50 protein-coding genes, 1 tRNA gene and 3 pseudogenes (1 of these 54 running past the window's edge) are annotated in these 57671 nt (G+C 43.8%); 24 read left to right on the top strand and 30 right to left on the bottom strand.

The features are described 5' to 3' along the window. From K0H63_RS03140 to K0H63_RS03095, 10 genes and pseudogenes are all read right to left on the bottom strand, one after another. Positions 1 to 189, bottom strand: partial view of a hypothetical protein gene (locus K0H63_RS03140; RefSeq protein ID WP_220066682.1) — the beginning only. Its footprint begins 711 nt before the window's first position; the window shows 189 of its 900 coding nt (coding positions 1–189); it begins with the start codon at positions 187 to 189; the stop codon falls past the left edge of the window. A gap of 385 nt (positions 190 to 574) precedes the next feature. Beyond that, positions 575 to 2002 carry an amidohydrolase family protein gene (locus K0H63_RS03135; RefSeq protein WP_220066681.1) on the bottom strand — a complete coding sequence of 476 codons (1428 nt, stop codon included), beginning with the start codon at positions 2000 to 2002 and terminating at the stop codon, positions 575 to 577. 4 nt (positions 2003 to 2006) lie between these two features. Beyond that, the gene (locus tag K0H63_RS03130) at positions 2007 to 2435 is read right to left on the bottom strand and encodes an MAPEG family protein (RefSeq protein ID WP_220066680.1); all 429 of its coding nucleotides are present in this window, start codon (positions 2433 to 2435) and stop codon (positions 2007 to 2009) included. 220 nt (positions 2436 to 2655) lie between these two features. Then, the gene (locus K0H63_RS03125) at positions 2656 to 3159 is read right to left on the bottom strand and encodes a hypothetical protein (protein ID WP_220066679.1); all 504 of its coding nucleotides are present in this window, start codon (positions 3157 to 3159) and stop codon (positions 2656 to 2658) included. 16 nt (positions 3160 to 3175) lie between these two features. Further along, complete coding sequence (locus K0H63_RS03120; RefSeq protein WP_220066678.1) at positions 3176 to 3790, bottom strand: FMN-binding negative transcriptional regulator; 615 nt, start codon at positions 3788 to 3790, stop codon at positions 3176 to 3178. A gap of 59 nt (positions 3791 to 3849) precedes the next feature. Next, the gene (locus tag K0H63_RS03115) at positions 3850 to 4503 is read right to left on the bottom strand and encodes a hypothetical protein (RefSeq protein WP_220066677.1); all 654 of its coding nucleotides are present in this window, start codon (positions 4501 to 4503) and stop codon (positions 3850 to 3852) included. A 56-nt stretch (positions 4504 to 4559) separates the two neighbouring features. After that, positions 4560 to 7460 (bottom strand): DUF885 family protein, encoded by a 2901-nt coding sequence (locus K0H63_RS03110; protein WP_220066676.1) that lies wholly within the window; start codon positions 7458 to 7460, stop codon positions 4560 to 4562. 340 nt (positions 7461 to 7800) lie between these two features. Then, on the bottom strand, positions 7801 to 8649 hold the full coding sequence (locus K0H63_RS03105; RefSeq protein WP_220066675.1) for a helix-turn-helix transcriptional regulator: 849 nt from the start codon (positions 8647 to 8649) through the stop codon (positions 7801 to 7803). A 300-nt stretch (positions 8650 to 8949) separates the two neighbouring features. Beyond that, positions 8950 to 9066, bottom strand: a pseudogene (locus tag K0H63_RS03100) (integrase core domain-containing protein); the annotation flags it as partial. A 144-nt stretch (positions 9067 to 9210) separates the two neighbouring features. After that, positions 9211 to 10191: an IS5 family transposase gene (locus tag K0H63_RS03095; protein WP_220066674.1), complete on the bottom strand. Its 981-nt coding sequence runs from the start codon at positions 10189 to 10191 to the stop codon at positions 9211 to 9213. Between K0H63_RS03095 and K0H63_RS03090 the strand changes: the two genes are divergently transcribed. The 4 genes from K0H63_RS03090 to K0H63_RS20185 all read left to right on the top strand — a co-directional run bounded on the left by K0H63_RS03090 (position 10130) and on the right by K0H63_RS20185 (position 14502). Continuing rightward, positions 10130 to 11134 carry a DUF2628 domain-containing protein gene (locus tag K0H63_RS03090; RefSeq protein WP_220066673.1) on the top strand — a complete coding sequence of 335 codons (1005 nt, stop codon included), beginning with the start codon at positions 10130 to 10132 and terminating at the stop codon, positions 11132 to 11134. The genes K0H63_RS03095 and K0H63_RS03090 overlap by 62 nt on opposite strands. A gap of 337 nt (positions 11135 to 11471) precedes the next feature. Continuing rightward, complete coding sequence (locus tag K0H63_RS03085; RefSeq protein ID WP_220066672.1) at positions 11472 to 12557, top strand: hypothetical protein; 1086 nt, start codon at positions 11472 to 11474, stop codon at positions 12555 to 12557. 50 nt (positions 12558 to 12607) lie between these two features. After that, positions 12608 to 14242: a hypothetical protein gene (locus K0H63_RS03080; protein WP_220066671.1), complete on the top strand. Its 1635-nt coding sequence runs from the start codon at positions 12608 to 12610 to the stop codon at positions 14240 to 14242. Continuing rightward, positions 14215 to 14502 carry a YkgJ family cysteine cluster protein gene (locus tag K0H63_RS20185; RefSeq protein ID WP_208189903.1) on the top strand — a complete coding sequence of 96 codons (288 nt, stop codon included), beginning with the start codon at positions 14215 to 14217 and terminating at the stop codon, positions 14500 to 14502. The genes K0H63_RS03080 and K0H63_RS20185 overlap by 28 nt, the downstream gene beginning before the upstream one ends. A 162-nt stretch (positions 14503 to 14664) precedes the next feature. Here K0H63_RS20185 and K0H63_RS03070 read toward each other — a convergent pair. Next, a pseudogene (locus tag K0H63_RS03070) lies at positions 14665 to 14958 on the bottom strand (transposase); the annotation flags it as partial. 297 nt (positions 14959 to 15255) lie between these two features. On the opposite strand from K0H63_RS03070, the gene K0H63_RS03065 reads away from it, so the two are divergent. After that, complete coding sequence (locus K0H63_RS03065; protein WP_220066670.1) at positions 15256 to 15645, top strand: H-NS histone family protein; 390 nt, start codon at positions 15256 to 15258, stop codon at positions 15643 to 15645. 330 nt (positions 15646 to 15975) lie between these two features. Then, a complete protein-coding gene (locus K0H63_RS03060) occupies positions 15976 to 17052 on the top strand; it encodes a hypothetical protein (RefSeq protein ID WP_220066669.1) in 1077 nt (358 codons plus the stop codon). Positions 17053 to 17656: 604 nt separating this feature from the next. On the opposite strand, the gene K0H63_RS03055 is transcribed toward K0H63_RS03060, so the two are convergent. The 5 genes from K0H63_RS03055 to K0H63_RS03035 form a co-directional block, all read right to left on the bottom strand. Further along, positions 17657 to 18643, bottom strand: coding sequence for a coiled-coil domain-containing protein (locus tag K0H63_RS03055; RefSeq protein ID WP_220066668.1), 987 nt, complete (start codon positions 18641 to 18643; stop codon positions 17657 to 17659). Beyond that, positions 18640 to 20019, bottom strand: coding sequence for a hypothetical protein (locus K0H63_RS03050; protein WP_220066667.1), 1380 nt, complete (start codon positions 20017 to 20019; stop codon positions 18640 to 18642). The genes K0H63_RS03055 and K0H63_RS03050 overlap by 4 nt, the downstream gene beginning before the upstream one ends. Beyond that, the gene (locus tag K0H63_RS03045; protein WP_220066666.1) at positions 20019 to 20807 is read right to left on the bottom strand and encodes a hypothetical protein; all 789 of its coding nucleotides are present in this window, start codon (positions 20805 to 20807) and stop codon (positions 20019 to 20021) included. Before K0H63_RS03045 ends, K0H63_RS03050 begins: the two co-directional genes overlap by 1 nt. Beyond that, on the bottom strand, positions 20807 to 22132 hold the full coding sequence (locus K0H63_RS03040; RefSeq protein ID WP_220066665.1) for a Yip1 family protein: 1326 nt from the start codon (positions 22130 to 22132) through the stop codon (positions 20807 to 20809). Before K0H63_RS03040 ends, K0H63_RS03045 begins: the two co-directional genes overlap by 1 nt. Positions 22133 to 22437: 305 nt before the next feature. Continuing rightward, positions 22438 to 23169, bottom strand: a complete 732-nt coding sequence (locus K0H63_RS03035; protein ID WP_220066664.1) for an endonuclease — start codon at positions 23167 to 23169, stop codon at positions 22438 to 22440. Positions 23170 to 23570: 401 nt separating this feature from the next. On the opposite strand from K0H63_RS03035, the pseudogene K0H63_RS20040 reads away from it, so the two are divergent. From K0H63_RS20040 to K0H63_RS03010, 6 genes and pseudogenes are all read left to right on the top strand, one after another. Then, positions 23571 to 23693, top strand: a pseudogene (locus K0H63_RS20040) (helix-turn-helix domain-containing protein); the annotation flags it as partial. Between the two features lie 178 nt (positions 23694 to 23871). Continuing rightward, the gene (locus tag K0H63_RS20035; protein ID WP_286670261.1) at positions 23872 to 24138 is read left to right on the top strand and encodes an ATP-binding protein; all 267 of its coding nucleotides are present in this window, start codon (positions 23872 to 23874) and stop codon (positions 24136 to 24138) included. A 141-nt stretch (positions 24139 to 24279) separates the two neighbouring features. Then, a complete protein-coding gene (locus tag K0H63_RS20030; RefSeq protein WP_258405645.1) occupies positions 24280 to 24483 on the top strand; it encodes an ATP-binding protein in 204 nt (67 codons plus the stop codon). A gap of 181 nt (positions 24484 to 24664) precedes the next feature. Then, positions 24665 to 26653, top strand: coding sequence for a nuclease-related domain-containing DEAD/DEAH box helicase (locus K0H63_RS03020; RefSeq protein ID WP_220066662.1), 1989 nt, complete (start codon positions 24665 to 24667; stop codon positions 26651 to 26653). Between the two features lie 449 nt (positions 26654 to 27102). Next, on the top strand, positions 27103 to 27492 hold the full coding sequence (locus tag K0H63_RS03015; RefSeq protein ID WP_220066661.1) for an H-NS histone family protein: 390 nt from the start codon (positions 27103 to 27105) through the stop codon (positions 27490 to 27492). A 577-nt stretch (positions 27493 to 28069) separates the two neighbouring features. Next, on the top strand, positions 28070 to 29581 hold the full coding sequence (locus tag K0H63_RS03010) for an ankyrin repeat domain-containing protein (RefSeq protein WP_220066660.1): 1512 nt from the start codon (positions 28070 to 28072) through the stop codon (positions 29579 to 29581). Between the two features lie 403 nt (positions 29582 to 29984). On the opposite strand, the gene K0H63_RS03005 is transcribed toward K0H63_RS03010, so the two are convergent. From K0H63_RS03005 to K0H63_RS02980, 6 genes are all read right to left on the bottom strand, one after another. Beyond that, the gene (locus K0H63_RS03005) at positions 29985 to 31631 is read right to left on the bottom strand and encodes an SEC-C metal-binding domain-containing protein (protein ID WP_258405644.1); all 1647 of its coding nucleotides are present in this window, start codon (positions 31629 to 31631) and stop codon (positions 29985 to 29987) included. 644 nt (positions 31632 to 32275) lie between these two features. Next, positions 32276 to 34609 (bottom strand): AAA family ATPase, encoded by a 2334-nt coding sequence (locus K0H63_RS03000; protein WP_220066659.1) that lies wholly within the window; start codon positions 34607 to 34609, stop codon positions 32276 to 32278. Then, the gene (locus K0H63_RS02995; protein ID WP_220066658.1) at positions 34584 to 35249 is read right to left on the bottom strand and encodes an ABC-three component system middle component 1; all 666 of its coding nucleotides are present in this window, start codon (positions 35247 to 35249) and stop codon (positions 34584 to 34586) included. Before K0H63_RS02995 ends, K0H63_RS03000 begins: the two co-directional genes overlap by 26 nt. Then, positions 35230 to 36462, bottom strand: coding sequence for an ABC-three component system protein (locus K0H63_RS02990; RefSeq protein WP_220066657.1), 1233 nt, complete (start codon positions 36460 to 36462; stop codon positions 35230 to 35232). Before K0H63_RS02990 ends, K0H63_RS02995 begins: the two co-directional genes overlap by 20 nt. Before the next feature lie 263 nt (positions 36463 to 36725). Next, the gene (locus K0H63_RS02985; RefSeq protein WP_220066656.1) at positions 36726 to 37985 is read right to left on the bottom strand and encodes a Y-family DNA polymerase; all 1260 of its coding nucleotides are present in this window, start codon (positions 37983 to 37985) and stop codon (positions 36726 to 36728) included. A 1-nt stretch (position 37986) separates the two neighbouring features. Then, complete coding sequence (locus K0H63_RS02980) at positions 37987 to 38394, bottom strand: LexA family protein (protein ID WP_220066655.1); 408 nt, start codon at positions 38392 to 38394, stop codon at positions 37987 to 37989. Between the two features lie 242 nt (positions 38395 to 38636). Between K0H63_RS02980 and K0H63_RS02975 the strand changes: the two genes are divergently transcribed. Next, positions 38637 to 39224, top strand: a complete 588-nt coding sequence (locus tag K0H63_RS02975; RefSeq protein WP_220066654.1) for a P-loop NTPase family protein — start codon at positions 38637 to 38639, stop codon at positions 39222 to 39224. A gap of 178 nt (positions 39225 to 39402) precedes the next feature. Here the strand turns inward: K0H63_RS02975 and K0H63_RS02970 are convergent, their stop codons facing one another. Both K0H63_RS02970 and K0H63_RS02965 read right to left on the bottom strand, forming a co-directional pair. Then, positions 39403 to 40002: a hypothetical protein gene (locus K0H63_RS02970; RefSeq protein WP_220066653.1), complete on the bottom strand. Its 600-nt coding sequence runs from the start codon at positions 40000 to 40002 to the stop codon at positions 39403 to 39405. A gap of 206 nt (positions 40003 to 40208) precedes the next feature. Further along, positions 40209 to 40697, bottom strand: a complete 489-nt coding sequence (locus K0H63_RS02965; protein WP_220066652.1) for a hypothetical protein — start codon at positions 40695 to 40697, stop codon at positions 40209 to 40211. A gap of 550 nt (positions 40698 to 41247) precedes the next feature. Between K0H63_RS02965 and K0H63_RS02960 the strand changes: the two genes are divergently transcribed. The 7 genes from K0H63_RS02960 (at position 41248) to K0H63_RS02930 (ending at position 47796) form a co-directional block, all read left to right on the top strand. Continuing rightward, entirely contained in the window at positions 41248 to 42180 is a 933-nt protein-coding gene (locus K0H63_RS02960; RefSeq protein WP_220066651.1) for a hypothetical protein, read from the top strand. 1 nt (position 42181) lies between these two features. Continuing rightward, positions 42182 to 43210: a replication initiation factor domain-containing protein gene (locus tag K0H63_RS02955; RefSeq protein ID WP_220066650.1), complete on the top strand. Its 1029-nt coding sequence runs from the start codon at positions 42182 to 42184 to the stop codon at positions 43208 to 43210. A 170-nt stretch (positions 43211 to 43380) separates the two neighbouring features. After that, positions 43381 to 44310, top strand: a complete 930-nt coding sequence (locus K0H63_RS02950; RefSeq protein ID WP_220066649.1) for a tyrosine-type recombinase/integrase — start codon at positions 43381 to 43383, stop codon at positions 44308 to 44310. Next, positions 44307 to 46328 (top strand): AAA family ATPase, encoded by a 2022-nt coding sequence (locus K0H63_RS02945; RefSeq protein ID WP_220066648.1) that lies wholly within the window; start codon positions 44307 to 44309, stop codon positions 46326 to 46328. Before K0H63_RS02950 ends, K0H63_RS02945 begins: the two co-directional genes overlap by 4 nt. A 22-nt stretch (positions 46329 to 46350) precedes the next feature. Further along, positions 46351 to 46860: a DUF6641 family protein gene (locus K0H63_RS02940; RefSeq protein WP_220066647.1), complete on the top strand. Its 510-nt coding sequence runs from the start codon at positions 46351 to 46353 to the stop codon at positions 46858 to 46860. A 72-nt stretch (positions 46861 to 46932) separates the two neighbouring features. Beyond that, positions 46933 to 47379 (top strand): JAB domain-containing protein, encoded by a 447-nt coding sequence (locus K0H63_RS02935; protein ID WP_144224912.1) that lies wholly within the window; start codon positions 46933 to 46935, stop codon positions 47377 to 47379. Between the two features lie 12 nt (positions 47380 to 47391). Then, entirely contained in the window at positions 47392 to 47796 is a 405-nt protein-coding gene (locus tag K0H63_RS02930) for a DUF2787 family protein (protein ID WP_220066646.1), read from the top strand. A 196-nt stretch (positions 47797 to 47992) separates the two neighbouring features. Here the strand turns inward: K0H63_RS02930 and K0H63_RS02925 are convergent. Together K0H63_RS02925 and K0H63_RS02920 are read right to left on the bottom strand one after the other, a co-directional pair. Beyond that, positions 47993 to 48079: transfer RNA gene (locus K0H63_RS02925), tRNA-Leu, on the bottom strand. Positions 48080 to 48369: 290 nt separating this feature from the next. Beyond that, a complete protein-coding gene (locus K0H63_RS02920; protein WP_258405643.1) occupies positions 48370 to 49908 on the bottom strand; it encodes a bacteriohemerythrin in 1539 nt (512 codons plus the stop codon). A 264-nt stretch (positions 49909 to 50172) separates the two neighbouring features. Between K0H63_RS02920 and K0H63_RS02915 the strand changes: the two genes are divergently transcribed. Then, entirely contained in the window at positions 50173 to 50301 is a 129-nt protein-coding gene (locus K0H63_RS02915; protein ID WP_011758669.1) for a DUF3149 domain-containing protein, read from the top strand. Positions 50302 to 50398: 97 nt separating this feature from the next. On the opposite strand, the gene K0H63_RS02910 is transcribed toward K0H63_RS02915, so the two are convergent. After that, the gene (locus tag K0H63_RS02910; protein ID WP_220067792.1) at positions 50399 to 51019 is read right to left on the bottom strand and encodes a superinfection exclusion B family protein; all 621 of its coding nucleotides are present in this window, start codon (positions 51017 to 51019) and stop codon (positions 50399 to 50401) included. 169 nt (positions 51020 to 51188) lie between these two features. Here K0H63_RS02910 and K0H63_RS02905 point away from each other — a divergent pair, with 169 nt between their 5' ends. Then, positions 51189 to 52832, top strand: a complete 1644-nt coding sequence (locus K0H63_RS02905) for a sensor histidine kinase (protein ID WP_220066645.1) — start codon at positions 51189 to 51191, stop codon at positions 52830 to 52832. On the opposite strand, the gene tcdA is transcribed toward K0H63_RS02905, so the two are convergent. Next, entirely contained in the window at positions 52829 to 53617 is a 789-nt protein-coding gene (tcdA, locus tag K0H63_RS02900; protein ID WP_220067791.1) for a tRNA cyclic N6-threonylcarbamoyladenosine(37) synthase TcdA, read from the bottom strand. The genes K0H63_RS02905 and tcdA overlap by 4 nt on opposite strands. Before the next feature lie 349 nt (positions 53618 to 53966). Between tcdA and K0H63_RS02895 the strand changes: the two genes are divergently transcribed. Both K0H63_RS02895 and K0H63_RS02890 read left to right on the top strand, forming a co-directional pair. Next, complete coding sequence (locus K0H63_RS02895) at positions 53967 to 55034, top strand: porin (protein ID WP_220066644.1); 1068 nt, start codon at positions 53967 to 53969, stop codon at positions 55032 to 55034. Between the two features lie 384 nt (positions 55035 to 55418). After that, a complete protein-coding gene (locus K0H63_RS02890; RefSeq protein ID WP_220066643.1) occupies positions 55419 to 56450 on the top strand; it encodes a porin in 1032 nt (343 codons plus the stop codon). Positions 56451 to 56577: 127 nt separating this feature from the next. Here K0H63_RS02890 and K0H63_RS02885 read toward each other — a convergent pair whose 3' ends face one another. Together K0H63_RS02885 and K0H63_RS02880 are read right to left on the bottom strand one after the other, a co-directional pair. Then, complete coding sequence (locus tag K0H63_RS02885; RefSeq protein WP_220066642.1) at positions 56578 to 57234, bottom strand: thiopurine S-methyltransferase; 657 nt, start codon at positions 57232 to 57234, stop codon at positions 56578 to 56580. Between the two features lie 68 nt (positions 57235 to 57302). After that, complete coding sequence (locus tag K0H63_RS02880; protein ID WP_220066641.1) at positions 57303 to 57647, bottom strand: hypothetical protein; 345 nt, start codon at positions 57645 to 57647, stop codon at positions 57303 to 57305. Positions 57648 to 57671 lie beyond the last annotated feature (24 nt).

Raw genomic sequence — 57671 nt, 5'->3', positions numbered from 1 at the left:
GATATCACTACTCTTCAGTATTTCAACATCAAATCTTGGCTCGTCAAATCTTACAAGGCTAGCAACTTGTTCCCAATCTAAATCACTCCATGTAAAAAATCCTTTTAAGGACTGTATAGCCAAATAGCATTTAATTGAATGCTGCTGGTGAACTGATGCAATATTGGTTAATGCAAAATCTAATTCCACGACCCTACCCTTTTTTTCCCGCTGATAACATTAACTTGAGAATCAAATTTAGACAAAGCAAAACTAAAAAACCAACTCTTAAAAATCGTTGAATTATAGAAGCATGAGATGATTATACAATATTAATTTGAAATTGACTAAAAGAACTTAAATTATAGGCTCTGAATTAAAAAGAACCATAACGACGCATTAATTCAATAGTTATGAGCGATGAAAATAGACATTTCTCAGAATTACTAGAACTAAACACTGCAAAATAAAGATAAAATCCCCCTGATTAAAATGTAATAATGCCTGCTTTTTAAGTAAGTTAATAAGAATGGATTTTTTATAAGATCCTAAGGCTACCCGTCAAGCAACGTAGTTGCCACAATCCAATTCTAATCTAGTCAAGCGCCCGAGAACCTAAGTCTTCTAGTAATTGCCCGAAACTAAGATAAAGGTTGGCGGGTTGCTGTGCAGACTGTTTTAACATTGCAATTTCACTTTCACCTATCCATTGACCCTTTTTTATCACGGCAATTGGCATCATCAATGTTTGCATGTCTGTCAAAGGATTAGCTTTTACCACGATTAAATCTGCAACTTTTCCAGCAGTAATTGAGCCAAACTCATGTTCCACCCCCAAAGCTCTTGCAGCATTAATTGTCCCTGCCTGTAATACCTTTAAAGGCGGTACACCAGCTTTTAGCAACAAGGCTATCTCAAGATGTGTGGACTCTCCCGGAGTTAAAAATAATGTTCCAGCATCTGACCCCAGTAGAAGCTCGATACCTTGTTTATTTAACTCATTAACAATCTTGAGCAGAAACGCTTCTTCCTGTTTATTCCAATTGGCAAGCTCGGGTGACGCCTGCAACCAACGTTTAACCTCTAATTGCTGATGAAGTAAGCGGTATAATGGATTAAGAGTGTTTAGTGGAATTGTTTCAACATAATCTTGTTTTCGAATACTTAACTCGGTTAAGTGATGGAATGTTGCAAGCGTTGGTGTTATCCGCGGCTTTAGATACCTAAGCTCGCGTACCCAGCCGACCATTTTAGCCTCATCGAGTGAATAGTTAAGAGGGCCTTGAAATATGTCCTCTACATGCTCTAAAGACTGTAAGCCAGCATTACTTATAAGGTCTAAACCTAAAATGGCTTGCGGACCGTGTTTAGCAACAGGGAAATTCAACCGAAAAGCTTCATCCACAATCGCTGTGTAAATATCTGGTTCGAGATATCCATACGCTTTGATTAGATCGTAGCCCTCGCTCTTGTATTGTTTGACCAATTGTCTCGCGGCTTCAGCTGACGTAACAACTTTCTGTAATGCGTGAGCATGCAACGGGCCATCAAGGACTGGTGAGGAAGTAAAAAGATTGCTGCCCAACCACTGGCCAGCATTTAGCTCTTGCTTCCAGCGCAAATGGGCAACATTACCACGCATGTTCCTTACAGAAGTCACACCATAAGCTAGGTACATTGCCAGATATTTTCTATCATGCACGTGGACGTGCATATCAAATAATCCAGGTAGAATATAAGCGTTATTGACATCGACAATGCTTACTGAATCCGCATTCTCTGGTAGTTCACTGCCTATTGAAACAATTCGTCCATTTGAAAGGTAAATATACTGTCCAGAAACGACCACCCCAGTTTCTACATCAACAAGGTTGCCATTTTTTAAAACCATGTCAGCACCGTTATTCACAGCCAATAAGTCGTCCGGCTTGCAAATAATTGAAGCTGGAATACTGAGTAACGCCAACGCAATCAATAAAATTAGTGATATCGCGAAAAGCTTTACCAGTCGAAAAATACGCATAACGTTATATTCCAAACGCGTATATCGCTACACGAACCAACATCACTGCAAGCACCATCCAGGACATGACAAATAACACAAACCGTAGCATGACGTAATCAATGGTAGTTTGAACCCAACTGTGGGCAAACCTCAGAGCGGTATATAGCCATGCACACCAAATATGAATTTCATCTACCTGTTGCATAATTGCTAAAGCAAGACATATCACATAGAAAATTAAAGGCTGCTCAAATAAGTGATTATAATTATTTGCAATTCTTGCTACCTCACTGGGTAACATAGCATTTAATTTCTTAGCATCCTGCCCTTGCTGTGGGTGTATTTTTAACTTCCGCATAGCCGTCACTCGAGAGCACAACATGCGTAGAGCAACGAAAAGCGTGAGGATTGCCATAGCAATCACAGGTTGCAAAATAAGCACAGTGTCCATTCAAACCTCAAATAATGTTCCAAACAATTAACGATGCATGTTTCCTTTCAGCCGATGTAATGAATCTATACTTGAGAGGCAATCTAAATATCCCATCGGAAAAGATCCACAATACGGTACCCAGGTAAAAAATAACAACCAACCTTTCCGCCAAACATTTTGGGAAGCCTAAAAACGCTATCGTAAGGATAAGGTCAGCTATTGACGCATAATTTTCTGGCTACTCACACCAAACCGGTTTTATGTTTCGCGTTCGGTTTTGATTAACAGCCCCAGCTTTAAAACCACATTCGTTACTGCCACACATAAAACCGAACATGCTTGATACTTCACCAGATTCGGTAGTAACCGCTGTAGTCTTGTTATCTTTGAAATAAATTTTTATTTCGTTATGACCTGAAGGCACCAGCAACGGAACCGGCACAAGCAATATAAATGCACCTACACCACTCCAATTGTAACCATCATAATAACTGAATACAGTGCACCGTCCTTCCTGGTACTTTTCATCTGGCTGCCCCCAAAGAGTAACGACTTGCTCAGATGTGTAAGCCACAGCGTTGCCGAATGAAAATTCGTATCGCTTTTCCGATAGCGTAAAGTCCTCTGTTTTCCCTTCAAAGGTATCAAAGGAACCCACCGCCAGACCAACGCAGCCCGACAACATAAATGGCATCGTTATCGCAATCAAAAAGCGCATAAAATCACCTTGGATAAAGTACATGTGTATAGGGCTCCAGCTAGATACCGACGCCTATGCTTCGCTTTAAAATATAAGCCGCTAGTTTTTGTGAATCGGGATCGCTGGATGCGCTAAGCCCCGCGTACACTCCCGCTTGATCTTCTGGTTTACGATGCTGACCAAGCTTTTCTTTAGCATGTATGTCATCAAGCACAACTTTGAATCCTACAACACCGCTTCTGAGTCTTTCCTGATATTCATTTGGCATAATATCCATATTATTACTAAGGCCAGGTTCATACTTGTTCACAAGTTGATCCATCGCTAGTTTGTTTTCCTCATTGCTTAGCAGCTCTAAATAGCCATAGCAATGCACCGCTACGTAGTTCCATGTTGGCACTGCAGGGTTAGTTGTATACCAGTTTGGAGAGATATAAGCATGAGGCCCTTGGAAGACTATCAAAACCCTTTGGTTAATCGCAGCCTCCCAATGTGGGTTAGATTTGGCGAAGTGTCCTAAAATGGAGCCTAACTCTCCATCCCCAGCTTTATAAATCAAGGGCAAGTGAGTCGCAGTTAAATCTGAGGTTACAAGGACACCAAAACCATTCTCAGCAAGAACTTGTTTTATTACTGCACGGTCGTTAATCTCAAGGTTTTTCGGTATGTACATGGTTTTATATCTTCACTCATTGGTATGGTTATGTATTCAAACAGGTGTTGTGCAGTAAACTAGTTAAACACTCGGTTTTCTATTACAGAATGTATGCTCTTAAGCAACGTCTCAATCTCTAAAGCTAGGCTACGTAGTCTCTCTAATTTAAACTCAGGTTTTTCATGCTCGCCTTTATCACTGTCCCATGTTGCGGATATAACACACCAGCGGCGCCCGTCATTTAGCAACTGAAATGAGTTAATACCTTCAGAATACGGTGTCTTATCAAGTGCTCGGCGTGACTGATAATGACTTAACACAGTCGCCATATGGCCATACTGAAAGACTTTTTGAGCAACTTCAGTTTCATAAAAATCAACATCTTTAAAATATTGTTTGTTTAGATTAATAAATCCGTCCAGATCATAACGATTGGCAATAGCAACATCGCCCTGATGAAAAACAGGTGTAATTATGGCATCAGGTTTATGCAGCATTTTAAGAGCAGCCCAATCTCTCTCCTCACCCGCCTTGCCTGAGACTATTTGATACAAGTGAGCAACAAGTGTTGATATGTCATGGGCCGATTCCGGATCATCCGTACCGCAGAAATGTTCATCGATTGCATTGAGATGCGTTGACTCCGCATAAGCAGAACCGATAAATATTGACAGAACATAAACCAACGCTGCCACGTTCAACTTAAGATACCGCTCAATAGACAAAATCATTTACTCCAAATCTCCGACTAAACTTGACCAATTCGTTACTAACAGCGAACCAGCTTCTACACATCCTTTTCCAATACCATTTCACGTCCAAACATCCTGACCGTTACTTTTGCTTGGTTTTTTTCGGAAGGAGCAGTAAATGTGAAGACTATGTCTGCTTCGTAAATAAAAAATACCTCGGCAGATTCGGGGTAAAAATCAAAGGCTGGTTTACCAGACATTTGGACTTTTAGCTGTCCTGTCACGTCGTCTTTAAACACTTTCAGATTAAATTGTTCAGATGAGTAACTTCCTATTACACGTGCAAGCTGTTTTTCCGATAGCACCACAGGTGACTCAATCAGTTTGAGCTTTTTCTTGATTTTGCCAACCATTTCAGAATCATTTCCAGATGAAACCGCTATGGCCTTTTTATAGAATTCAGACGCCAGATCAGTACGTTGCGATTTCATGTGTGTATCAGCCAAACACTCCAAACTAGGTGCATGTTGAGATATCAGTCCTGCTAGGTGTAAAACTTCATATGGCGACAAACTACTTAATTCGGTCACCGTTCGGCCCGTTTTTTCAATTGCTTGATGTACGATAAACCTTCCTGCTCTATATCCAATATTGTGACGGCCATCCGGGTGGTTCCCCATCATCCAAACCTCATATGGCGCATTCACTGGCAGAGACAAAATCTCATTTACCCATTCAAGGACATTATCGGGATAAAACGACCACTGTTCGGTCACCCCTGATTGTTGCTCCGCAAATACTGAAGCTAATCCTTCGTTAACCGCAGCAATAGCTATGCCTGGACCAAACTTATTACCTTGCATCGTCCAGCCATGAATCACATGGTGTAATTCATGATAAAGCGTACTTCTGACCCCCTTAACAATTGCTTCATCAAACCCTTTTGAATAAGTTTCTGAAATATCTAAAGTCAACGACTGGTGAGTTTCTGCAATACCCGATACACCAGAAACAGACTCCAGATCTCGTGCAACTAGATTGACACTCAACTTAAGGTTGTCAGGGAAATTGGGTAGTTGACTTTTAACCTCTCTAACAACGTCATTAATTGTATTTATCAATAATTTCTGTTGTTGTTCACTTAATTCCAAAACCAGTTCTTCAGCCAGATAAAGATCTACACCTTTCACAACTAACTGCTTAAGAATCCACTTATTTATCTCAGACGATAAAATGTTTAGCGGAATACTACCGTGCCTTAATACTTCACGGTGAAACGCTTTAAGATCAAATGCATTACCTAACTTAGACTCAGCTCGACTTCTTAACGCACGTAACTGGATCTCTCCAACTTTGTAAGCTAATGCCTGCCCTGGATGACTAATAAATCTGAAAACTTCGGATTCTGCTTCTTGTTGAGAAATTGCAGAATTGGCCAACATAAAATCAACAGTTTTCTTGTGTGACCAGCCTTTAGCATTAATCCCCGTATCAGCGACTAACCTAATCGCCCGTTGTTGATCAGCTAGAACCCGCCCTAACAACATCATCGGCTCTTTATAAAAACCTAATTCGGCTCCAAGGCTTTCAGCATATAAACCCCAGCCTTCATCAAATGCAGAAACACTCAATGATTTACGATAATCAGACAACGCGGTGTTTTCTAGAATGGCTAAATGCTGCAAATGATGACCAGGAGAGGCCTCATGCAAAGACACTGTCTCTACACTATACCTAGGCTGCATTTTCAGATCAGAAGTATTGATATAAAGAATACCGGGTCGGCTAAAATCTGGTGCAGGTGGACGATACGTCGCTTTAGGTGCATGCTGTGCAGCGAACTCGGGAACGGGCGCTACTTGATATTGGTATGTTGGCAACACATTGAATGCTTGCTGCACTCGTTGATTGGCTTGCTCAGCAACCTGATTATATGCCGTTAACGCCTCTTGCTCAGAGTTAAAGTAAAACTTTTTGTCTGTGCGCAAAAAGTTAAAAAACTCTTCCCTTGAACCAGAGAACCCAAGGACAGATTTTAACTCGTCCAGCCGTTTTGTATTAGATTGAACAATACCCAGACCTAACTTATGTAGCTCTTCAGCTGACATTGTGGTTGTTGTGTGTTCTTTTATGTAAAAGTCATACCATAATTCGTGACCTGACAAACGGCTTAAACCAATAGCGCCATTATTCTCAGACACGATATAGTCGTTTTGTAAAAAGTCATGCAGCTTTCGGTAAGATGGAATGATAACTTGCTCAATAGCTGCGACATAATCCTTACGGAGATTCTGTTTATCGCTGTCTGATAACGCTTCTGGAATTTGCAAAAGCGGCTTATAAAAAACACTTTTAGTCACATCGTTAACTAACTGTTCTTTAAGTTGAGCAATGACAGCATCGACTATTGCTTTTGGCATCAACATATTATCTGCAGACGCAATTCTGAGTACGGCTATTTGACTATCTACCCAGTCGGCAAAGCCCTTGCTGCGTTGAACAAAGTTTCCGTAATCTTGTTCAGTATTAAATGGTTGTGCACTTTCACCAGATCCTAGCATTGCAAAATGCAAATGTGCGCCTGACACAGGGTTAAGTGACAACAAATACTCAGGATATGATAAACGCTCAAGCCCTAAATCCAGATTACGCTTGAATACATCAAATGTAATTCTGTCTTCGTCATTTAACTCACTGCGATTAATCTCCGCGAGCATTTTTTGATATCTAATTAAATACTGCTTCTTTAAAGTCTGATTATCATTTGAATAGATAGGTGTATAGCGGTTGTTGTACTCTGATAAGCCGTTAAAGGTCGCACTAATTGGATAAAAATAGTAGCCATCCAGAACAAACTGTGATGTCACAAGCTCTAGTTTACCTTTCTGCTGAAATTTTTCAGTCACAGAGTACGCGCTATCAACCGTACAGATCCAAGCCACTCCAACAAAAATAATTGAAGTAATATTTCGTCTTTTCAACATTTTCAACGACATAGACCAACACCTCTTGCCTTGAATACAACTTAAAATTTAAAACGGGCGTAGATATGCGAGTTTCACAGTGCTAACTCAAGTATTCGCAACTAGACTGTATGTTGCGGTTTCACCGATACCAACTGATATCAAAATCTTGCTACTTTATCTTTATTGATTGGAAAACCACTTCACTGACAATTCGCAGTCAAGAAAAGTTGGTGTTAAAAATATGGTCTTTTTGGCAGAATACGTTATCTGGCAGTGAGCTAAAGTACGAAATTTAAACGGCGTTTTTGACTTTTTATCTGTCACGCCTTTAAATTTTTCGGTCAATTTTTTATGTGGGTGGTTATTTTAATTATAAAAGTTTTCTATACTCTGCCGGTGTGATGTTAAATAGCTTTTTAAAATACATTGTCATATGACTTTGCGTATTAAAACCACAAGTGACGCTTATATCAGCAAGTGAGAGCGTAGTTTTTAGCATTTCTTTTACCTTGTATAGTCGCCTGCGTAAAATATACTGTGCAGGAGGGATGGAAAAAGAATGCTTAAACTCTCTAGCGAAATGAAATGGACTTAAACAAACTTCTTTAGACAGTTCGTCTATGGTTATTTTATTAGAAATATTATCATGAATGAATTCAATTATACGTATGCGTTGGTGTGGGGAGAGACCACCAATAAGCTCATTATGATTTAGGCTACAGCCTGAATAATTCATTAAAATATGATTTAGCAATAAATAGCTTAACTGCTCATATCCTACAGATGTCAAGTCCGGTTCAAGGCATTTTTTCATCAAAGTTAAAAGTGTTTCATCATTAAGGCAGTTCGAGTTTTTTAGCAGCAATCCCCTAACATCCATCCCATAGTTAATAGATGCAAACTCGGTCAAAACTTTTGACTCAATATAAAAGTGGGCAAACTTTATTTTACTATTTACATGCCAATATGTCGTCACATCTTTAGGTATAATAGAAATGCTGTTTGGATTTCTTTGATAAGGATTATTGTAACCTTGACAAGCGCTATAACTACCTTCCAATGATAAACTTAATGTATTGCAGCAATCTTTTTCAAAAAAAACATTGCCACTTTCAAAGCACCAACGAGTTAAATTCAAGCCTCTTATGAGAGGCCTTTTCTCTGCCAGACAGATGTTTTCTTTATTAAATATAACTTCTTTAAGAAATTTATTGGTCATATATAAATTACACAACTGACAATCAGATAAAAAATGGCGTAGAGCCTAGATCAACTATACCATTCGTGCTTGCCATTAAGGCTTAATCATTGCGTGCAACCCAGGATACCACAAGGGACAAATCGATTCATTTTCCTGCCTACCCCTGCATTACGCCCCAATTTCGGGTAACTATCAGCTCAGGTATGAGCTAGTACACATTAATAGCATATTTTTGTCATAGAACAAAAATACTGCGACATCGGCGAGCACTGACTTTTCCCCTAGACTAGTACCACTTCCTTGATGAGATTTTCCAGCTTATGCTGCCTGCTTGGCATACTCAACAGTTGGCATATAGTTCAGTGAACTATGTGGGCGAACATGGTTGTGGTGTTCACGCCATAGTTCGATTTCGTATCTGGCTTCGTCTAAGGAAGCTGCGATTAAGTAGTCAGCTTCTCCCTACATGACGCCCCAACTCATCGTTATCAACGTCCAGTGGCTCAATTTTCCAATTTTCAGCCAAAAATCGTCTCTTCGTTGCTGATTTTGGCCCTGTTTCAGGCCAATTTTCCCATTTTAGGTAGATCTCGCCTGTGCCCGTATCAATTGGTCCACTCGAACCAGGTTCGCCAGGGTGAATAACATCGCGAGCTGACTGTCATTTTTAGCCAGTCCCTTGTACCTGGCTTTGACGAAACCAAACTGACATTTAACTATCCGAAATGGATGTTCAACCTTGGCTCGGATACTCGCTTTCAGGTATTCGTAACGGATGGTTAGCTTGTTCTTGCGCGGGTGTTTCTTCAATGCATTCACCTTGCCGGGACGCGCGGCGATAAGCCAGTCCGCGCTGACATGGTAGTGCTCCTCGCGCTTTTCGGCACCCTGATAACCCACATCCGTAGAGATGAACTCCTCATCTCCGTGCAATAAATTTCCTGCTTGGTTGAGGTCGTGCTCGTTAGCCGCCGTGGTCACCAAGCTGTGGGTCAGGCCACTTTTGGCGTCCACCCCGATGTGTGCTTTCATGCCGAAGTACCACTGGTTACCTTTCTTGGCTTGGTGCATGTCTTCGTCGCGGCTGCTGTCTTTGTTTTTGGTGGAACTGGGGGCTTGAATTATCGTGGCATCCACCAGGGTTCTCTGGGTCATCAGAACGCCACTCTCTGCCAGCCAGTGATTAACGGTACTGAAGATTTTGCGGGCCAGTTTATGCTGCTCCAGCAAATGCCTGAAATTCATGATAGTGGTGCGGTCTGGAATGGCTTTATCCAGTGACAGGCGGGCAAATTGGCGCATGGAGGCGATTTCATAGAGCGCATCTTCCATGGCCTCATCGCTCAGGTTGTACCATTGCTGCATACAGTGAATGCGCAGCATGGTTTCCAGTGGATAGGGCCTGCGACCATTACCGGCCCTGGGATACACAGGCTCAATAGCGCCAAGTAATTTGTCCCAGGGAAGCAAGTCATCCATTCTGCCAAGGAAGACTTCTTTGCGGGTCTGGCGGCGTTTACTGGAAAACTCACTGTCGGCAAAAGTCAGCTGCTGGCTCATCCGGTTACTCATCCATGGTTCAGGTCACGACACGAAGATCTCACATCTTGGACTTATTCGCACCTTCCCTAAGAGTCAGCCTCACTTATCCCGTTCTAAGAAAGAGCAAATCAAAGGGCAGAACGTCATCAACTTCAATGTGCTGGCGTTCATTTTTGGCCCTTTCTACTACATAACAAAAGGGATGTGGAAGAAGGGTCTTTATCTGTTCCTTCTTACCCTGGGATTGAATTTGCTGTCTTTGGTGTTGGTGGGCATGTTCACAGACAGAGACATAAGCAAGGTGTTGTACATCATCAACTCCAGTATCTACGGCTTAACCGCCAATTATGACTTTTACCGATATTACAAGTTGGGTGAAACAACCTGGGACTGGATGCCAAAATGGATGGCAAGCAGTGTTGGTACCGTATCCTTGGTGGCAGCCAGTCTAATTGGAGTTGTGTTACTCGCATATTCAGAGATGGCCGCTGCCGATAATGTGTCCCTTGTTCAGGATGGTTACCTTGGGGGCTACAAACAGACGACGATTGGGAAGGCATTTGATGGTTGGCAGGCTTGTACCAAGACCTCATGGCGCGAGCAGCAAGCCAGTAACGGTGCTATCAGCGTAATCTATCAGTGCAGCATGAATGCCAATCAAGTGAAAAGCATTGGAAAACGGTCTTTAACATTTGTTACAGGTCAAATGGATGACAGCTTTCTCGTTCACATAAATGTCGCTTTACTGGCCGTGAGCTTCCAGATCAATCTTGATGACACATTCGAAATTAATGGCGCCCAATGGGCGTTCAAGTACGGTGAAGGGAAAACATATTCTCCCTTTGTGGATCCGAATTATGTACTGAAGGACATCTATGCGAACCGTCTTAAAGACTCTGTTGAAGATGCCTTTACTTTTGACAACCTGGTGATGAATCATATGCCCGCGAAAGCGAATTGACTTGCCAGTGCTTCAGATAGTCGATGAGAGCGAATGAATCTCCAAAGTAGGGCAAAGACAAGCGCCAAGTCTTCCGGTAGTTGAACACGCACAATTGGCAACAGCCAGTTGCTGGCTCATTATGTTGCTCATCCTAGGTTCAGGTCACGATACAGAGATCTCACAGTCGAAACTTACTCGTACCTTTCAGAGAAAATTAGTGGCGGTTCTTAGAAATCTTAGCTTACTATTAGTAAAATCTTAGAGGTATTAAAATTACCATTAGATATCGGAAATATAACAAGCTCATTAGAGCATTCATAACGTTCTATTTTTAACCCCAGTGAAGGAAAACTATATGCCATTACCACTTATTATAGGTGTAGCAGCACTAGGCGCTGCGGCCTTTGGAGCAAAGAAAGGGTATGACGGGTATCAGAAGCATTCTGAAGCAGATGAGATCGTTAAAAATGCTGAGCAAAAATACAATGAACACAAGGAAGTGTTTGAAACTCATGAGGCTGAGACCACCAACGCATTTACCGAATTGGGCACTCAAGAACTTGAGATAGGTAAGCAATTTAATGAGTTTCACGAATTAGCTAACGAGCTGTTGCAAAAGCTTAATAATGCCAGCGATAAACGCCTATCAGTAAATATCCCTGCACATAAACTACAAAAAATTGAAAACTATAGTTACACGGCAGTTGGAGTACTTGGTACGGCTGCCGGTGCTGGTATTGGTGGTGTAGCGGCGGGGTTTGCCGTTTATGGCGGAGTTATGACATTAGGAGCCGCATCAACAGGAACAGCTATCGCGTCGTTATCTGGAGCAGCGGCTACTAACGCGACTCTAGCCGCAATTGGAGGGGGGTCATTAGCGACTGGAGGTTTAGGTATGGCTGGCGGTACTGCCATTTTAGGTGGTGCAGTTGCAGCTCCAGTTTTAGCTATCGCCGGTTGGGCATATGATAAACACGGTGAAGAATCTCTTCTCAATGCTCGAAAGGTTAGACGTGAAGTAAACGATGCGGTAGAAAAGCTAGAAGCCCTAACTAAGCAACACGTAGAGATTCAATCTTATGTTTCAAAAATAACAAGAGCAATTGATTCTATTTATATTCAATTTGAAGAATATTTCGATTCACTTAAAGCTGTGAACAGAATGATTAAAGCGGCACAGAAGTCAGGTGAAGACATAAATGATAAACTGAATAATGAAAGCATGATTACAGATATCCAGAACGGTTACGCGCTAGCTGCAATTATTGTTGATATCATTAAAACTCCAATCTTCAAGGTTGAAAAAAACGGTGATGAGTTTGTTATTGATGAAAATGGTGCGCCTTCCCTTCAAACAGATGAAGATGGCTTCAATGTCATTAACTCAGAAGAAATAGATATTGCAATTAATAAAGCAAACTTTAACGCAGCATGTTACTAAGTTTATTAAGGAGGGAGTTCCCCTCCTTTTTGTTAAGGAAAGCGATATAAATGAAATTGGATGCTATAAATTACCCTTGGCAAAGAGAGCTAGAGAGGACTTTTGTACAGAGCCTGACCACTACGTTCGGGTTAGATTTTCTACTTTTTAAAGATAAGGTCGGTGGCGAAGTTGACACCATTCATAATGCAAGAAATGGTGTATATGCTACTGATTTCGAGCTGCATAAATACAAAAATCTAGAGGCATACAATTCAACTCCATATCACAAACATTACAACTACAAGCAAACAGGAAGCAATGATAAAGAACTACATAAACAGGGTAAACTCGATGATGGTTATAGAGACCAAGCTATGTCTCTGGATGAGCTAAAAAAGCGAGACCTCGACCATGTCATTAGCGCGAAAGAGATCCACGAAGATGCTGGGCGGATACTTGCTGGAATTGATGGTGCTGAGCTAGCAAACCAATCAATAAATTTGAAATCAACTCATCAATCAATCAATCGCTCTAAAGGCCAAACGTCTATATCAGACTACTTGGATAAGCTACCAGGTTTGATTGAAGCAAATGAGAAAAAGATTTTTGCTGATGAATCTCGTCTATCTGGCATGCCAAGAAATACGCCTGAAGAGCAACATAAAGCTCGTGAACTAGAACATAAAATCCTAAGCGCAAAGGATAAAGTAAACCAACTGAAGTCAGTTGATACTGAGAAACTTCGTAAAGCGGATCAAGAGGCTAGGGATAATTATAACCAACAAATCAATCAAACCTACTACTCCAGCAGTAAGTTTTTGGCCTCTGCAGTAAAAGCTTCTGGTTTTGCGGGTCTTAAGATGGGTACAAGACAAGTTCTAGGACTTGTTTTAGCTGAAGTTTGGTTCGAACTTCGTGATGAATTACCAAAAATTTATCAAAGTTTGAAAGATAAGTTTCACCTTGATGTTTTTATTGAAAAGATAAGTAATACATTTAGAAATATTTGGGAAAGAGTAAAAGCACGATTTAAAGATTTTCTTACTACATTTAAAGACGGGTTTCTGTCTGGCGTAATGGGAAGTCTAACAACGACGGTCTTTAACATCTTTGCCACTACCCAAAAGCAATCAATCAAGATTATCCGTGAAATATGGTCTCATCTTGTTAAAGCGATTAAAGTTTTAATCTTTAATCCCGAAAATCTATCTTTCGTAGAGTTATGTCAGTCAGTCGTCACTATTTTAACACTGGCGATATCAACTGTTGTTGGCAGCATTGCATACTCGCAACTTACCCCGATCTTGTCATTTCCATTAGGCGCTGAGCTTGCGGCATTTGCAAGTGCATTTATCACTGGCGTTGTCACCTTAGGCTTAAACTATTTTTTACTGCATAGTGAGATAGCACAAAAGATTTGGAGCTACATTGAATCTATCATGCCTCATGCAGGTACAATCAAAAAGTATCAGGCGATTAATGAAGAGCTCGATAGGTACTTACTTGAGCTGAGTAAACTAGAATTTAACCTCGATACGTATGAGATTTTAAGTTTTTCGGAACAACTACAGGCCTGCAACAACGAATTAATGAAGTCTAATTTAATTACACAAGAGATTAAAATGCGAAATATCGATCTTCCTTTTGAGATGGGGAATAGTGACAGCACCAAACAATGGCTTACTACGTTGACAAAAAAATGAATACATTCCCTTGTTCTAAGTGTGGACTTTGCTGTCAACTCGTCGGAATGGCTCAAGAAACTAGAGATCTCAATCGTGGAGATGGGATTTGTCATCATTACGATGAGGATACAAAGCTATGCTTGATCTATGAAAACCGACCAGATATCTGCCGGGTTGACAAACAGTACTATCTCAATTTTTCAAAAGAATATAATTGGGAAGAATTTGTAAAGATCAACATTAAAGCCTGCGAATACATAATTAATAAGTATTTATGACTCCCTATAAGATCTTGGTAAAGGTTAGACCAAGTCATTTGATTTAGCTCGTAATTAAATTCTTGCACTTGCTGTAAGAATTTCAAACGCAAAGTTTACAATATCGATCAATATATTTCTTTTATATGCAGAATTGTGTCCTAACTATAAGATATTCCTGGTGACCTGATTGAGGTCGTGCTCGTTAGCCACCGTGGTCACCGAGCTGTGGGTCAGACCACTTTTAGCATCCACGCCGATGTGCGCTTTCATGCCGAAATAAAACTGGTTACCTTTCTTGTCCTAGTGTATGTCTTCGTCTCGGGTGTTGTCTTTGTTTTTGGTGGAACTGAGGGCTTGAAATATCGTGGAATCCACCAGAGTGCCCTGGGTCATCAAAACGCCACACTCTGCTAGTCATTGAGTAACGGAACTGAAGATTTTACGTGCCATTCTATGCTGCTCCGGCAATTGCTGGTTAAAGCTTGCTTCGCTGAATAAACTACAAACAAGCTGAGTAAGTGAAGCAATACGCCAAAAGTGAATTTTAATAGTTCTTAACATGCAAATTTTTCAACAAGCAGAATTATTAACTAATAACATGCAAAGCTTCACTCTCAGAGCATACGTATATTCGAACATTGTTAAGATGTACAAAATTGTTTTTAAAATGACGAAGAGTGTTAAGTTGACTAGCAATGATTCCCATCACGTATTCACATAGATTCAAAAGTCATCTATATTGGGCCATCGCTAACCCATTTAGGAAATACAATGTCTGAATTTTTGGAGATTTTAACTCACGGTCGTCGCCTTAAAGCATCTGTAAAAGACTTATCTGTTGATGAGCTCAAAGATGTTTACAATAAGCTGAGCAAGATCATTGCTGAACGGGAAGAAGAAGCAAAGGCTGAGGCAGAGGTGAATGCTGAGCGTTTAGCTAAGATAGCAGAACTTCAGAAAATGATTGAATCTGCAGGCTTGTCTCTCGAAGATTTGGGAGATGTACCTGCAAAAGTAAAAAGCAAACGGGAGCCTAGACCTGCTAAATACTCCATTGAAGTCGGTGGGGAAACTGTTACATGGACAGGGCAGGGAAGGATGCCGACCGTTTTCAAAGAGCAAGTTGAAGGCGGCCGTTCTATTGATGATTTTTTGATCTAGTACATCTAAGAACGGCACAACAATAGAGCAGACTTTCGATAGTCTGCTCTTGCCTACATCCTGTTTTCAGATTTATAACGCAAGAGCTGATGTTACCAATACTCTGTGATTGAAGAATGCCACTCAATTAAACTTATGGATCATCAGGCATGCCAGGTTAATTACTCTTAACATGCAGAATTACTCGCAAGCCGCACAAGCTGAAAAGTCTCTTCAAAAGATTGGTACTAATCTCGGGGAAAGGTCAACCTTACTCATTGAACATAACAATATTGGCGTTTAATATCAATGGAAGTCTGTCTGTAAACGTATTGAAAACTAGATAGAAACATGAATGTTGGTGATAAAGTTGAGCATCGTAGGAAACCTGAGTTGGGCCTTGGAGAAATCACTTCGATAAGTGAGCACTCTGTTACCGTCAGTTTCAATTTAAACCAAGAAATGGTGCTTATAAAGGATAGTTTGAAGCACAATGGAAAACACTGGTATGTAGGCCACTATAGACCAGGATCGCACAAAAGAGTTTCGCCTATCGGATATTGGAAAAACAAGAAGGAGCGTAGCTCAAGTTCAAAGTCAGTTTCATCCTTGTCTTCCCACGTTAAAGAAACCAAACCAAGCAACTGCAAAAAATGCGGCGGAACTGGATACCTTCCACAATATCATTACTATGAGAATGGAGTTTGTTTCGCTTGTATAGATACCTCGGTTAATTTTGATATAAGGACAGAAGATAAAGTCTGGGTATTAATTATCGATGACAAGCTAAATGTTCACTTTCACAGAACCATCCCTGCTTCAGATGTGTATAGGGTATCCACAAATAGAAATTTAGAATTAAAGCTTAATGAGCTTTCTCGTAAGTACCCTGATACTGAGTTTGAAATTATTGTCGGAAAAGTGAACCAGTACATGTCCGATGTTATGGAGGACATCAAAAAGCGGTGGGAATCAGTTTCCAATTCAATCAACAATTCAATGCAGCCCATCCCTTCAATCGGAGTGTGCAGTCATAAGCCTGAAACACACGCTGATGAACCAGAGCTAGTAAAACACAAACCAGTCTCGCCAACCGCAAAGACCTCAAAGCCACTACAGGCACCGAGGAATACCACAAATAGCACAATCAAATCAGCTGACTTAGATATGAAAAAGAATGCCAGGGACGACTCTAACTGGATTAGGAAATTTTTTGATAAAGTTATGATTGTATTTTGTTTTTTGTTTATTGGATTCATTCTTCTTGCAGTCTTAAGGGTGGTGACGGGGGGCGACTTGCCTTGTCAGGAACAATATAAACGTGCCTGGGAACGCTGTAATGACCGCTATAACGGTAAGTGTTCGTATCTAGGCCCTGATTTTAAGCCTTCCTGTGAACTGGATTACGATCAGTATTACGATAATTAACGTCGTAAGTTAGATGTATTAGACGGGACTTGAACTGACGCATCATCTTGAGAATGCGAGGGTCATTTGTACTAGCTCAGACCTGATCTGATAGTTACCCATTTGTTAATTGGTGTTAGATTAGGTCTGAGCTAGTACATCTAATTGACTTAGTGAAAATCCACCAATGTAATGGTGTTAGCTGATTTCTGTGTACTACCTCTTAGCGTACTCGATAACCAAATCGCTGTCCTGCCGAAAGTTGTCGAACCATTCCATCAGTGTCCTTCAGTATACCTACAACGCACCAAGTTCAAGCGCATAACTACAAGTTGCACTCAGTTGGGGAAAAGATCACGTTATAACTTTTTCCGCATGATCCAACTTATAAACTGCCACCATAGATTCTTTTCAGATCCAATAGTAGATTTCTGTGAACCAGACGTAATGGAATCAATTTCGATTTTTGTTCTAACTGCCAGTTTAGCAATCGCGAATGGGTCCTGTCTTGCGTTCAACTGCTTCTGAATTAAGCTCTCTGGTAGAGGGCATCCTAACTTCCGGTTCACGGCAAATACGAATACCTCATTTTGCGTTTCTATAAATTTTTCAATATTCATATTTTTCACTGCTGTAGATACTTGTAGAAAATAGATTCAACAGCTCTAAGCCCAGCTTTATATTCTTGTTTTGCTGCGGGAGATGTGGAGTCTTTCACTTGTACAAAAAACCTGCATTCAGGGTTACTGGAGACTGCAGTTTTATAAAAAATATCGAAACGACCATAGAAATCACTCACTACTATTCTCTCAGCCTCAAAGTCTTTATCCATTAATAATTCATAGGCCGCCTTACGTTCTTCTGGATATATTGAAGTCACATATAAGGCATCATCGCTAACTTCAATTGAATAGGTATATTGTGGTTTTCCTTCCTTGGTTGCCCAACATGGTGGCAGTTCCAAACCATTAGACAAATTTGTTACTTGCCCGATCAAGTTTTCAATATCCACTTTATTTTTAACTATCTCCGAAGTAGCTGCTGCAAGCATTATCTCAGATTTAGCCAAAGCTTTCTTAAGTCTCTCCTTTTCTTCTTTAAGCTTACTTAAAGCTTGTTGCTGCTCTCCGCTTTTTATTTTCTCTTCTGCAAATTTTCTATTGCTCTTTTCTAGTTCAGTTAAACAATCTCTAAGTTCTTCATTAAGCCTGTTGATCGATTTAAGCAACTCTGCAAAATTAATATCGCTCTCAGTAAGTCGTCCCAAAGAAGTCCAAACTTCGTTAAGCGTCATTTTCGCAAGAACACTTGCTGCCTCAGGTGATTCGACCGACTTTTCTAGTGCTTTGATCAAAGCCTGGAGTTGAGCCAAGGCCGTAGAAAGTTCAGTACTGACCCCTTCATTAAATTGAGCTTCCAACCCTAACTTTTTCGTGACACTTTCAAGGTTTTCAATCAACTTTATGTAATTCTGTTCTTGTTCCCTAGCAGTACTCAGATCTCTAGTAAGTGTGGAGTTCATCAGTATCATTACGATCAACAAGGCGAACATAAGTATTAAGAGTAACTCTGTAACTGAAATACTGAATACATCATCCTTATCTTTACTCATGTTGCTGCAGCATCCCTGACTTGCTCTGTTTTTTGGTTCGTAATACTGAGTTCTTCTGTTATAAACTTTGCAGTCTTAATTAGATTCTCAGTAAAAGCCTTTGAGCTGTTCGACATAGAGTGACTGTCTTTTTCCCACTGGGCATTGAGTCGTGCAATCTGTTCTCTACGGTTTTTCAACTCTTCGATGATGTTAGATTCTTCTTGCAGAAGCTTCTGCATCTCTTCACCGGCCGTTAGTTGCCGATATTGTTCTAATAAGCGCTTATATTCTCCAGAAAGCTCAAAAATATGCTGACTCAGCTTTCTATCACCAGCCATCAGTTCAGTGGACTTTTCTGTTATCTTTTGTGATAAGCCTTCAATTGCGGTGATAAATTTATGCTGTGTCTGCTCTAGTATCGTTACATTAGCAGCAAATTTATCTAGTCCCTGCAGATTTCCCGCTGCATTTTCAATCGCTATATTTAACTTGTTAACTTGAGAGGCCGTGGCTGAAAGCTCTTCAGATGCGGACTTTGAGCCTTTCTCCAAGCTGTTTAGGTTATTCTGCATTTCATTTTTGAGCATTTCAAACGATTCACTAAATGCGAATTTCAACTCATCAAGACTGTTCTTGTGAACATCTCTGTTAGTATCAACAACTGAGCCGATCATTAACTCTAACTTTGAAGCTAGTTCGGTGCTGTAGTTATCAAGCCTCTCCAGAGAGCTTTTTAATGCATGCTCCATCGTTTTAGTGAAGTCTTCTAACGCATTTTTACTTAATTCCTGAATACTTTCTTGGGTTTTTTCATATAGCTCCATAGAAATTTTGTTCCGCTTTTCAGCTTCTTGTATGCTTTCATCCATGGCCTTAGACAACGTAGAAAGTGAGCGATTAGTAGAGCGCATTTGCACATTGAAGCTCTTTACTGTTTGTTCCAGAGTCTCTTTTGCAGAAAGCTGTGCAGACTCTACCGTCATGTCAAAGTTTTGGTAATAAATTCGCAAAGCCATTCCAACCAATGTTGTCGTCATTGCTGCACCAAACTGAGTTATCACAGCAGACGCTGCATTAACTCCTTGCTCTACGTTGAAGAACATCATAGCTACAATCAACGACATCAGCGTTAGAATGAACCCAAGGTAATAAACGCTATCGGAAAAGGTTTTCATGAGCCCATGTGGTTCTTTACCCTTTTTGAACTGCCAAAAGTATGAACCAATAACCCCCCCGCCCAGGATTACACCAAGGAAAACATTCAGGTTGAGCAAATTAAGCATGATGGCTACAGCTATACCCATGAGCAAATGGATATAAAAGGCTTTTCTTAACTGCTCTGCAGAAATGATATACTCTGTACCACCGGTAGTTTTTTTGTTTGTGTCTTCCATTACCGAACCTTTATTACTTTAAAATCAGAAGTACTTGTAAGATTAAAGGCCTGCTCCCACCATGAGATTAACCCGGAATCTTGGATACGTTTCTCATTTCCCTCCCTAAGTAACCAGTACAGCTGTACTTCCACACCGAATAAATCCGGCAAGCGGCTTACCTGAGATTTAGGCGGAATAGCAGAGAGATGAGTGCGGTAAAAACTAATAGCATCAGTATGTTGAATAAGATCTGTTATCAACACAATCCTTGCTAATTTTTGATCCGATTCTAGTGAATAGATGGTGGCTAGATCAGTTAAACTTTCCAGGATAGGGGAACGGCTTGCATCTAACGATTGCGTCGCTGCCTCAGTAATATCCTCTACTGGAGATTTAAAACTCTGCTTAAACTTCTTTTCCAACATTAGCTTGTTTTCAAAAAACTGATTAGCGTCAGAACCGTCTCGAGGCTTGCATTTATCAAAAACTGCTGTCGATAAGCCGTTGAAAGTTGCCGGGTCAACTTCATAAATTGCAACACGATAGCCAACGGAAAGCTCATCAATCTCTTTGATGATAGCCCTACTAACTAAGCGTTGTTGGTTCTGATTAAATCCACCAGTTTTATCGATTAGAATCGCAACGACTTGGCTTGGAGCATCTAATTCGCAAAGCGTGAGTTTATCGAATTTTTTCTTTGTTATCGCATACCAGCCTGCGGACACAAGAATTACCAGTAAGAATACTCCAGAAATTATTAATAACCATTGAGGGCGATTCTTTTGTTCTTCATGTAAGAGACTCATTACGCAGCTTCCTTCTCCGCATAAAGTAGATGTACTTTCGCTTGGAATTCCTTCCTGAGCAGGGAAAACTCGACCTCCATGAACGCCCTCAATTGGCTGGAAACCTCAGCAAACCTATGTTTGTCTTGCTCTTCCAGTAACGTCTCTAGTTCTGGTATTTCGAGTTCAAGAAACTTTTCTGGCAACACAGCTTGCTCCTCAAGGATGGCTTTACATTCTGCTGCGAAGCGCTTACGACATTCTTCACAAAAGGTTTCAAATTCATTACGTTGTTGTAAAAGGTATGTGCGGTAATCACTTTCTAACTGAGCAATTGCTTCTATGTCTTCATCCAGCTCATGGGACAGATTGACCAACTCTTGATAGGTCTCTTCGAGCTTTCTGTTTAGCAACTCCTTTTCCCTTCTAATCATTTCCGCAGCTTTAGTTCTCATCGATGAAAAAACTCTTCTTGTTTCAAGGGTTTTTCGCGTGATATCACCATACTCAGGATATGAGTCGTCATTTGTACAAAACTTATAAACAACGACGCTAAAGATTGTCACAGTGACTAAGAAAAGCATCCAACTATCAAAGGTGCTAATACCAAAAGGTTGTTCCCACATAGCTTTCACTGCTTCAAATGCTGCACTTTCTGCTTCTTGGTCTAAGGCTGCGCGATAATGACCGATAAAGAGTGCCACAGTAAACATTACTAGAAGGACTAGTATCATCCCCAAGATGCCTAACATACTTCTTTTTGATTCAATATGATGAGCACTCCTAAAACCATTAGCAAAGAAGAAAGCAATAACTATATTGATGAGTGAAATTGCTACCGCCATGGCAAAGCCTCCAGCCAAGCCAAATTCGCTAGCTTTTGCGAGAAAAAAAGCATTTAAAATTGATTCAAACAATAATCCAAATACAATCCACCCCCATATTTTTCTTTGATCCTCGGGGTATCTAGCTTCCCTTTTCAAATTATTAATCTCTTTAAACTTTGCCAGTTCTGTGTCCTGCAACTTCTTTTTCTCGAATTCTGCCTTGAGGTCGTATTCGATTTCTTTTATTTTTTGTTCTGTATTGGGAAGCAGCTCATGCTCTAGATGTCTTACCTGAGTAATTTTTGTTGAAATGGTGGAGCCTTTGGCTAGTTTTTTGTGATCTCCAACCCTTTTTCGTAGCACAGCTCTGTTCTCACGCTCGGCATCTATAACAATATTTTTGCCTTTACGTTCGATGTGTTGGTGATATTTTGATTGAGTCATCGATGAGCTGATTTCATGGTATGCATCAGTTTCTTTCAGAAGCTGATTTGAGGTGAGGATATCGAATATTTTCATGTTCTCTAGCCCTTGAAACCTTATGATTATTAGTTAAAAATTGGATTGTGAAGATTAATTGCCTTAACTTGTGTGATGGTCTATTCGGCATAAGCCAACTTCTTTTGTCATACGGTCTTCAATCGACTGACCTCGATCTCCCCTAACTGCGCTGGGGAGTAGTGCGCTCCTAATAGCATTATCAAACATATTTGAGTTCGCATAATCAAAGTGCACATCGATCATAGGCCTACAAACAGCTGCCGATGCAAAAGCTATAACAATCATGGCGAAGTAAGTTTCCATTTTTTCTCAATATAGCCCCATCAAAATGCAGCACACTTCCCATCTAGAACTGGATTATCAGACTGCTGCACCGCCTTTACTTTTTCCGCAATCTCACATTCGCCTTTAGTCACTGGATACTGCTTATCCCACGCATTCATTAGTTGACGCTGGCTTTTGCTCATCTTGTAACGAGGATAACTCGCTTCAAAGTACAGGTACGCTCTCGCAATCCGCCCTCTGGCTTCTTCAGGCGGTTGAACTTTGTCGTTTTCGATCCGCATATCACAGCTACCAAAGGTTGGCTTAGCTGCTGGTAACATTGTAAAATTGTAGTTCTGCCTAGCTGCATTGACGCTGCCTATTGCTGGTGCCAGGTTATAGAGGTCTGACTGCATTAAGCGATACTCTTTATTCGCTTTTTCAGCACATTTTCGTCCTTTAAATTTCTTACCTTTGCTATCGACGCATACAGGACTTCCCTCTCGCCATTCTGAGAATGTTTGGCCGAAGTTCTCGGCTGGTACGATATGCTCAGCTTCCCATTTGAAACGACGCTTGAGATAGACGGCGGTCTGAAATCCGTCAGGAAAAGTGACCTGCTTTTGACTATCAAATGTGGCACCACAGTATATCGTTTTGCGCAAAGCTTCCGTGGTGTAGATGCTATTCTGCATCAACTTCTTGGCAGCCGAGAACGATTCAATTTCGGTATTACCTGCCGCCAATGCACCAGAGCAGAAAAGTCCAACGATCAACCAAATTAGTTTCATTTATCGTACCCCATGAATGCTATGGAAGTTGCAATTAAGTTGGCCCATCTTCTGAAATCAAGCACCAAATCATCGTATCGACATCCTGAAGCCAGCTTTTGAATACCTGCAGCCTTGAGGGGAGCTCCGTGCCATGACTACGCGCAGCAAAGGAAAGATAGGAAAGGGAGAAACATTCAAGTGCAAACTCCTTGTAAAACACTAGAGTACCGTACGGATTATATGATGGCATTAATAGCATATTTTTGTCATAGAACAAAAATACTGCGACATCGGCGAGCACTTAAAAAAAAACGCTGTTTATTTGTACACGGCAGTGTTCCACTAATCCCACAGATTTTCATCAAAAACTGATCGACATTTTTTATCAATTCTGTCAGGTTCCTGCAGGAGAATGTGGAGTGATTGATGTGGCACTTTTAAGCATGATTAGACGTTTGCCTTTCCGGGACGGCATGTCAAAACGGGCAATCGCCAGACGTACCGGGTTGTCCAGAAATACCCTGAAGAAATACATGAGTCAGGAGCTGATCGAACAAACCAATCCCCTTCGGCAATCGGTCAGAAAACTGAAGCCCTGCTCTCGATGATGAAACAACTGAAATTAAATGGCATGTGTCAGAATGTCAGGATTTGGCACGGCGAAATGCCCAGACCTTGCAGCACGCGTAGCCTGTCCTGGAGACCTTGCTGAAAGCAGGGGTGGCAGAGCGTGACGTACGCTCGGTAGCGTATCAGATGAATGCAGCTAAATTCCGAGCCTACCGTGGTCTGTATGGCTTACACTTCAGTAACAATGAAGCCGATGAGCAAGTGCTTCAGGACTTACAACACTGCGAATTTATCCACAACAGCCAAAAAATTGTCTTAGTTAGTGGGCCGAACAGGGAAAGCGTATCTGGCGACGACTCTGGAGCTCAAACTATCCAACATCATCAGCTGCGGCTGAGATTTGTGTCCACGCTGTAACTGGTATACGCACTGAAGTTAGAGAATCGCAAGCAGTACGCTGGACGACTGACTCCCAAGCTGTCAGGGGTCGGTCTGATCATCCTCGATTAGATGGTTAATGTACTGTTCAGTCAGACATGGGGCACACTGCTGTTTCACTTGCTGACAAAACTGTATGAGAAAACCAGCGTGATTATCACCTCCAACCTCTACGTCAGTGAATGGTCCAAGGTGTTTGGTGACGCCAAGGTGACCATGGCGTTGCCGGATAGGCTGACGCATTACTGCCATAATATTGAAAACAGGTATAACAGTTACCGGTTTAATGAATCCACTCGAAAGACAAAAGCGACTAGAAAGTAATACTTGAGAAACCAACGACCTCATGCCAATAATGGCAGAGTAAAACGGATCAAAATTCGATTTAAACGGTGGATCAGTTTTACGTGCAAATCAATACTCGTGTCAGATGTAGCTTTACCCATCTGCCCTATTGGTGTTAATGGTGTTTTGTATGGATTTCCATTTTTGTAAGACAATATAAATGGCTAAAATTTTTCCATCATTAGAGAATATATCACGCTTAAAAGTAAAGCCGACTGAAGGAGAGATGTACCTACTAAACACCTTTGCGCAGAACTTGGATGACACATTTGAGGTGTTTTTTAACCCTTTTTTAGATGGTGATAGGCCCGACTTTATTGTTATAAAAAAAGGTGTTGCGATCTTTGTAATTGAAGTGAAGGATTACAATTTAGACAATTATAGCGTAGACGAATTCAATAAGTGGTCAGTAAAGCATGCAGGAGGTAGCTCTAGAATTGCGTCGCCTCAGGCACAAGCGTTTACTTACAAGAGAAATTTATACCAGCTCCACTTACCTATATTAGGGTTAAGTAATTTAAGTAATCGCCACTTTTATAATTTGGTCCAACCTTTTGTTTATTTGCACAAAGCCGACAAAGTAAAGATAAACTCTTTTTACAAGCATGCCGAAGATCAACAGAGAAGTGCTTCAAATATGCTTTTTACGCAAAGAAAGAGTGGAGAGATATCTCTAGAGATATATAACCGCCGAGCTGATGGCGTATCCTCAAGCAAGAAGAAATTGTCCCGGGATAAATCGATGGCTTACGGGATTGACCGCGTCGTTGACATGCTCAAGAAAATGAAAAGCTTTTACCCAAGCTGTCTTTTTGATGATCGTGTTTATGATGAATTTAAAAGAAGGCTAAAGCCGTGTGAACATGTAAAACGACAAGGTAAACCAATCCCTTTAGATGATAAGCAGGCGAAATTAACAGTAAGTCTTGTTGGCAAAGAAAAGATCAAAGGCGTTGCTGGTTGCGGCAAGACGACGATCATAGCTCAGCGAGCCGTTAATGCTCATAAAAGGCATGAGGACAATGTACTTATTGTGACCTTTAATATTACTCTAAAGAATCTAATCAAAGATAGGATAAGTGACACTTTAGGCTATCGTGATGAGCAAAATTTTACTGTTACCAATTATCATCAATTTTATAACTCTCAAATTAACACGAGTGGTCAAGATATCTCTGCATTGATAGAAGTCTACGGCCTGGAGCAACTCTATAAAACAGATTGTTTTCAAGATTATGTGTTATCACGTTATCAAACCATCTTAGTTGATGAAGTTCAAGACTTTGAAAGTGAGTGGGTTAAAATCCTAAGGGACAATTTCCTTGCTCCCGACGGAGAAATGGTGCTTTTTGGTGATGAATCACAGAACATTTACGAGCGCGATAATGAGCGTGCAGCCGTGATTGCACAAGGTTTTGGGCGCTGGAAAAAGCTTAAAAGATCATACCGAACAAGCATAGAATCACCTTTAAACCAAGTGTTTAAAGACTATCAGTCAAAGTACCTAATTGAGAAATATTCTGATTCAGAACTGCTCGAAACCATCCCTGTGCAACAAGGTTTTTCATTCGAGATATTAGAGTTTCACCAGTGCTACCTTGATTGGGAAAATAAATCTTTTGAGCATATTCAAAGGATTGTTAAAGCTAATAGTTTCAATCCAAATGATGTGGTCATATTGTCATCCAACATTTATCATGTCAGAAGGCTAGCTGAGATGTTTCAGGATATAGAGAAAACCCACTGTATGTTTGAGACGTATCAAGAGTTACATCAGATGATTGCAGTTTATGATAGCAGCATCTCCTTTGAGAAACTAAAGTCAATGTCTGAAGATGATTTATGGCAAACCATCAATAGGCATAAGGGGCTAACGTCTGATATAGAGCGAGCTAGGCGAACCAAAAAGAATCACTTTTATGCTAATAGTGGTTTAATAAAGCTTTCTACTGTCCATAGCTTTAAGGGCCTGGAGTCTAAGGTAGTGTTCTATTTGATGTCTGAAAAGGATACCCCTGAAATTGTCTATACGTCAATCACCCGTTCAGTAGAAAATCTCATAATCCTAGATGTAAGCAATGAAAACCAATTCTCCACTTTTTTTAATGATTGCATGAATAAAAAAGACGATACAACAGGACTATTTTAATAACCACCGAGGACCAGTTAGAAAAGTTCCGCCTTGATTGGTTTACAGACCAAGGCTACATATAAAAAATGGGGTACGACGTCGCCCCTAATGGCGTTACCCATCCAGCCATAGTCGCTGATGAAAGTTATGACTACCAACAAGTCGATTCGAAACAGTGCTCGCTTTAGCGTTTAGCCGTATTGAACCTGACCTTTCCCCGAGATTAGTACCAATCTATTGATGAGATTTTTCAGCTTGTTCGGCTTACAAGCATTGCTACATGTTTTACTCTTAATATGCTGAATTTCATACTCAGGATACACGTATATTTGAATGTTTTTAAGAGTAATAACAGTTTTAGAAATGATTAAGAGTGTCAAGTTAACTAGCAATGATTCGTCTAACGTATTCACAGCGAGTCAGAAATCATCTATATTGAGGAATCACTAACTCATTTAGGAAATATAATGTCTGAATTTTTGGAGATTTTGACACACGCCCGCCGTCTGAAAGCATCAGTAAAAGATTTATCAGTTGATGAGCTCAAAGATGTTTACAATAAGCTGAGCAAGATCATTGCAGAACGGGAAGAAGAAGCCATCGCTGATGCTGAAGCGAATGCTGAGCGCTTAGCTAAGATAGCAGAACTTCAGAAGATGATTGAATCAGCAGGCTTATCTCTTGATGATTTGGGAGATGTTCCTACTAAAGTAAAAAGTAAAAGAGCGCCTAGGCCTCCTAAGTACTCCATTGAAGTCGGTGGGGAAACTGTAACGTGGACAGGACAGGGAAGGATGCCGACCGTCTTCAAAGAGCAAGTTCAAAACGGTCGTTCTATTGAAGACTTTCTGATCTAAACCGGGCATTGAAACAGAGCAGGCTTTCAATAGTCTGCTCTCATTTATCTTTACCCAATATAATGAAAAAGCACTGGTTTAGAATTTAAATCATAGAGTTTTAAGGAGCTTTCTCGATTGGTTAAAGATCATACCTACTCCCATGTTCCAAAAGAGCATGATGCAAACAATCCGTTATTCAACAAGATGATCTTATTTTAATTACTAAAGATGTAAACCTCAGGATTCCCCTTATGTATACACTGGTTTGAGATCTGGAGTCATTCGATTCTATCTTACTTCTACATTAACATACATACTTGCAGTTAAATACTCTAAAATGTTTATGCTATGTGTAATGACTTTTACTTGCAGTGCTAGACCTAAAGAAGCTGAGTTGTATCAGATTGGTATTAAAGGACCAGATTTTTGATTTACAACACATATTCAGATAGATGTGAAATTACGAGTTAAAAAAAGCTAGAAATGCTCATCTTCTCCATACATAATTTAGGAGGCTTATTCTATGACTCTTAAAAACCATAGCAGGAAATTAAACTTTTAAACTGGATTATTATCCTACACAAGGAACGACTAAATGAGCTTAGGAAAAAAAATTACTGAATTGGTGCTGCCTATAACTGTAATCGGTGGCTTCATAGGGGCTGTTCAAGATATTATTTCGCCGATCAGCAAATTCGGCATTTGGGCCGGTATAAGCTTTGCGTCATTAGCAGTGATTTTGATATGTATTCCTGAAGACTCAAAGCTTGGAATGCTCATAAAAAAGATCTCGCAACACTGGAAAACACCTTTGATATTTAGTTTTATCATATTAACAGCAATTACCTTCCTGTGTGCCAACATTACTAGCAAAAGCATCGCCAATGGTGGAAATGGTGTTTTATCAGACAAAATTCAAATTTTTGCAGAAATTCAAAGTGAAATATTGTCTTTAGCACGAGAAACTAACGTCATTGTAAAGGATACAAATAAAACAGTTAAAGATACCAATAGTGTCGTAAAGACAACGCAGCAAACTGTGAACAAAACAAATGATGATGTTCAGACTATTTTAGAAAACACTAGAATGACTGCTACCAAGAAGCTCGCTGAATTGAGTTATCGAGTTGGTGACCAGAGTGATTTCTTTCGTGCAGTCCAAGAGCTTTCAGGACAAGAGTTACATGATGTTTTATCGCTATTTAAAGATGCACAGTTGAAGCTTTCTCGCCAAACAAATGTTTGGCCAGATCTTTTTACATACGACAATGAGCGTAATGCTTTACTGCTGAGAATGCCAAAGCTAACAAACTTAGTACATGCTCTTATCTACTTAGATTACCCTATTGAAAAGATATTGGCAGTTCTAAATGTATTCGAGGGAAGCGAGTATTTGAAATCGCCGGTGGCTGATTTTTATGCAGAGCAGTCAATAAATCCAACATTGGCTAATGTTAGAACTAATGTAACTCACCCGCAGCGTCTCACAGGTAGCAATCACTCAGATGTTAACTTTTCGTTAATAAGCTATCCTAGAAAAAGAGATGGTAAAGAAACAAAACAGCGTGGTGGATATACACTAATGCACACCGCTGCTGCGATGGGGAATCTAAGACTAATAGAGGTATTGATCAATCGCGGACACAATTCAGATGAAATATCAATTAGTGGTTACACTCCGCTAGCCTTGGCTATTGAGAATGAACATATCGAGGTGGCAAAATTTATTCTTAGCAATGAAGTTGACGTATCTAAGAATAATTTCATAGCTTTTGAAGTGACATTACTTAAAATGTTTGATGGATACTACCCTGATAAAGGCTCACCAATTTCAGCAATGCTTGAAGAACATAAATATGCTTTAGGAGAGCCACAGGACAATCCTTACTTCAAGTTAGCAAAAATGATTCAATCTAAATCTTCTTCCACTCCAAAAAGTATAATTTATGCCGTAAAAGATGTTTACAAGACAAATGTAAACTTAGTACATAAAGATGCAGCTGAATTCGAGTACGCCAAATATCCTGATGCTATAAAGTACAAAGAATATATAGCAAGAGTGCAGCTGGGTGAAAGATATATTAGCACTCTAAGCTCTTTGTTATAAGCATCATAAACATAGAGTAGTTTAATGTATTGTTTTTAATATTGATATGTAGTGGCAAATGGATTTGCCATTAATAGATAATTCTCATCTTTGGGTAAAGGTCAAGCAGCACTGGCCTGTATAAGTGCCACTGTTTTCCACCTGGGCTGGGCAGTTTAGGGCAGCGCCGCTATACGGCCTAATGGTTAAACCATAATCATGAAAATCTGTAATTCACTTGAAGATTACTCAACTGAGTTTAAGCATGTATGCCAGTGTAATGCGTAAAATGCGTAGTATTTTATAAGAACAGAAAGTCCACTTTAATAGTTCAACATGCAGAATCACCTGCAAGCCTGTCAAAACTGAAAAATCTCATCAAAAGAATGGACCGTATCCGAGATAAGGTCCATTCCCCGATACTTTACTTGCCACAACACTGCTTGTATTTCCTACCAGAGCCGCACTTGCATGGTTCATTCCTTCCAACTTTGACTTTTCCCAATGGAGTGCGAGTTTGAGAAGCCTTAGCTTTGTAACTTTTAGGCAGATAGAAATTCGACTTTACGGAATCTACTCTGTACGGAGACTTAGCATCAATTATTTTCGACCCCTCTTGCGATATTAATTCATACATATTTTCCATAGACTCATGTGGTGAACCGTTGGCTTTGAACTGCATATAAAATACTATCAGGTCGTTTTGCTCTTTTTCGTTTAAACTGGGAAAATTTATTAGTTTATCAAATATTTTCAGGTACTTAGTGGTTTCTGCCTCAATCTTCTTTCGTACGCCTAGTGGGCATTTCGGGTTGCGGTAACTCAAAACTAAATCCCAAATTCCCTTTTTTAATTCTGTTGTATCTCCACCAGCAATTTTGAGTCTGAGTATCCCATATTCGAATTTAGCGATGGCGTCATCGTTAAGATCTAGATAACGAGTATAGTATTCTAAAGCTTGATGGTGACTCTCATTTGAAGCTAAGGCCCTGCCAGCGCTAAGGAGTGCGAGCACGTGGTTATTGTTTATAGCCTTCTCGATCAATTCCCAGTATTTATCTAACTCGCCAGATTGTCGATATATCTCTGCAAGCCTGTATTGTGACTCTGGGAATCCACAGTTGGCAGCCTCGGTCAGCAGCTCAATTGAGCGAGCCTGATTTTTTTCAACCAACTCGCCGGCACTATACACCTCACTAAGCACATTTTGGGCCAAGGGATTACACATTTTCGCCGCTTCCTCTAAAAACTCCAATGCGCACTGTTTATCATTTATATCGGCATCACTCATGTTCATTACGAAAAAGCCAAAATAGGCCTTTGCCATTACATTTCCTTGACTAGCACAAAAGTACATGTGATCAATAGCTTTAACTATATCCGACTTACAACCTAGTCCTTGCTGGTAGACTAGCCCAAGTGTAAATCTACTATCTAAATGCCTAATATTGGATGATGATTCCAAGAGGAAAATAGCATTCTTTAAATGGTCATTTTCGTCGATGTTTGAATGCCCCATAGTTGCGAGCTCATGTTTGATCCTGAGTTGATTCCCTTCGATGAGGGATATCGCTACCTCAAACTTTGCCTGCGGGTCATTGTTGAAAATGGCTCTATAGCTTGCTTCTTGTAGAGCCATCTCAGTTGGCTCTTCAAAGTAATACTCAACAGGGGCAACACCGTGCACTGAGGTCCTAATTAGGCCTAATGTATCGCACAAAGTTAACAATACTGTGCGAGCCTGACTAACTAAATCCTGTTCATCATCTGAAAATTCTTCTGGGTGCGCTGCTCTATTGCCAGACTTTCGGATTTGGTGTAAATAGTGCACAATCTCTTGATTAACTATTCTTTTCCTTTCCAGTGCAACTAGCAATCCATACAAGTCCGCTTCAATAATAGCGTCTTGGAACTCTTCAAGAAGGCTATACGCGATATTCGTTGCTATTGCTCTCAGCAGAATGAGAGTATGAATCGGTGCAGTTTTATAAAGGCGTTTAGCTCGATCGTATATTTCACTTATTTCTTGGTCGAACAGCCGAACCAGTTCTGAGTCACTTATTGAATTCAATTGAAAGCCATCCTGCTTTGTTAACCGAAATTATGTTCCGTCGCTAAATACTTGCAGTAGTACGTGTACTGGAAAACTCACATCGGTATTTGGATAAAATCTATGTGAATTTGCCGTTTTTGATCTCTTGTTCTCTGACACACCAGGCTAAGTTTATTGCATCAAGTACTATTCTATCAGCCTTGTGCTCTCTTTCTGCCTTATCGACCATCAAGTCCAAAGTATTCAGGCACTTACTACGTCTAAACTTTAAAACCCAATCTCTTGAAGTTTCGTCAACTTGTTCATAATCAAAGATTTTCATCATACCCTTTTAACATTGGTTTTATCTATCTTCACTTGCAACTACTCGTGAGCGGTAGGACTTTCAGGGGGGGCGCCTCATTTGGGCTCCGAGTTCCAGCGCACTAATCTAGGCGATCTATTCTAGGGCTCTACTGGTAGCTTTGAGACTGATACTACTCAAATCGCTTGTCTATCTCTTTAATGAACGACGTTCTCAGCCTCCCATGAGGCTAAACCGGGTTAATACATATTAACATGAACTTTATAATGTATTGTTTATAAAGGCCATTCAAGAATGGCCAACTCATCCGCATTTCCATCACAAAAAGCCAGCTCTTCTAGGTGAACACAGGCGGCTTTTACGACGCTTCTTTCGCCAAGAGCTGCATGTTGAGCGAACTTGTTTTCAAACCTGCCCTGTCGAACCGGTAGCGCATATAGGCTGAGATATCATCCTCGTGGGAGGAGACAACCAACTGGCAATGCTTGAGTTCGCAACGGAGTAGATCGGTCAAGGAAGCAACGTTGACTTCATCCAGAGATTGCGACGGATCATCAATCAGGATGAGAGGCACCCGAGCATAGACCTTATTGAGGGAGAGGAAGAAGGCAAGGCTGAGGGCTGACACCTGACCAGAACTCATGGACATGACTGCGTCGTGTTCAGACTTCTCGGCAGTCAGAAATCTCAACTGTGTACCTTCGCGGCTCTCGATAAATAGACCCAGACCACGCTGGTAGTTTTGGATTAGTCGGCCACTGTAGATATGAAATATGAGTTCAATAGCCGAAATTGTCTGGTCGGTATACCTTTGCTCTGTCTCCTTCAGAGTGTCGCGGAGTGTTTTGATTTTAATTTGTGCTTTTTGGGCCGCTAGGGTTTCGTTTTCGATAAGTTTAAGATCGGAAATACAGGTTTGAAGGCGAGCATTTTGAGCCTCGTTGGCTTTAATCGATATGTACAGCTCTTTGTCCTTTAGGTCTTCAGCTGTGATTATGTAGAAGTCCTGCAAGTTTTTAAAGGCGCTATTTATTATTTCTCGCCAGCCCTCCGGCAGCGCTAATGCATCAGCTTCAATCTCCTTTTTATTCCTCAGATTCACTTTGAGCTTTTCAAATCGTTCATTAACTACGTCATCATTTTCCGTAAATGAGTCAGTACATTGAATATTGTTGCTTTGCAGCTTCTCCATTAGCTGAGTTATTGCTGGAAGCCGAAGCTTAATTTTGGTCAGCTCTGCATGAAGATTGGGTTCAAATGTGGGCTTAAGAGCTTTTAAACCGTCTTGGATATGGATGTCGATGAGCTTCAGCTCAGCATCCATAGCAGCGATAAGGTCAACTAAATCCTTACCGTCCTTGCTTAATGATTCAGAGATCTGCTTAGTTCTTGCTTCAATGGCAGCCACCATTGATTTATGATCTTCCCAGTCCGTACCACAGAGAGGGCACAACTGCTCATCAGGATAGGACTTCTTATGTTCATCAATCAGCTGCCTTTTCAGGCGTTCCAATTCGGTTACGATGTTCGCATTGGCGCTGCTTTTTTTTCGTAGGCTGTTTCGGGATTCAATTTGTAACTCAAACAACTCAAGGCGCCCATCAGCCCAGTTTGGTAGTGATTGAGCTTCTTCGACCTTAATTATCGAGGCTCCACGCTTGATTATAGCCGCTGAACGATCCAGCTCATTAATCTGCTTCTTGATTGCTTCAAGCCCATCAAGCTTATTCAGATCTTTACCGAACTGAGCCAAGCTTCTCAGAGATTCTTCGTTACGTTCGATGTCGGCCTCGATAGCCTCGTTGTGAACCCGAGTTTTTATCGTGGCTTTGAGCGGTAGAAGGGCAATAATTTTGCGAACTGATTCCTGGTAGGCAGCATGATCTGCCGCTGAGTACGTTGAAAATAGAACCTCCTTGTCCCATATTGGTTGAACATTAGTCGTGGAGAGTTTTTTGTACCCAACGATCCCTGCTTCAAGCTGTAATGTGCGTCTTAGGGTAGCGATCTCTTCCGTTATTGACTCGACTTTTGCCTTACGATCAGGATCTTTGATGTACTTTGTGAACTTACTGTATATGGTGTTGCAGTTTTCAATTTCCGCTTCGACATCGCTGATATTAAAGAGGTTTCCTAGCTTATCCTTCCGTTGGTCTACCCGTGAGTGCAACAGTCGGTTTTGTCCTTGCTCCAGATAGTTAAGGAAGGAGAAGTTTTCCCTGAAGTTTTTACCGAAAACTTCGTCAAGGAAGTTGTTGTCGCGCAGATTGATCTTCGTAAAGTCAAATGATTCTAATTCCGGTAGCTCGTAGAGCTTAAAGTTTTCATAATTGTCTGCACGATTGTTCGCTGGCTTCTTGAATATCGCCGCTGGACAATGTCTAGCTAAAACAAGTTTGCGATCATCATTGGTGAATTCAATTTTAATGTAGAGGTCGTTCTCGCCAGAGCGATTATTCCAGAAGAGATTGTCTGCGTAGTTCTTTGTGCGATTACTTAGTAAAGTTGAAAATAAGTTTTGTATTCGACTAATCTGACCGGTAAGCAGCAGTTCGATGGCGTCGAATATGCTTGTTTTGCCAAAACCATTTGGGCCATCAAGTGTTAGCAAAGCTGATTCGCCAAGGTCCAAGTAGATATGCTTAAATGCTTTGAAGCTAGAGACTTCAATCTTGGATATTTTCCAGTTCATTTTTAATCATTTCCTTAATAATCTGGTCGGCGTTTGCGTTTGTGACTTGCAGAATAGTCGCATACGTATCGCTTAGGCCGGCTTGTGCGACGGCCTCAATTGCTTGCTGCCTCAAGGACACGAGGTTTCCTGGATGACCAGGTAGCTCCAGGAAAGGAAGCTTGATAAAGGTCTTTGCAGCGAAGCTGTATTGTGAAGCTTCAAGGGGATTTTCTTTGTAATTAAGAAATTCCTTTTTGTCAGCAATCACAGATACAAGTTTGTCGTAGGTAAAATCAGTGAGAGCGCTTTCTTCCGCAACGCTGTAGTAGAGGACATATTTTTTATAAAAATGCGGGTCTTCCTCGATTGCGAAGATTTCTTCTTCGTGATCCTTGAACTCGGCCAGAACGTCAAAGCGATGAATGCAAATCAGATCGCAATTCTTCTTGAAACTTGGGTTTCTGAGAAATTCCTCAGGAGCAAGGTGATTGATTCGGTTATTCAGCTCGGCAGGGTCAGGAAGGCTATCTAAAGTATGTAAGACTGCGAATCTAATGGCAGACCCAGACTCGCGAACATAAAAGCTTGTGGTGTCCAGTTCTCGCTTACTCACAAAACCATGGGCAGCAAGTGCTTCATCAATGAGTTGTTTTATCATTCAGTCGACCCTCTGCGTCATCTTTTGTCATTACGCTAATGCATAGCGATTTGGTGATGTTACTTGCAAGCTTTTCAGTGGCTGGCTTGTTGTCGAAATCATCTGAGTTTGTGAATTTTGTATTAAAGGTGAATGATGCTTCCGCTTTGCTGGCGATTAGATGGTTGTACTCAAAAAGTAGTCTCAGCAGATCCCCGTTGTTTTTCATTTCTCTGATCATGTCAGACTCACACTCTTCGCTTTCATCCACGTCAAGAGCGGTAGGTACGTAGAACCGATTTTCGCTGTCGAGGTAGTGCGGTAGATGGTTGAATATGGGCTCGACCGAAATAGCCTGGATGAGCTTGGTGTATCGCCTGATGTCGTTCGTCTGAACGTCTTGAAACCGCTCGGATGGCTTCATCATCTGGCATAGGGTTTTTAATTCGTTCATGTGCGTTTCGCGAACATGCTCACACAGACGCCTAGCTCTTTCATAAGTGGCGTCACTCATTGTTGGTAGTGCCTGATCCAGTCTCTCTTCTAGATGGGTCTGGAGCCTAGCCTTTAATTCAACAGCATAGTAGTCGCGATTCTGATAGGGGTTTTGGGTCAGAAGGTCCTCTAAGATTTCTTCAGCCTTGATACGCTCCTCGTATGCAGCTTCTCTTGCTGATATTCCGTCAACTTGATTTAACTTATGGATATGTATTGCCTTAGTACTGATTTTTTCTGACAGTAGGCAGTAGTTAAAATTTATAAGATTATCACTGTAAGTGATGGACTGCTCCTCACATATTTTTCTTATGAGTTCTTTGGTCAGCCCTTCAATTTCACCCAGTCCACAATGGCAACTGTCTCCGTAGCGGTAGAATTTCACTATTTCTCCGCTAGCGCCTTTGTGATCATCGGTATTGTCTAGCTTTACGGATACGTGAAAATAACGGGACGTCCCTTTGTTTTTGTCGAATTCGATTAAAGTGGACTGCTCCAGCGCCGTGGTGTAACCACTACGATTTTTGCTAATCTTCGCTTTGACTTGATGGGCGGTATGTATTTTTCCATCTTTATAAATAGCGAAGTCGTCGCTACTGTCTAGCTGAAGCTCGAAGTCTAAGTCGCCATCGTGAATAAGTTTAAGTGAATGATATAGCGCAACTTTTCCTTGATAAACGAAACCGCTCCACGAGGATATGGCGCTGGCTGGGTAGTTCTCATCATCTTCTGGGCTCACTTGAATTCCTTTCACCGTTAGCGAATAGCCAGTGTGGCCGAATGATATTACAGCATTTCAATGCCTTATGTGCTCTCCTCGTGTGTTTTGTGAATTTATTTTGCTCTTTTGAAGGAATTTATTAAGAAAATTTCCTGAATAGCTACTGACTCATTCGAGCCTTTCTTTGCCCAAACCAAGCTTATCCAAAATCATCGATTTAGGGCATTAACTCAAAGCCACTCATGTCCCAAAGTGAGACCATAGTTTAAGTGCTCGAGGCGTCAGGAACATCGTATAGCCGGAAGATGGTGCCAATTGGTGGTGTACTGTGGGGTAAGCAGCTCTCGTCGCATAGCCCATTTTTGTTCTATGCCTTGTGCTGCAAGGAAGAGAGTATCGGAACCATAGCGGTGGTTAAGGGCATCACAAGCTTGCATTATCCGTGGATTTGCTGGATTGGGAGAAAAGAGATCCACTTGAAAGTGTGCTTCTTCTGTCAGATCGAGCAACCCTACCCCAATCTTGTAGTAACGCACACCTGGGCGGTAGAGTTCAGGCACTACCTTGCTGACCTCTGAGGTGATAACTGCGGAGCAATTAGTAGATACTGCAAACTTAACCAACCGCTTAAAACCCACAGGACGTTCGTCATACGGGCTGTTATTGGCAAACACCAACACAGTGCCAGTAAGGCTACCTTGCTTGCGGGCTTTGGCCGCAGCAATTCCTACATGCTTGGCTATAGCCTGATTCAAAGATTGCAGATCAGTGATCCGCTCACCGATAGAGCGAGTTGAAAATATCTGCTTCTTGTCTGCCCTAGCTTCATCCCAGCCCTTACACGGCAATCCTGAAAGCTCCCTAACGGTACGCTCCATTTCGATGCTGAATTGCTTACGTGCTAACCCTGGGGGCATGTTAGCCAACTGCCAAGCATTCCGAATATCCATCAATTCAAGTCTTTTTGACAACTTGCGGCCAATCCCCCACACATCCCCTACAGCCATTTGCTCAAGTACATACTGACGCACATCTTCGCTATCAATGACACAGACACCCCGATAGCCTTCGAGTTTTTTCGCTGCATGGTTTGCAGCTTTAGCGAGTGTAAGTGTTGAGCCCATACCCACACACACAGGCAAACGTGCTTCTTTCCATACTGCGCGCCGGATTGCCATGCCCTGAGAATAGAGATCTTTGATCGCTGGATATGAACGGCGAAAAGAGAGAAAGGATTCATCTATTGAGTAAACATGCTGCTCGGGTGCAAAACGACCAATGATCTGCATCATTTTGGATGAGAGATCGCCATACAACTCATAATTTGATGATAGTGCGATGACACCTGCCTTCTGACACAAGTCTCGTACCTCAAAGAAGGCTTTGAATTTTTCAACTCCAGCAGCCTTGGCTTGCTTGTTTGCGGCAACTACGCAGCCATCATTGTTTGACAGCACCACAATAGGCTTTCCGCGCCAATCCGGTCTGAATACTTGCTCGGCGCTGCAGTAAAAAGAGTTGGCATCGACCAGCGCAAACATTTCAGCTCGCCTCCAAGACCTTGCTTGGCCTGTGACAACGAATAGAACGGATCACCACACCTTCGATGGAAAACTGATCCCACTCCAACACAGGCACCGGCTGATACGATTCGTTTGCAGACAACAGAAGCTTACGCTTAGTATCAATCAGCTTACAAACAAACTCACCGTTCAGGTTGGCCACTATCACATCGCCAGTTCTTACCCTGACGTGCCTGTCGACTATCAAAACATCACCATCGAAGATGCCAACTCCCTGCATTGAATCACCCGCTGCTTGGCCGATAAAGGTCGCACACGGATGCTCAATAAGTAGCTCATCAAGGCTCAGGGGTAGTTGGTAGTAATCCGTTGCAGGACTTTCGAAGCCGGTGATCCCTGCTCTGGCTCTAAGAGGAATTACTTTCATGGAATACACACAAATAACTGTACATTTATACAGTATAGTGTGTTTTGGCCATTTTCGGCAATGTCCATGGCAGAGGCTATTGATTGGTGGTGCTTCAGGCTGATAGGATTGCTCAAGGTCTGGCCAAGACCTGCTGCCCACCTTGGCGAACCCGGACGGGATGGCTTTACAAACAGTTCTTTTTCGGCTCAGGTTTTCAGCGATCTCGGCAGTGGGCACCGTTCTCGCGACTGGAGAACCTTATGCACCTGATAAAAGTTATTTCCTCTCAGAACGTTGAGCGTTTAAAGCAACTTGCGCGAAAGCTCAAACGTGAACAATCCATCCCCCACCATCAAGCTCTTGAAATCGTCGCTATAAACGCAGGATTTAACCATTGGAAAGAGGTCACCGAAAGCCATTCGAGGTATCTGCCTACTGAAACAGCGTTTCTCTCTGGAGTGGTTCTGGCCTTCGATTTAAAAGAAGCATCTGAGTTATCTGTGATCGATAGCGCATTGATAAGAGACCACCTGCTTGAGGTCTTTACCGAAAACTCGTTGCGACTCTACCACAGGAACCTGGAAGATGAAGACGACAACGAAGGACGGACACTTGGCGAAACGCTATCAGACGTAGAGCTGGACGATGACTTTCGGCATTTTGCGTGCTTTGAGCACTACAGGCTTAACCCTGAAATATCGCTGAACACTGTAGAAGAGGTGTTAGAGTTAGCGCGAAAGTACTCTTTTTGGCCTCCAGAATTCATTTGGATACGGGGAAAACTCATCGATACAGGCTCCCTTCCAGCAACAGATGAGATGGGTAACACAGTAGCTATACGCTGGTAATTATCGAATACAAAGCACCGAATGTCCCAAAGCAGGTAGGCAATTGCTTACCTGCGTCTCAAAATGTCCCCAAAAATCACATGAAGCTCTGCACTTTACTAAGTCCCATAAATAAACAGAATGGATTAAACAATTTAGCTCAAAAATTCATGATTTTTCAGAACTCAATCTGCATGCACTATTGCGGAGCGCCTCCTTGTATGGGCGGGCTCCCTGCATTAGTTTTTGATCTCACGTCGTCATTGAAAAATGCATTCTCATTCCTTTTAATTTCAGGCTCACAAATTGAATCAATATTACGCATCAAAATCTCATTATTATGTAGAAGTAGACTATTTTCTTCCAGAAGGGCTAGATTTTTCTTTTCCAATTCACAGATTATCTCTATATACATATCTATGTTAGCCTGCTGCTCTTCTCTTAGATTTTCATCTTTGCATACTGAGTTAGATGTATTGGAAACATCATCTTTTGCTATTGAAATGTTTTCTACCAATGTGTCTTGTGTTACCTTAAGACTTTTAACCAATCGTTTTAAATGGCTAATGGACTTCTTACTCTCGAACAGTTCTTCGTAATAATAGTCTCTTTCAGATACTAAATTTTTTAATGATCTAGGTTTCATCTCAATGGTACGAACGGTACGGTTTCCAACGTTCTCCTCTATCACAGCATGGAAGCAAACATCATTGAGAAACTTCAATGACTCAGGCAATGTTCTTTTCCGTACCCCAAACTCTTTCCTCAAAAATCGTGCAGTTTTTTTCTTTCTATCCATGAATTTGCTGGCCTCTTTTTACTTCAACTGTGAAATTCAGTCTTTCCTTACTTAACCTGAGCGACCTGACCGTTTGCACAAGCCTCCGACAGTGCTTTGGTTCGCAAGAATGCTATCAGTACGTCATAAAATCGAACCTTATTTAAAATCTTGCCTGCATAAAGAACACAAACTTACTCAATCCATTAGATTCAACAGTCACATAATTAACATTGAGCTGATTTATTCAAAAGCATTATTTTTTTCTTTAATTTTGACTTTTTCACCACTGTTCTTTTTGTTGGATTTTTAATTTCCACCTCTGACTTACCTCTCACTTCCCTCTCTAAAAGTTGCATTACTTTTTTCGAAACATCATCGCTAACAAAAATGGAGTCAAACATTTCATCAAAGCTTTTATAACCTAAAGACTTCATAATGGACTTCAGTCTTTCTGCAGTCTCTACTTTCAGTGATATTCTTGCCCTATTACTCTCATATTCCTTATCTCTTAATTTTCGCAAGTACTTCTCCCACTCTTCAGCAGAAATATCACCGATAACACTATAAAATTTCTCGACCTCTCTTTTTTTTATTGATTGAGTACGACCAATAAACTGCTTCAATTTGTTCCAAGTTTTAGCGGCGACACAGTGCTCAAGCAAATCTAGGTTTGCGTTGAACTCTTCAATCGAACGGCGTCTTGATTTCGGCATAGTAAAACCATCTCAACAGCGAGCTCGCTGCTCCCATTTTATCTCATGTGCTCAAGCTACATGATCCAATCAAAGCAACGCAAGCAGACAAGAAACGCCGACCCGTCGATTAACACATCATCAGGTTCTAGCTTCATTTCTTGCAGGAGACCATTATCGACGGCCCGACGATTTAAAAAAGAACCTAAACGACGGGCCGTTGCTTTACGTTTGCAGGCAGGCATCTTCACACAACATAGACATGTGAAGAATACACACGTAAGCACATGTCTAATAAGAGTAATGTAGAACATACAGTGATAAGCATTAGCACAATAGATGATCCTATCGTGTAGATGTCAATGTGTAGACACTTCTAGAAGCAACAGCGAGCTCGCCGTTGAGAACGCAAATCTGATGTGTGAAATGTGCTGTGATGAAGTGTGTGTTTTCGAATCTGTAAAGAAATCTCCGTGAGAGGAACAGGCGCCGGTTCATACGAACGCAAACCTGTAAATCCCTCAACGCCGAAGCGTGTTGCTCGGTAAAAAAGTCAATCAAGGAGATCCACATGATCAAACGTAGACACACCAGCGTAGCGATTGAAAATGCTCTTATCAATGTCAAAGAGTCGAACATTTCCGATATCGTCCGCGATATTCTTAACAGCCAGGATATGCGTTATGTCAATCTCAATAAGAAGCAGGTGAAAATCTTAACTAAGTGCATTAACAAATCAACACGTGAAGCAAAAGTCATCATTTACTTCGTATATAAGAACAAAGGCTACAAGAAACTCAAGTGTAAAGACTTCAAGTCTTATATCGAAACTTTTACCTCACTCTCATACGATGCAGCAATTAAGCAAGTAAATGCTGCAGATATTGCTTATTCAATCGGTGGCAAAAAAGCTATTGGCAAGTTCAGCGACGCAAGTATGCTCGCGATGAAGAAGTTGAAGAAAAAAGAAATCAACGCCGTCATCAAAGCAATTAAAAAAACACATGGCGAACCTAAAATTACCAAAATCAAATTGACTGAAGAAATGGTCAAAGAGGCGATTGCGGAGCTTGGTATTGGCAGTAAAGACAAACACTCACACAGTGGTAAATGCAGTCAAGAAGATGCCGCCGATGGTACTAAGGTTGCTCGCGACAATAAGCACAAGCCACATGAGCGCAAACGCAAGCATCGCTCACAGAAAGCGGACACTGAAATTAAATCTGAAAGCCAGAATAAGACGGATAACTTTACTGACAAAAACGCTGAAAAACACTCAAAGAAAAAGTCTGCGACAGCGGGCAAAGAGACGCTTGCTACTTATAGCGAGCTTCAGACTGACTTTCTCAAGCACTTTGAAAAGGAGTGCCGTGACAACACTTCGTCGAAAGCGATTTTCAACGCTTTTTTGAAAACCAAAGATGGGGCGAATCCTAAAACACTTGAGAAGGCGGTGAAACTGCTCACAGAGCACCTCAAGAGCCTGAACTCTAAAGAGGTGTAACATGCTGGGCAAATTACTCGATAACCTTTACGCCAGTGTCTCTATCCTGATCGATAAATTCGTTGCCGTCATTGCATGCTCGGATGAGCAAGTTAAAGAGGAGTGTATTCAAAACATCCAGCGCATTGCAGATAGTCTTGAACAACGCCACGACTTGAAGTTTAAACTGCTGAAGAGCCAAGGAGGATATCGCTATAGCATCAAGCTGCCGCTGATTAAGTCGATCCCCTGGAGTGGCGCATTGCATGGTGTGCCACACCTTTATGTTCAAGTTGCTCCATTTGGAAAAAAACGTCCATTCATCAAGTTTGAACTGAAAGGCTTCTCCCCGACGAAGCGTCAATACTACGCAGCAAGTTTATGGCTGCATAAAATCATTGGTTCTCACGCAGAGCGTATCTTGCATGCAAGTAACATCAAAATTACTGCTCTGGATATTGCGATGGATTTTCCTCTCGACATTGCTCAGGTCGCTGTGAATCTCATGCATGCTCACACCTCCGGAGTGTATTTGGATATCGACTCCAGTGGCAGGATAGGTACTATCTACATAGGTACGAAAAAATCCAAGATTCGCATTGTTATCTATGACCGTCTTGCGAACTGCAAGGCGAAGGGTTTGGCACACTCGGGATTGCCGTGCACCCGGATTGAAATGCAGGTGAAACCTAATTGTTCGCTCGATATGCTGTCAAGCGAGCTTCTTAAGAGTCACTTTCTTGAACGGATCGAGGTTTACGATCTTAATGAGATCAAAGCACTTGAAGGACTGCACCCTCATACGCTGAGCGTCATCAAAACGCTCGGTTTGAAGGCTGCATTTCAGTCTCTTCCGAAGCCTGAGCGTCGTCGTTATCGTAAAGCTTTCGAGTCCTGTCGTGTTGACTTAATTCCTAATGAGAAAGTCTATCGCGAACTGGAAAAGAAACTTAAGAGGACTGCAGCGTTAGTCCTTGGACGTAATGACAGTGCTTTCAACCATAGTGCTGCCAAAGAGGTCCGTAAGCACTTTAAAGACAATTACAGTTAAGCAGTTTGGGGGCGATACAGCCCCCTTTTTCGTTTTCCCCACCGTGTCAAAAACACCGGCTGAAACACCACATTTCCAGTGATACCATGGCCTTATAGCGTGGTATCGCTATCCCGCATCTATTCAACCCACTATCTCAACATCTCAATCAGAATCCACTGGAGTTAACTATGACTGCAGCGACTCCGTACGCGCTGTATTTGAGCCGGTTATCGGCGACAAGTCAGCGCTCTATCCATTCGCAGATGCGCAGCATCGGCAAACTGATGGACTGGCACAGCAGCGAACTGGCACAAAAGCTCTCTGCAATCGACTATCAGCAAGCAATGCAGCTTCGGGCGCTGATGGTTCATGCAGGCTGGTCGGCGCGTTCCATCAACAGAGCAATGACAGCTATTCGGAATATCGTCAAAGTCGCGGCGCTGATGGGAAAAGCAGATGTTTCCCAAGTTGCGCATATTGAGACGATAGGACAGATGAAGCATGGACAGCATCAGGGTAATCCACTCACAAATGAGCAAGTCACGGCGTTGTTTACGCGACTGAAAGAGCGAAAGACTGACTATGGGAAACGGACATTCGCAATCTTCGCGTTGTTCCTCGGCACAGGGCTACGACGCAGCGAGCTTGCAGCGCTCAAGCTCTCAGAGCTGGACTTAGAGAAACAGACGCTGACTGTACTCGCAGGCAAAGGCAACAAGAGTCGAATTCTGTTTCTCCCTGCATGGGTAGAACAGGCACTGGTTACATGGCTCAAGGTCCGTGGGCAGCAGCAAGGCTATCTGATTTGCAAATGCAGTCTCACAGGGATTAAGCGAACGGGTACGGCTGTCAGTCCAGATACGTTATATCGCATCGTCCGGGAAACGTTGTCCGAGCTCGGCGTTCCAGGCGTTTCTCCCCATGACCTTCGCCGCACCTTTATTACCCGCTTGTTATCGCAGCGCGTGGATATCAACACTGTCCGGCAGATGGCAGGACACGCTGATATCAGTACAACAACGCTGTATGACAAGCGCAGCGACGACTTTATGCGACAAGCAGCAGCGCAGTTGAACTTTGATGCGCTGCCGACACGCAAGCGCAGGAGACAGACATGATTAAGCGAAAGCGTTGCTTGAGAAGCAACAAGCAGTGTCAGTTTCTCGCATCTCATTACGCTGCACTGCTCGTAAATGAGGCATGGCAAAAGGACTTCTCGCTGTCGGGATCAACACTCAGGATCCTGACAGGACAAGACGCAAGTGTGCATCTGCGTTATCAGTGGAACGACATCACTGCACTGCTTCCTGCGAAGGATAGCAATCCTGTCGTATCCGAGACTGTGCATCACAACGCAGCGTTTCTGAGCCGCACCTTTGAACTGCCGATGCATGCTGAAAAGATGTTGGAGTTCATGATAGTGCTGAGCAGCAACGATGGATTGCAGCATGTGATGCAGCAACTGTCAGATGCAGATCCTATGGTGCTGGAGCGTACGCTCTGTGCTCATTACAACATCACGCAAGACGACTTCAATAACATCCTGAAAACGCTGACGGACTTCCAGCTGATCTGTGCGTCATCAACATATCATCTTGGATTACTGCGTCTCTCCGGACGTTTAGCGAATACGCTGACGACGCGTAAATTGAATGAGCCTGCCGAGCTACTGTCGGAAGTCACTGTCCAAAGTCCTGCTGCGCAATTCACGCTGAAACAGTTTGAGCATGTGGATGCACAGATGCTGCAACGCTATCTTGCTGCCGCGACCAAGCAGCAGCTTAAAGGGATCAATATCCTACTGTATGGTGAGCCCGGCACCGGTAAAACCGAATTGGCGCGTACGCTCGCAAAGTCCATTAACAGGCAATTACTGGAAGTCCGTAGCGTCCATGTCGAAGAAGGACGTTTACTCGATGACATAGGTACAGGCTCTCCGTCGCGCAGGCGGCTCGGCTACATGAATATGCTGCAATCGCTGCTGAAGCACAGTCACAGCACTGTTCTGCTCGTCGATGAATGTGAAGGACTGTTTGATGACATCAGCACTGTCTACACGAAGGAAGCGTTTGTGCGTCTGCTGGAATCCAACGCTGTTCCTGCTATTTGGATTACCAACCATGTGGAGCTGTTGGAGCAAAGCTATGTGCGTCGCTTCAAGCTTGTAATGGATCTGCCTGTACCGGATGAGCACTTTTATTATCGGATGAATAAGCCGATTCTGAGTCCGCTCAATGTCTCCAAGGAGTTCATGTTGCAGCTTGCAGGAAGTCTTCACGTATCACCTGCCGTTATTGCGAATGCTGCGCATATTGCGAAGACATTGGAGCTTCAAGGAGAAGAAGCGGAAGCGCTGATAGACAGCGTGATTGCATCTACACAGCAGGCAAGCGGCAAGGAGCTATATAACACGCGTTATCAAGGCGATATTGCGTTCAATCCAGCGCTGTTCAATCTCAAAGGACAGGAAGCGAATGCAACACTTGCAGACATTGAATTTGCTGTCAGTGAAGGACTTCCGGTACGGGTGCTACTCACCGGACCACCAGGGACAGGGAAAACCGCCTGGCCGCACTATCTTGCAGAGTGCATGGGACTCGATGTACTGCACGTCAAAAGCTCGGATGTACTCAGCAAATATGTCGGAGACAGTGAGCAAAAGCTCGCTGCGCTATTTCGCAGTGCTCAGCAGTCGCAGCAGCTCATCTTACTCGATGAAGTCGATAGCATCTTATCGAAGCGAGAGAGCGCGAATGCAGTTCACGAAGTGCAGCTCGTTAATGAACTGCTGTCCCAGCTAGAATGCTGCCAAGTGCCAGTGTTTGCAGCGACGAATCATCTGAATGCGCTGGATAGCGCTGTGATGCGTCGTTTCGACTTCAAGCTGGAGTGCGACTATCTCACTCAGCAGCAAAAGGAGTTGCTGTATCGACAGACGCTGCAACTGCGAAAGCTGACAGTAGATGAGCAATCTGCCCTTGCCAAGCTTGCGTACCTGACGCCCGGAGACTTTGCCATTCTTGCGCGCCGGATGATGTTTCAACCCAACCAGACCCACAGAGCCAATGCTGTTGCTTTGCTAAGTGCGGAGAACAACCGCAAGCAAGTACAGCGCCCCATCGGATTCATCCGATAACCCACCGATAGAGGAAAACACCATGTCTAATGTATTGAGTTCGCTCAAGGTCGTCGTTCGCCCTGAAATTGCCCCTAAGCCACCTGTGCTTGGGAAACGCATGAAGATGCTGGATAAGCTCGACATGCAACTGGAAATGGCAGAGTGCGATGTTGCCGGGAAGCCGTTTGAAGCCTTCCGCGAGAAGACTGTGAAAGATCCCGAGACAGGAGAGCGTAAGACTATTCGCCGGAAATACAATGTCCGGCCCTGGTACTACGACAGCGATGGACACTACTTTCTCGAAGTCAGAGTCAGTGGAAAAGTCATTGAGCTGGAAAAGGGGAAGCCCACCATTGATGTGGGAGACAAAGCCAAGTTGCCGGAGATCCTGCGACTGCTGATAGATGCAGTTGAGAAAGGAGAGCTCGATGATTTTTTACAGCCGCCTGAAAAGCAAAAGCCTGTGACTGACAGCAAATCTGCTGCGAAGTCTGAGACAGCCGCCAAGTCAAAACCTACTGCCACCAACACCACCAAAGCCAACGCATGACGCTATTGCCGACTCCAGCAAGGGGCTTCGGCCCCTTTGTTGTTTCTGGCGTTTGATAAGGAGAGAAATCCAATGGCTATCATTCGGGAAATCAACGTGAAGTATCAATTCCGCGAGATAAATTCCGAGCTCGCTGAAAAGGAGCTCAAGCGTCCTGCGCAGACTGCAGAAGTGTTCGACTATCTCAAGTACGAGTCGAAGGAAGTGTTTGTCGTCGCGAATCTGACGTCACAGAACACGATTAACTGCGTTGAAGTGGTGGCGACAGGCACAGTCAACAGCATCAGTATGCGCGCAGTAGAAGTGCTACGCAGCGCTGTGATCCTCAATATGCCGAGCGTCATCCTCATCCATAACCACCCGTCGGGAAACCCAGAGCCCAGCCGTCATGACATTGCGTTCACGCGCAAAGTCGTCGAGGCCGGCAAGTTGCTGGACATCACTGTGATTGATCACGTGATTATCGGATTAAACCAACACCATAGCCTACGTGAGTCGCACAGCGACATCTTTGAATAAGGAACCCACGCCATGAATACCATCATCAGAAAGTTAGTCTTACCTGTGTCGGAGAAAATGCTGAGTGCGCTTGAGCAGCGTGTCAGCAACACTGTCGGCTCCGTCATCACAATCAGCTTTAAAGATCCGAACTACAGTCCAAGCAAAGGCGGTTTCCATCCCGTGGAAATCCGTCTTGAACGGCAGGGGGAATACCTGCGCCTGAGTTACATCACCGACTTTTGCTATGTCGGTATGGGTGACAGTTGGGAGCTCGCGAAGGAGTTGGACTTTGACTTCGACTGCAAGGTGTTCCAGAACATGGTTGGCGTCTACAGCATCAAGTCAGCTGTGGAGATATATCAAGTATGGGAGTCAAACTTCCTTAGTTACTGGCTCGAAATGGACGTATTTACAGTGACCATTTCGCCGGAGTGATATGCAAAGCTGAGATAGCCAATTTAGGGTCAAAATCGAGGGCAAAGAGGTGCCGGAGTGTCTTGCAAAGAATGTTAAATTTGGAAGGGCTGAAGGGTAGAAAAAGCAGAAACCGGAACCGGTTCCTGACCAAGGCGTAAGCGTGTAACACCTTATTTTAGGTACAAAAAAACCGACTTCATGTCGGCTTTAAGGATGGTACCAGAGGTCGGACTCGAACCGACACGCTTTTAAGGGCGGGGGATTTTGAATCCCCTGTGTCTACCAATTTCACCACTCTGGCACAAATTTTTTCGCGAAATTCTTTGCAAAACTTTGCAAGGGTTTCGCGTGTTAATTCTAGAGAACTAACTTCTTACTTTCAACAGCTTAGTGAAATTTTTCGAGAAGACGCAGCGCATTTTGAATCCCCTGTGTCTACCAATTTCACCACTCTGGCACAAATTTTCTCATTATCAGGCTTCTAACCCGACAATGACGTTGGATTATACGCGGCCCCATTCTCTTGGCAAGCCCTTTCCCGCGCTTACCGAAAAAGGATGTTTCGATTGCGCAAAAATACGACAGGCGACGTTAGTCGGCGCCTTTGGCCAGCAGATAGGGAGCATATTCCTTATCGCTGCCCTGGATGTGGTTGATAAGCCAGGCCTTGAGAAACGCCATCAGCTCATCGGAGACATTTTCCCCCCTGCCAACCCGGCGCTGGAAGTCGAGCACCTGAGTGACCAACTGCTTGTGCTCGTTTTCGTGGGCCTGACTCTGAGGGTAGCCAAAGCGGGCAAACAGCTCCTCTTCGTAGCTGAAGTGGTTAGCTGTGTAATCCACCAGCCCCTGCACAATACGTTTGATTGCCGCCAACCCATAGCCCTCATTGATGGCCCGGTGCAGCTCGTTTATCAGGGTAATCAGTCTTTGGTGTTGGCGATTGACTTCGGCCATACCAATGTCGAGGGAGGGGCCCCAGCTGACAAAGGCTTTCTCATGGCTGATACGGCTCTTGTCCGCATGGAATCTGTGCAGCAGCGAACCGATTTCCTGAGACATGTTGAAGAGTTTAAGGCTGGTAAGATTGTTACGGTTGGTGTTGGCGGCGTTTTCGGTCGCCTGATGGGAGATAGAGGCAATAGACTCGTTGATTTGCTCGGCCACTTGCTGCTGATGCTCGGACGCGGCGGCGATTTGGTGGCTCATCTGGGTGATTTCGCCAACCTGCGTCACTATCACTGTGAGTGCTTCGCTGGCCTCACTCACCAGCCCCCGGGTTTCCTCTGCCAGTGCTACCGAGGCATGCATCACCGCCACCCCATTGCGACTCCCCGCCTGCAGCGCCTGTATTTGCTGCTGAATTTCCACTGTCGCCTCTGAGGTGCGTTTGGCCAGATTGCGCACTTCATCTGCCACCACAGCAAAACCACGGCCGTGTTCGCCGGCTCTGGCACTCTCAATGGCAGCATTGAGGGCCAGCAAGTTGGTTTGCTCAGCAACCTGAGAGATGGTGTCGATAATGCTGCTGATGCTGGCGGCATCCTGCGCCAAATGCTCAATGACAATTTCACTCTGGCTGATCTGCTCGGCCATCGAGTTGATGCGTCCCACCGCCTGATTCACCAGGCGACCACCATGCTCGGCGCGGCCCATGGTGTCATCGACCGATGCTGCAACACGTGCAGCACTGGCAGAAATATCCTGCACCGTATGAACCATTTGCGCCATGGAGGCTGCCGCCTCTTCGGTACGCTGTTCCTGTGAGGCCACACCCAAGGCAGCAAGTTCGCTGACAGACTTAAGCTCTCTGGCAACCTGATTCATCGCCTCGCTGGTATCCGAAAGCGCCGACACGGTCCGGGTGACGTCTTCACTCATGCGCTGCAACCCTTTGGCGACCTGCGCATAGTTATCACCAGCGTGACCATCAAACCTCTGTGTCAAATCACCGTCGGCAAGATTAGCTACCCCGGTCTCCAAACTCGCCAAGGCTTTGGCCTGCCCCATAAGGCCAACACCAATGATAACTGCCGCGAGCAGCAGCGCCATGGCTTCAAGCCACAGGGATTTGGCCAACAACAGCACCAATACAACCAACAGCAGCAGCCAGCCCAGTCGTTGGAACATCTTGTTTTCAAAAAGCATTGGCATCCCTCAAGCTCACTCCGCGGCTACCCCAAAAGAGAGAGAAGTCAGGTAGTTTCTCTGTTCATCCCAAAATCAATTATGGTTCAGGCTCTCAAAATTGAGCAAAAGTTGATTCACATCAAATTATTAACACTTGTTTTTCATAGTGCTAATCAATAGGGAGCTTTATTGATCAAGATCAGGAAAGCCAACTGAACTGAGAGTTACCTTAAATCCGACTTCACGGAAAAGAGGATTTCAATCATGGCGTTTTGGCTGGATTTGATGTTTGGTAACCCGATAGGGTTAATGTCAATGATAGTGATCTTCACCACTTTAGGGATAATTTCCTACATCATGTGGATGCTGTTTGTGAAGTCTGCGAAGCCTTAGTTTTTGCTTTCAATGTTCTTAACTGTGCATGTTTCAAGAGTGAATTAGGGGGCCGAATGGCCCCCCTTTTTATGTCTGTGTTTTTGTTCGGCGCGGCTCAGGCAGCGCGCTGGGGTGGCTTGCGGTGTGATACCACGTTACCCACAAAGCCAGGACGCGCCTTTATCAGGTTTTGCATATCTTCCTGACTCAGCTCCCCATTGGGCAATCTGAGCACATTTCGGTTCAGATGCTCTCTCGCCAGCATGCTTATCTTGTAATCTGCCGTTGAACCCTGGATGGCATAGTGCTTCAGATTGCCGAGGCACTCGAGAATATTGGTATCCACCAGGCTGCGAACTGCCAACTCTTCCACCGGCAGGGTCAAAATGGTTTTTCCCTGTAAAAAAAACTCTCTGAGCAGCGCACGTTCAGCCGGATCGAGCAATTTAACCTTGTGCTCAATGACTTCTTTTTTCCGTTTGGTCCCCAGATAACCGATAGCCTCGTCCAATAAGAAATTGGCCAAAAGCGATGCAAAAAAAGCGCAGGCAACAATCAACCCAAGGCCTATCAAGGCCGACTCCTGAATTACCCACTGGTCAAGATGCAAAGTCGCCAGCCAGGATTGCGGCGCAAATTTCAATGTAAGGGTCGCTATCAGCAGCCAAAGCATGCTTCTAAATCCCCAGGCTTTCAGTGACGCTACCCCCGGGACATTCCATTCAGGCACCTTCATCACACACCTCTTCCGTCAAAAAATTGAACTTCTGCTCACTCAAAGCAAGTTGGATGCCAGCCTTAACAGATATGTCAATTTGTACTCAGGTTGCAGAATTTCAGCGTTTTTTTATTAGCCAAACTATGCTTATACATATTCAAATGCAGGTTAGGACTAATTAGAAAGCATGCTGGGTTTTTCTCGTCAGGCGGTGAGCAGCAAAATCGGTCGCAGGCTGATGATTTCGATCGTGCTGTTCAGCTCGCTTATCACCCTCATCACCACCGGCTATCAGCTGTTTAATGACTATAACGGCGATCTTAACCGTATCGATCGTGCCTTCTCCAACATCGAGAAAGTGAACCTCGACGTACTGGCGGCCAGTATCTGGGTGATTGATGAGCGTCTTATCAATACTCAACTCGAAGGCCTTATCCAGCTGCCCGATATTACCTATATCTCCATCGATGACGACAGCGGTCAGCATTGGAGCCGTGGTGCGCCCATCGACAAGAACTTTATCGAGAAGGTGTTTTCTCTGAACTACAGCTCCGGCAGTGAAAGCATCTCTGTGGGTAAACTCACCATCCAGGCCGACTTGAATGCCGTGTACGAACGCATTTATGACAAGGCCATAATCATATTGCTCTCCAACGCCATCAAAACCTTTTTGGTGGCCGGTATGATCCTTATCCTGGTGTGGCTCAACATTACCCGCCACCTCAATACCCTGGCAGCCTATTGCCAGGACATCAGCGTCGAACATGAGTATCAGCCGCTGACGTTTCAAAAGCGCGGTGCCCAAAACGAATTCGATCAGGTCGCCCTGGCGATAAACGAAATGCAGGAGCAGCTGCATCGCTCATTCGGTGCCTTGAAAAAGTCCAAGTCCGACTTGCAACACGCGCTGGAAGACCGGGAACGGCTGCTTGAACTGGAGCGTTCATATAAGGAAGAACTCGCCAAGCAGGTAAAAGAGCGCACTATGGAGCTGGAACAGTCGCTGGTGATTCTGAAACGGGCGCAGGAAGCGCTGGTTGAACAGGAAAAAATGGCGGCACTGGGGGGGTTGGTGTCCGGTGTGGCCCACGAAATCAACACTCCAATTGGGATTTGCCTGACCGCCGCCAGCACCCAGTTGGCTCACATCGATGAGCTAATCAGCCTCATTCACAGTGAAGAGGCCACCCTGGAGGAAATCAACGCCATCCTCGAAGAGTATCAGCAAAGCTGTGAACTCATCGTCAGCAACATCACCCGCGCAAGCAACCTCATCCAGAAGTTCAAAACCATTGCGGCAGAAAACAGCCATGAGGCCCACGAGCAAATCCCCGTTGCCCAGCTTTGCCGTGACATTCACGAATCTACGCAACTTATCTATGCGCCAACAGTGGCCAATATGGAACTGGATATTGCCGATGAACTGCAAGTGGAAACAAACTACAGCCTGCTCAACCAGATCCTGAGTAATCTGATGTCCAACATCTATGCCCATGCCTTTGCACAGGGACGGGAAAATCTGTTCCGGGTAGAGGCGTATCTGGAAAACCGGCGCCTTATAATACGCCTTGAGGATAATGGGCCCGGGATTTCAGCCGATGTCGCCGAGCATATGTTTGAGCCCTTTTATACCACCACCCGTGCCCGGGGCGGCACTGGGCTGGGACTGTCGGCGGCATTCAACGCAGCCACCCTGCTGAAAGGCAGCGTGCGTTATGAAGGAAAGTCAACCCTGGGAGGGGCCTGCTTTGTCCTCAGCATACCGGTAAAACGGGATGACAATCTGCAGGCCAGCGACTCAGTCAAAGACGGCTATCAATTCCATATTTAGGCTTTTTGCTTAAGCCACATCAACACCCGGCTCACCGCCATAAAACCAAAGGTGCCGGTGACCACGGTCACGGCGCCGAAGCCTGAAGCGCAGTCCATTCGCATGCTGCCACCTTCGGCAGGCTTGGTGGCACAAACCTCGCCATCCTTACCCGGATAAGTCAGCGCCTCGGTGGAAAACACCGCTTCGACGGCAAACTTGCGCTCGAGATTACGGGAGAAATTGTATTCACGACGCAAAATATTGCGCACCTTGGCAAGCAGGGGGTCCTGAATGGTGCGGGAAAGATCTGTCACCTGAATTTTCGTGGGATCCAACTGGCCGCCGGCACCGCCCACGGTAATGATGCGAATTTTGTTGCGTTTGCACCAGGCTATGAGTGCGGCCTTGGGTTTAACGGCATCGATACAATCCACCACATAGTCGATACCGCATGCGGGCCCCAGATACTCGGCGAGGTTGTCGGGGGTGATAAAGTCTTCCAACTCGTCAATCTGGCATTCAGGGTTGATAGCGCGGATACGCTCTGCCATCACCGCCACTTTGGACTGGCCTATGGTGTCGCTCAATGCGTGAATTTGGCGATTGGTGTTGGTCACGCACACATCATCCAGATCCATCAGGCTAAGGTGACCGATGCCGCTGCGGGCAAGGGACTCTGCCACCCAGGTGCCGACGCCCCCTATGCCTATAACCAGCACATGGGCTTGCTGAAAACGCACCAGCGCCTGCTGACCATAGAGTCTGCCAATACCACCAAATCGGTCCAGATAGGACTGTGTCAGCTGCTGTTCCACCTGTGGATCCCCATGCCGTAAAAAACGCCGCATTCTAGCCTAAAGTGCCGCAGCCCGAAAGCACGGGACGTTTCAGAGCGGCTTGATACAAATCAGGCCATGTGTGCCTGACATGTTAGCACTGTCAGCGACAGGTTCCAGAAGATAAATAGAGCGGTTACACTTTCAGCAAAAACCTGTTTTATCAAAGTAAAACAATAGGATATAAACAAGCCTCATTTTATCTAGCGTGATCTGGATCACGCTCTGCCTTTTAACGGACTGCCACACTGCTGCCGCATTCAAGAAAGGGGCGACAACCCAACGCCCCTGTCCCGTCAATAGTGAGGAATCCGCCATGAAAAAATCTCTTATCGCATCGGCCGTTGCCACGGGTGCCGCCCTGTCTTCTTTCGCCACCCTGGCTGATGGCCCTGCGTTTTATGGCCGTGTCGACCTGGCCGCCACCAATTCCAATACAGGTTACGCCACCCAAAACCAAAAAGATGGCACTGTATTTGAAAACAATTTCTCTTGGCTCGGCGTAAAAGGCAGCGAACAGCTTAGCCAAAATATCGCTCTGATTTATCAAATGGAATTTGGCGTAAATAACTTCGACAATTCAGGCGACACTTTTAATACCCGTAACACCTTCGTGGGCCTGCAAACTCAAGCGGGTACTGCTTTAATTGGCCGTAACGACACCGTGTTCAAGCAGTCGGAGGGAGGCTTCGACCTGTTTGGCAACACCAACGCAGATATTGATCTGCTGGTGGCAGGGCAAAGTCGCCTCGGTGACAGCATCACCTATTACTCCCCGAAAATCGCTGACATTCTCACGCTGAACGCCACCTACGTCATGGAAGATAACTATGAACAAGGCAGCTGGTTCAATCCCGGTGAAGACGATGACTGGAGCGGTAACACCTATGCCCTGTCCGCGACCATGGGTGACAAGGCCCTGAAGGCCCAAAACTACTATGTTGCTGCTGCATACAACGATGGCCTGGATGGCATTAAAGCTTACCGCGGCGTGGCTCAGGTTAAATTCGGGGAGCTGATACTGGGCGCGCTCTATCAAAACTCGGAACATGTGGCAGATAAATACAGCAATCTGGAAGGTGACACCTGGTTTATCAACGCCGGTTACAAGCTGGGTAACACAACCCTGAAGGCAACCTACGGCCAGGACGATTCAGGGCTGGGTAAGTATGTCGGCCGCATGGTAGGTGATTCTGATTTTGGCATGGAACAGGTCGAGAACGTCGATTTACAGCAATACACCCTGGGTGCCGATCATCGTCTGAGCAAAAATACTCTGGTTTATGGTCATTTCACCCGATTTGATGGGGATATGTTGCTTGGCGGCACCAAGGTCTCTCTGGACGACGACGTGATCACCCTGGGTCTGCGAGTAGACTTCTAAGCATCTGATAAAAATACCCATAAAAAGCGACCTTCGGGTCGCTTTTTAATGCAAAAAATTTGTCACTTTTATTGCAGTTATATGCATCACTGCTAAAGTTAAACCAAATTTGTCGATGCGAATTACCCATTTGGAGGTAGTCAACGCTGTGTTTTTGCTCGATTTATCGTAAAAACGCCGCCAAGAAAGGATTCAGTCACAAAAATGCCTTAAATCCTTCCTGTACGGCCTGAAAGTTTGATCCACTCCACAACTTGCAATCGGTAAACCTGTAAAAATCATCGGCAACTTTGTTACGAGGCTGGATACCTGTAACAAACCAGCGAAAACAACTCAATAACCATAAAAATGGAACAGAACTTCGGTTCTAGGGAGCATGTAAACATGAAGAAGACCCTTATCTCTGCATCAGTAGCATCGGTAATGGCCCTGGCATCATTCGGCGCGCTGGCCGAAGGTCCTCAGTTCTACGGCCGTATCGAGCTTGCAGTAACCAACTCTGACGCCAGCTCTACCCTGCAATCCGGCACCAATGGCGCTACCGTAGGCGAAAGCGGCACCTACTTTGAAAACAACTTCTCTCACCTGGGCGTGAAAGGCTCTGAGAACATCAGCTCTGGTATCGATATCGTTTACCAACTGGAGTTCCAGGTAGAAAACACCTCTTCCAAAGGTGATACCTTCAAGCCACGTAACTCATTCCTGGGTATCAAGACCGGTGCCGGTACTGTACTGGTAGGTCGCAATGACACAGTATTCAAACAAGCCGAGGGTGGTGTTGACCTGTTCGGTAACACCAACGCGGATATCGACCGTCTGGTTGCCGCACAAACCCGCAGCGCCGACGGTATCTGGTACTACTCTCCAGTCATCGCTGACCTGGTGACCCTGAACGCCACCTACCTGATGGAAGACAACAACAGCAGCGACGACGCTCAGTATGCCCTGTCTGTAACCGTGGGTGACAAAGGCCTGAAGAAGCACAACTTCTACCTGGCCGGTGCCTATAACAAGGGCATCAGCAACGTAGATGCATACCGTGCCGTTGCTCAGGTAAAACTGGGTGACTTCAAGGTAGGCGGTTTGTTCCAGAACACTGAAAAAGTGGACAGCGGCAACGACAACAACACTTACTTCGTGAACGTGGCTTACAACCTGAGCGGTGTAAACCTGAAAGCCGAATACGGTAAAGACGAAGCAGGTTTTGGTAAGTACTACTCTTCTCTGAAAGGTACTGAGCCAGCTACCGATGTAAACGTAACCAGCATCACAGTGGGTGCCGATTATCGCGTATCCAAATCCACCCTGCTGTTCGGTCACTATGCCATGTATGAAGGTGACCACGTGGTTGCCGGTAACAAGGTTGACCTGAAAGACGACAACGTGTTCACCGTAGGTGTACGTTACGATTTCTAAGCCTTGGCTTAACCAAATCGGAGGCCGGGTTTAAAGCAACCGGCCGCCGTGAAGGCACAAAAAAGCGACCCCATGGGTCGCTTTTTTTATGCTCGCCTTGCCAGAAATGCCAACGGCGATAGAGAGATTACTTACGCACCAACAGGTAAGCCGCTTCATTGAGCCAGGGCACAGCCTTTTTTACAAAGCGGGGGTTGTCGGCAAGCACATCCTGACTCTCAAGCGCCGTGACCTCAAAATATGCCCCAATGAACTCCTGCACCCAATCGGGTGAAACCGCAAAAGGTGGGCCCATCAGGGCTTCCTGAGGATAGTCGAGGGTAATGAGCAATCCCGGCGTACCGGCGGGGATCAAGGCGGCGAGCTTACGCACATAATCGATGCGCATCTCTGCTGGGCAGGCGATGAGGGCGGCGCGATCGTAAAAACCACTGCACCCGGATATCAGATCATTATCCAGGGTGAAGAAGTCACCCTCAATCAAGGTAACGCCCTGTGCACTGTGATGTACGTGCTCACCCAGGGTGCGGCTTTGGGGCTGTGCACCTGCGGCTTCAAAAAACTGGCTCACTGCCAGTGCCGACAGTTCGCTGCCGATAACCTCGTGCCCCTGGGCGGCCAGAAATTCCATGTCGAGGGATTTGCCGCACAAGGGGACAAACACCTTGCCTTTGCCTTCAAGTTTCAGGCTTTCCCAGTGTTTGACCAAGAATGGGTTGATATCCGATTGATGAAATCCAATCTGTTGTGACTGCCACTTGTCGTGCCAGAATCCGGGCTCCATGACCATCCCCTATGACGAAAAAAGACGCCTTACTCTAGCGGCAAAGTCTGGGGGATGCAAAGCGCGCTTCAGGGCGCGTTCAGTGCCTCGTTCACCTGACGCAACCAAACACAGTTTTCACACTGGCACTTGCGCCGGGTCAGGTGATAAGGCGACAAATTGGAGTCGACAAAGTCTACGGCCACCAACAACTGCTGCCTCAGATCTTCTTCGCTTTTCTCTTCCAGCGATACCAATTCGTCATTGTGATTCATCCACACGCATTCCATGCCCTGATGGCAATAAATGCAGCGCTCATCGACACTGTTATAAAAACCCGAATGGGGGCAGTGCCTCAGTTCCATCGACTGAATGATACGCTTGCGTGCAAAGTCATACAGTTCAATCAGTTGTTGTTTCTTTTGGGCGTTCATCCTGCCCTCCTCAATCGCCGACAG

The sequence above is a fragment of the Shewanella zhangzhouensis genome (assembly GCF_019457615.1).
Lineage (GTDB): Bacteria > Pseudomonadota > Gammaproteobacteria > Enterobacterales > Shewanellaceae > Shewanella > Shewanella zhangzhouensis.
The sequence above is the reverse complement of the archived record's forward strand: the minus strand, read 5'-3'. Positions and strand labels throughout refer to the sequence as shown.

Excerpts from the sequence above, each read along its gene's own strand:
- K0H63_RS02920 (WP_258405643.1), bottom strand. The coding sequence starts at position 49,908 with ATGTTCCAACGACTGGGCTGGCTGCTGCTGTTGGTTGTATTGGTGCTG.
- K0H63_RS03000 (WP_220066659.1), bottom strand. The coding sequence starts at position 34,609 with ATGAACTGGAAAATATCCAAGATTGAAGTCTCTAGCTTCAAAGCATTT.
- K0H63_RS02945 (WP_220066648.1), top strand. The coding sequence starts at position 44,307 with ATGATTAAGCGAAAGCGTTGCTTGAGAAGCAACAAGCAGTGTCAGTTT.
- K0H63_RS03130 (WP_220066680.1), bottom strand. The coding sequence starts at position 2,435 with ATGGACACTGTGCTTATTTTGCAACCTGTGATTGCTATGGCAATCCTC.
- K0H63_RS03015 (WP_220066661.1), top strand. The coding sequence starts at position 27,103 with ATGTCTGAATTTTTGGAGATTTTGACACACGCCCGCCGTCTGAAAGCA.
- K0H63_RS03060 (WP_220066669.1), top strand. The coding sequence starts at position 15,976 with ATGAATGTTGGTGATAAAGTTGAGCATCGTAGGAAACCTGAGTTGGGC.
- K0H63_RS02980 (WP_220066655.1), bottom strand. The coding sequence starts at position 38,394 with ATGAAAGTAATTCCTCTTAGAGCCAGAGCAGGGATCACCGGCTTCGAA.
- K0H63_RS03035 (WP_220066664.1), bottom strand. The coding sequence starts at position 23,169 with ATGAAACTAATTTGGTTGATCGTTGGACTTTTCTGCTCTGGTGCATTG.
- K0H63_RS03120 (WP_220066678.1), bottom strand. The coding sequence starts at position 3,790 with ATGTACATACCGAAAAACCTTGAGATTAACGACCGTGCAGTAATAAAA.
- K0H63_RS02930 (WP_220066646.1), top strand. The coding sequence starts at position 47,392 with ATGAATACCATCATCAGAAAGTTAGTCTTACCTGTGTCGGAGAAAATG.
- K0H63_RS03065 (WP_220066670.1), top strand. The coding sequence starts at position 15,256 with ATGTCTGAATTTTTGGAGATTTTAACTCACGGTCGTCGCCTTAAAGCA.
- K0H63_RS02910 (WP_220067792.1), bottom strand. The coding sequence starts at position 51,019 with ATGAAGGTGCCTGAATGGAATGTCCCGGGGGTAGCGTCACTGAAAGCC.
- K0H63_RS02965 (WP_220066652.1), bottom strand. The coding sequence starts at position 40,697 with ATGCCGAAATCAAGACGCCGTTCGATTGAAGAGTTCAACGCAAACCTA.
- K0H63_RS03055 (WP_220066668.1), bottom strand. The coding sequence starts at position 18,643 with ATGAGTAAAGATAAGGATGATGTATTCAGTATTTCAGTTACAGAGTTA.
- K0H63_RS03085 (WP_220066672.1), top strand. The coding sequence starts at position 11,472 with ATGCCATTACCACTTATTATAGGTGTAGCAGCACTAGGCGCTGCGGCC.
- K0H63_RS03125 (WP_220066679.1), bottom strand. The coding sequence starts at position 3,159 with ATGTACTTTATCCAAGGTGATTTTATGCGCTTTTTGATTGCGATAACG.
- K0H63_RS03095 (WP_220066674.1), bottom strand. The coding sequence starts at position 10,191 with ATGAGCCAGCAGCTGACTTTTGCCGACAGTGAGTTTTCCAGTAAACGC.
- K0H63_RS02905 (WP_220066645.1), top strand. The coding sequence starts at position 51,189 with ATGCTGGGTTTTTCTCGTCAGGCGGTGAGCAGCAAAATCGGTCGCAGG.
- K0H63_RS02915 (WP_011758669.1), top strand. The coding sequence starts at position 50,173 with ATGGCGTTTTGGCTGGATTTGATGTTTGGTAACCCGATAGGGTTAATG.
- K0H63_RS03045 (WP_220066666.1), bottom strand. The coding sequence starts at position 20,807 with ATGAGTCTCTTACATGAAGAACAAAAGAATCGCCCTCAATGGTTATTA.
- K0H63_RS03080 (WP_220066671.1), top strand. The coding sequence starts at position 12,608 with ATGAAATTGGATGCTATAAATTACCCTTGGCAAAGAGAGCTAGAGAGG.
- K0H63_RS03115 (WP_220066677.1), bottom strand. The coding sequence starts at position 4,503 with ATGATTTTGTCTATTGAGCGGTATCTTAAGTTGAACGTGGCAGCGTTG.
- K0H63_RS02880 (WP_220066641.1), bottom strand. The coding sequence starts at position 57,647 with ATGAACGCCCAAAAGAAACAACAACTGATTGAACTGTATGACTTTGCA.
- K0H63_RS03040 (WP_220066665.1), bottom strand. The coding sequence starts at position 22,132 with ATGAAAATATTCGATATCCTCACCTCAAATCAGCTTCTGAAAGAAACT.
- K0H63_RS02950 (WP_220066649.1), top strand. The coding sequence starts at position 43,381 with ATGACTGCAGCGACTCCGTACGCGCTGTATTTGAGCCGGTTATCGGCG.
- K0H63_RS02985 (WP_220066656.1), bottom strand. The coding sequence starts at position 37,985 with ATGTTTGCGCTGGTCGATGCCAACTCTTTTTACTGCAGCGCCGAGCAA.
- K0H63_RS02935 (WP_144224912.1), top strand. The coding sequence starts at position 46,933 with ATGGCTATCATTCGGGAAATCAACGTGAAGTATCAATTCCGCGAGATA.
- K0H63_RS02885 (WP_220066642.1), bottom strand. The coding sequence starts at position 57,234 with ATGGAGCCCGGATTCTGGCACGACAAGTGGCAGTCACAACAGATTGGA.
- K0H63_RS03135 (WP_220066681.1), bottom strand. The coding sequence starts at position 2,002 with ATGCGTATTTTTCGACTGGTAAAGCTTTTCGCGATATCACTAATTTTA.
- K0H63_RS03110 (WP_220066676.1), bottom strand. The coding sequence starts at position 7,460 with ATGTCGTTGAAAATGTTGAAAAGACGAAATATTACTTCAATTATTTTT.
- K0H63_RS03020 (WP_220066662.1), top strand. The coding sequence starts at position 24,665 with ATGGCTAAAATTTTTCCATCATTAGAGAATATATCACGCTTAAAAGTA.
- K0H63_RS02975 (WP_220066654.1), top strand. The coding sequence starts at position 38,637 with ATGCACCTGATAAAAGTTATTTCCTCTCAGAACGTTGAGCGTTTAAAG.
- K0H63_RS02970 (WP_220066653.1), bottom strand. The coding sequence starts at position 40,002 with ATGGATAGAAAGAAAAAAACTGCACGATTTTTGAGGAAAGAGTTTGGG.
- K0H63_RS02955 (WP_220066650.1), top strand. The coding sequence starts at position 42,182 with ATGCTGGGCAAATTACTCGATAACCTTTACGCCAGTGTCTCTATCCTG.
- K0H63_RS02995 (WP_220066658.1), bottom strand. The coding sequence starts at position 35,249 with ATGATAAAACAACTCATTGATGAAGCACTTGCTGCCCATGGTTTTGTG.
- K0H63_RS03050 (WP_220066667.1), bottom strand. The coding sequence starts at position 20,019 with ATGGAAGACACAAACAAAAAAACTACCGGTGGTACAGAGTATATCATT.
- K0H63_RS02895 (WP_220066644.1), top strand. The coding sequence starts at position 53,967 with ATGAAAAAATCTCTTATCGCATCGGCCGTTGCCACGGGTGCCGCCCTG.
- K0H63_RS02940 (WP_220066647.1), top strand. The coding sequence starts at position 46,351 with ATGTCTAATGTATTGAGTTCGCTCAAGGTCGTCGTTCGCCCTGAAATT.
- K0H63_RS03105 (WP_220066675.1), bottom strand. The coding sequence starts at position 8,649 with ATGACCAATAAATTTCTTAAAGAAGTTATATTTAATAAAGAAAACATC.
- K0H63_RS20185 (WP_208189903.1), top strand. The coding sequence starts at position 14,215 with ATGGCTTACTACGTTGACAAAAAAATGAATACATTCCCTTGTTCTAAG.
- K0H63_RS03010 (WP_220066660.1), top strand. The coding sequence starts at position 28,070 with ATGAGCTTAGGAAAAAAAATTACTGAATTGGTGCTGCCTATAACTGTA.
- K0H63_RS02890 (WP_220066643.1), top strand. The coding sequence starts at position 55,419 with ATGAAGAAGACCCTTATCTCTGCATCAGTAGCATCGGTAATGGCCCTG.
- K0H63_RS02960 (WP_220066651.1), top strand. The coding sequence starts at position 41,248 with ATGATCAAACGTAGACACACCAGCGTAGCGATTGAAAATGCTCTTATC.